The 56137-nt window shown below is 63.8% G+C and carries 55 protein-coding genes and 1 riboswitch (2 of these 56 cut by a window edge); of the genes, 26 read left to right on the top strand and 29 right to left on the bottom strand.

What is annotated here, in order from left to right; all coding sequences use genetic code 11:
* Window positions 1-315, top strand: the 3' portion of a protein-coding gene (locus tag B0G75_RS09280) for a 5-formyltetrahydrofolate cyclo-ligase (RefSeq protein WP_258194277.1). The gene continues 228 nt to the left of window position 1, outside the view; the window shows 315 of its 543 coding nt (coding positions 229-543); the start codon falls outside the window, past its left edge; the stop codon is at window positions 313-315.
* Window positions 316-358: 43 nt separating this feature from the next.
* Here the strand turns inward: B0G75_RS09280 and B0G75_RS09275 are convergent, their stop codons facing one another.
* Window positions 359-871, bottom strand: a complete 513-nt coding sequence (locus B0G75_RS09275) for a winged helix DNA-binding protein (protein WP_012434656.1) — start codon at window positions 869-871, stop codon at window positions 359-361.
* Between the two features lie 207 nt (window positions 872-1078).
* Between B0G75_RS09275 and pxpB the strand changes: the two genes are divergently transcribed.
* The 6 genes from pxpB (at window position 1079) to B0G75_RS09245 (ending at window position 7638) form a co-directional block, all read left to right on the top strand.
* Window positions 1079-1732: a 5-oxoprolinase subunit PxpB gene (gene pxpB, locus B0G75_RS09270; protein ID WP_106303460.1), complete on the top strand. Its 654-nt coding sequence runs from the start codon at window positions 1079-1081 to the stop codon at window positions 1730-1732.
* Entirely contained in the window at window positions 1729-2781 is a 1053-nt protein-coding gene (locus tag B0G75_RS09265; RefSeq protein WP_106303457.1) for a biotin-dependent carboxyltransferase family protein, read from the top strand. The genes pxpB and B0G75_RS09265 overlap by 4 nt, the downstream gene beginning before the upstream one ends.
* Window positions 2782-2884: 103 nt before the next feature.
* On the top strand, window positions 2885-3637 hold the full coding sequence (pxpA, locus tag B0G75_RS09260) for a 5-oxoprolinase subunit PxpA (protein WP_106303454.1): 753 nt from the start codon (window positions 2885-2887) through the stop codon (window positions 3635-3637).
* Window positions 3638-3913: 276 nt separating this feature from the next.
* Complete coding sequence (locus tag B0G75_RS09255) at window positions 3914-4663, top strand: DUF969 domain-containing protein (protein ID WP_106303451.1); 750 nt, start codon at window positions 3914-3916, stop codon at window positions 4661-4663.
* Complete coding sequence (locus B0G75_RS09250; RefSeq protein ID WP_106303448.1) at window positions 4660-5616, top strand: DUF979 domain-containing protein; 957 nt, start codon at window positions 4660-4662, stop codon at window positions 5614-5616. The genes B0G75_RS09255 and B0G75_RS09250 overlap by 4 nt, the downstream gene beginning before the upstream one ends.
* A gap of 213 nt (window positions 5617-5829) precedes the next feature.
* The gene (locus tag B0G75_RS09245; RefSeq protein WP_106303445.1) at window positions 5830-7638 is read left to right on the top strand and encodes a tetratricopeptide repeat protein; all 1809 of its coding nucleotides are present in this window, start codon (window positions 5830-5832) and stop codon (window positions 7636-7638) included.
* Window positions 7639-7709: 71 nt separating this feature from the next.
* Here B0G75_RS09245 and B0G75_RS09240 read toward each other — a convergent pair whose 3' ends face one another.
* From B0G75_RS09240 to B0G75_RS09180, 13 genes are all read right to left on the bottom strand, one after another.
* Entirely contained in the window at window positions 7710-7970 is a 261-nt protein-coding gene (locus B0G75_RS09240; protein ID WP_374956879.1) for a BrnA antitoxin family protein, read from the bottom strand.
* A gap of 36 nt (window positions 7971-8006) precedes the next feature.
* Window positions 8007-8285: a BrnT family toxin gene (locus B0G75_RS09235; protein WP_106303442.1), complete on the bottom strand. Its 279-nt coding sequence runs from the start codon at window positions 8283-8285 to the stop codon at window positions 8007-8009.
* 200 nt (window positions 8286-8485) lie between these two features.
* Window positions 8486-9649 (bottom strand): TraB/GumN family protein, encoded by a 1164-nt coding sequence (locus B0G75_RS09230; protein ID WP_106303440.1) that lies wholly within the window; start codon window positions 9647-9649, stop codon window positions 8486-8488.
* The gene (locus B0G75_RS09225; RefSeq protein ID WP_106303437.1) at window positions 9642-10661 is read right to left on the bottom strand and encodes a peptide ABC transporter ATP-binding protein; all 1020 of its coding nucleotides are present in this window, start codon (window positions 10659-10661) and stop codon (window positions 9642-9644) included. Before B0G75_RS09225 ends, B0G75_RS09230 begins: the two co-directional genes overlap by 8 nt.
* Window positions 10658-11662: an ABC transporter ATP-binding protein gene (locus tag B0G75_RS09220; protein ID WP_106303434.1), complete on the bottom strand. Its 1005-nt coding sequence runs from the start codon at window positions 11660-11662 to the stop codon at window positions 10658-10660. Before B0G75_RS09220 ends, B0G75_RS09225 begins: the two co-directional genes overlap by 4 nt.
* Window positions 11663-12580: an ABC transporter permease subunit gene (locus tag B0G75_RS09215; RefSeq protein ID WP_106303431.1), complete on the bottom strand. Its 918-nt coding sequence runs from the start codon at window positions 12578-12580 to the stop codon at window positions 11663-11665.
* Window positions 12581-12586: 6 nt separating this feature from the next.
* Window positions 12587-13597, bottom strand: coding sequence for an ABC transporter permease subunit (locus B0G75_RS09210; RefSeq protein ID WP_106303428.1), 1011 nt, complete (start codon window positions 13595-13597; stop codon window positions 12587-12589).
* Between the two features lie 138 nt (window positions 13598-13735).
* Window positions 13736-15364 carry an ABC transporter substrate-binding protein gene (locus B0G75_RS09205; protein ID WP_106303425.1) on the bottom strand — a complete coding sequence of 543 codons (1629 nt, stop codon included), beginning with the start codon at window positions 15362-15364 and terminating at the stop codon, window positions 13736-13738.
* Between the two features lie 242 nt (window positions 15365-15606).
* A complete protein-coding gene (locus B0G75_RS09200; protein ID WP_106303423.1) occupies window positions 15607-17250 on the bottom strand; it encodes an ABC transporter substrate-binding protein in 1644 nt (547 codons plus the stop codon).
* 296 nt (window positions 17251-17546) lie between these two features.
* Window positions 17547-18377: a methylenetetrahydrofolate reductase [NAD(P)H] gene (gene metF, locus B0G75_RS09195; RefSeq protein WP_106303421.1), complete on the bottom strand. Its 831-nt coding sequence runs from the start codon at window positions 18375-18377 to the stop codon at window positions 17547-17549.
* An 11-nt stretch (window positions 18378-18388) separates the two neighbouring features.
* Window positions 18389-18742, bottom strand: coding sequence for a phage holin family protein (locus B0G75_RS09190; RefSeq protein WP_106284835.1), 354 nt, complete (start codon window positions 18740-18742; stop codon window positions 18389-18391).
* A gap of 129 nt (window positions 18743-18871) precedes the next feature.
* Window positions 18872-20293 carry an adenosylhomocysteinase gene (ahcY, locus tag B0G75_RS09185; RefSeq protein ID WP_106303418.1) on the bottom strand — a complete coding sequence of 474 codons (1422 nt, stop codon included), beginning with the start codon at window positions 20291-20293 and terminating at the stop codon, window positions 18872-18874.
* Window positions 20294-20325: 32 nt separating this feature from the next.
* Window positions 20326-20460, bottom strand: a riboswitch (S-adenosyl-L-homocysteine riboswitch).
* Window positions 20461-20586: 126 nt separating this feature from the next.
* Window positions 20587-21363, bottom strand: coding sequence for a glycosyltransferase family A protein (locus B0G75_RS09180; RefSeq protein WP_106303415.1), 777 nt, complete (start codon window positions 21361-21363; stop codon window positions 20587-20589).
* A gap of 173 nt (window positions 21364-21536) precedes the next feature.
* Between B0G75_RS09180 and B0G75_RS09175 the strand changes: the two genes are divergently transcribed.
* Window positions 21537-22499 carry a LysR family transcriptional regulator gene (locus B0G75_RS09175; protein ID WP_012434676.1) on the top strand — a complete coding sequence of 321 codons (963 nt, stop codon included), beginning with the start codon at window positions 21537-21539 and terminating at the stop codon, window positions 22497-22499.
* A 59-nt stretch (window positions 22500-22558) separates the two neighbouring features.
* Here B0G75_RS09175 and B0G75_RS09170 read toward each other — a convergent pair whose 3' ends face one another.
* Together B0G75_RS09170 and B0G75_RS09165 are read right to left on the bottom strand one after the other, a co-directional pair.
* Window positions 22559-24313, bottom strand: a complete 1755-nt coding sequence (locus B0G75_RS09170; protein ID WP_106303413.1) for an OmpA family protein — start codon at window positions 24311-24313, stop codon at window positions 22559-22561.
* 172 nt (window positions 24314-24485) lie between these two features.
* The gene (locus tag B0G75_RS09165; RefSeq protein ID WP_106303411.1) at window positions 24486-26144 is read right to left on the bottom strand and encodes a GMC family oxidoreductase; all 1659 of its coding nucleotides are present in this window, start codon (window positions 26142-26144) and stop codon (window positions 24486-24488) included.
* Window positions 26145-26451: 307 nt separating this feature from the next.
* Here B0G75_RS09165 and B0G75_RS09160 point away from each other — a divergent pair, with 307 nt between their 5' ends.
* A complete protein-coding gene (locus B0G75_RS09160) occupies window positions 26452-28137 on the top strand; it encodes an isovaleryl-CoA dehydrogenase (RefSeq protein WP_106303408.1) in 1686 nt (561 codons plus the stop codon).
* 112 nt (window positions 28138-28249) lie between these two features.
* Window positions 28250-29668, top strand: coding sequence for a coniferyl aldehyde dehydrogenase (locus B0G75_RS09155; protein ID WP_106303406.1), 1419 nt, complete (start codon window positions 28250-28252; stop codon window positions 29666-29668).
* A gap of 3 nt (window positions 29669-29671) precedes the next feature.
* Here the strand turns inward: B0G75_RS09155 and B0G75_RS09150 are convergent, their stop codons facing one another.
* The 5 genes from B0G75_RS09150 to fliE all read right to left on the bottom strand — a co-directional run bounded on the left by B0G75_RS09150 (window position 29672) and on the right by fliE (window position 32866).
* The gene (locus B0G75_RS09150; protein ID WP_106303403.1) at window positions 29672-30031 is read right to left on the bottom strand and encodes an EscU/YscU/HrcU family type III secretion system export apparatus switch protein; all 360 of its coding nucleotides are present in this window, start codon (window positions 30029-30031) and stop codon (window positions 29672-29674) included.
* Window positions 30031-31464: a flagellar hook-length control protein FliK gene (locus tag B0G75_RS09145; protein WP_106303400.1), complete on the bottom strand. Its 1434-nt coding sequence runs from the start codon at window positions 31462-31464 to the stop codon at window positions 30031-30033. The genes B0G75_RS09150 and B0G75_RS09145 overlap by 1 nt, the downstream gene beginning before the upstream one ends.
* Window positions 31465-31555: 91 nt before the next feature.
* Window positions 31556-31882 (bottom strand): flagellar protein FliT, encoded by a 327-nt coding sequence (locus B0G75_RS09140; protein WP_106303398.1) that lies wholly within the window; start codon window positions 31880-31882, stop codon window positions 31556-31558.
* Entirely contained in the window at window positions 31879-32313 is a 435-nt protein-coding gene (gene fliS, locus B0G75_RS09135; protein WP_106303395.1) for a flagellar export chaperone FliS, read from the bottom strand. Before fliS ends, B0G75_RS09140 begins: the two co-directional genes overlap by 4 nt.
* A gap of 217 nt (window positions 32314-32530) precedes the next feature.
* Window positions 32531-32866, bottom strand: coding sequence for a flagellar hook-basal body complex protein FliE (gene fliE, locus B0G75_RS09130; RefSeq protein ID WP_012434685.1), 336 nt, complete (start codon window positions 32864-32866; stop codon window positions 32531-32533).
* 235 nt (window positions 32867-33101) lie between these two features.
* Here fliE and fliF point away from each other — a divergent pair, with 235 nt between their 5' ends.
* The 16 genes from fliF (at window position 33102) to B0G75_RS09050 (ending at window position 46940) form a co-directional block, all read left to right on the top strand.
* Complete coding sequence (gene fliF / locus B0G75_RS09125; protein WP_106303392.1) at window positions 33102-34910, top strand: flagellar basal-body MS-ring/collar protein FliF; 1809 nt, start codon at window positions 33102-33104, stop codon at window positions 34908-34910.
* Window positions 34900-35895: a flagellar motor switch protein FliG gene (gene fliG, locus B0G75_RS09120; RefSeq protein WP_106303390.1), complete on the top strand. Its 996-nt coding sequence runs from the start codon at window positions 34900-34902 to the stop codon at window positions 35893-35895. Before fliF ends, fliG begins: the two co-directional genes overlap by 11 nt.
* Window positions 35882-36565 carry a flagellar assembly protein FliH gene (fliH, locus tag B0G75_RS09115; RefSeq protein WP_181309209.1) on the top strand — a complete coding sequence of 228 codons (684 nt, stop codon included), beginning with the start codon at window positions 35882-35884 and terminating at the stop codon, window positions 36563-36565. The genes fliG and fliH overlap by 14 nt, the downstream gene beginning before the upstream one ends.
* Window positions 36559-38208 (top strand): flagellar protein export ATPase FliI, encoded by a 1650-nt coding sequence (gene fliI, locus B0G75_RS09110; protein ID WP_106303387.1) that lies wholly within the window; start codon window positions 36559-36561, stop codon window positions 38206-38208. Before fliH ends, fliI begins: the two co-directional genes overlap by 7 nt.
* Before the next feature lie 2 nt (window positions 38209-38210).
* A complete protein-coding gene (gene fliJ / locus B0G75_RS09105; RefSeq protein WP_106284820.1) occupies window positions 38211-38660 on the top strand; it encodes a flagellar export protein FliJ in 450 nt (149 codons plus the stop codon).
* A 70-nt stretch (window positions 38661-38730) separates the two neighbouring features.
* On the top strand, window positions 38731-40236 hold the full coding sequence (locus B0G75_RS09100) for a flagellar hook-length control protein FliK (RefSeq protein ID WP_106303385.1): 1506 nt from the start codon (window positions 38731-38733) through the stop codon (window positions 40234-40236).
* Window positions 40237-40713: 477 nt separating this feature from the next.
* Entirely contained in the window at window positions 40714-41214 is a 501-nt protein-coding gene (gene fliL / locus B0G75_RS09095; protein ID WP_106303382.1) for a flagellar basal body-associated protein FliL, read from the top strand.
* 65 nt (window positions 41215-41279) lie between these two features.
* On the top strand, window positions 41280-42278 hold the full coding sequence (gene fliM / locus B0G75_RS09090) for a flagellar motor switch protein FliM (protein WP_012434692.1): 999 nt from the start codon (window positions 41280-41282) through the stop codon (window positions 42276-42278).
* Window positions 42271-42735, top strand: coding sequence for a flagellar motor switch protein FliN (gene fliN, locus B0G75_RS09085; protein WP_106303379.1), 465 nt, complete (start codon window positions 42271-42273; stop codon window positions 42733-42735). Before fliM ends, fliN begins: the two co-directional genes overlap by 8 nt.
* On the top strand, window positions 42732-43346 hold the full coding sequence (gene fliO, locus B0G75_RS09080; RefSeq protein WP_181309208.1) for a flagellar biosynthetic protein FliO: 615 nt from the start codon (window positions 42732-42734) through the stop codon (window positions 43344-43346). The genes fliN and fliO overlap by 4 nt, the downstream gene beginning before the upstream one ends.
* Window positions 43346-44179, top strand: a complete 834-nt coding sequence (gene fliP / locus B0G75_RS09075; protein WP_106303376.1) for a flagellar type III secretion system pore protein FliP — start codon at window positions 43346-43348, stop codon at window positions 44177-44179. The genes fliO and fliP overlap by 1 nt, the downstream gene beginning before the upstream one ends.
* Window positions 44180-44229: 50 nt before the next feature.
* Complete coding sequence (gene fliQ, locus B0G75_RS09070; protein ID WP_106303373.1) at window positions 44230-44499, top strand: flagellar biosynthesis protein FliQ; 270 nt, start codon at window positions 44230-44232, stop codon at window positions 44497-44499.
* A gap of 37 nt (window positions 44500-44536) precedes the next feature.
* Complete coding sequence (gene fliR / locus B0G75_RS09065) at window positions 44537-45319, top strand: flagellar biosynthetic protein FliR (protein ID WP_106303370.1); 783 nt, start codon at window positions 44537-44539, stop codon at window positions 45317-45319.
* 453 nt (window positions 45320-45772) lie between these two features.
* Complete coding sequence (locus B0G75_RS41990; RefSeq protein WP_181309207.1) at window positions 45773-46114, top strand: PAAR domain-containing protein; 342 nt, start codon at window positions 45773-45775, stop codon at window positions 46112-46114.
* Window positions 46005-46307 (top strand): hypothetical protein, encoded by a 303-nt coding sequence (locus B0G75_RS40570; RefSeq protein WP_181309218.1) that lies wholly within the window; start codon window positions 46005-46007, stop codon window positions 46305-46307. The genes B0G75_RS41990 and B0G75_RS40570 overlap by 110 nt, the downstream gene beginning before the upstream one ends.
* A gap of 3 nt (window positions 46308-46310) precedes the next feature.
* Entirely contained in the window at window positions 46311-46940 is a 630-nt protein-coding gene (locus tag B0G75_RS09050) for a type VI secretion system amidase effector protein Tae4 (RefSeq protein WP_106303361.1), read from the top strand.
* A gap of 418 nt (window positions 46941-47358) precedes the next feature.
* On the opposite strand, the gene flgL is transcribed toward B0G75_RS09050, so the two are convergent.
* The 8 genes from flgL to flgF form a co-directional block, all read right to left on the bottom strand.
* A complete protein-coding gene (gene flgL / locus B0G75_RS09045) occupies window positions 47359-48582 on the bottom strand; it encodes a flagellar hook-associated protein FlgL (protein ID WP_106303358.1) in 1224 nt (407 codons plus the stop codon).
* A gap of 10 nt (window positions 48583-48592) precedes the next feature.
* A complete protein-coding gene (gene flgK, locus B0G75_RS09040) occupies window positions 48593-50566 on the bottom strand; it encodes a flagellar hook-associated protein FlgK (protein ID WP_106303356.1) in 1974 nt (657 codons plus the stop codon).
* 268 nt (window positions 50567-50834) lie between these two features.
* Window positions 50835-51608, bottom strand: coding sequence for a flagellar brake protein (locus B0G75_RS09035; protein WP_106303353.1), 774 nt, complete (start codon window positions 51606-51608; stop codon window positions 50835-50837).
* A 337-nt stretch (window positions 51609-51945) separates the two neighbouring features.
* The gene (flgJ, locus tag B0G75_RS09030) at window positions 51946-52953 is read right to left on the bottom strand and encodes a flagellar assembly peptidoglycan hydrolase FlgJ (protein WP_106303350.1); all 1008 of its coding nucleotides are present in this window, start codon (window positions 52951-52953) and stop codon (window positions 51946-51948) included.
* A gap of 12 nt (window positions 52954-52965) precedes the next feature.
* Window positions 52966-54162, bottom strand: coding sequence for a flagellar basal body P-ring protein FlgI (locus B0G75_RS09025; RefSeq protein WP_106303739.1), 1197 nt, complete (start codon window positions 54160-54162; stop codon window positions 52966-52968).
* 2 nt (window positions 54163-54164) lie between these two features.
* The gene (flgH, locus tag B0G75_RS09020) at window positions 54165-54863 is read right to left on the bottom strand and encodes a flagellar basal body L-ring protein FlgH (RefSeq protein WP_041759058.1); all 699 of its coding nucleotides are present in this window, start codon (window positions 54861-54863) and stop codon (window positions 54165-54167) included.
* Window positions 54864-54912: 49 nt separating this feature from the next.
* Window positions 54913-55701, bottom strand: a complete 789-nt coding sequence (gene flgG, locus B0G75_RS09015) for a flagellar basal-body rod protein FlgG (RefSeq protein WP_012434703.1) — start codon at window positions 55699-55701, stop codon at window positions 54913-54915.
* An 83-nt stretch (window positions 55702-55784) separates the two neighbouring features.
* Window positions 55785-56137, bottom strand: partial view of a flagellar basal-body rod protein FlgF gene (gene flgF / locus B0G75_RS09010; RefSeq protein ID WP_012434704.1) — the end only. Its footprint extends 406 nt past the window's final position; the window shows 353 of its 759 coding nt (coding positions 407-759); its start codon lies off the right edge, out of view; it ends in the stop codon at window positions 55785-55787.

The following is a 56137-nucleotide window of genomic DNA, read 5'->3' as shown; positions in this document are numbered from 1 at the left end:
TTTCACGCATGGACTCCCACCACGCCGATGAGGATCGGCCACCACAAGATCGGCGAGCCCACGTCCGGGCGCATTGTGATTCCGCAACTGCTGTTCGTGCCGTGCGTGGGCTTCGATTCGCACGGCTACCGGCTCGGCTACGGCGGCGGCTATTACGATCGCACGCTGGCTGCATGGCCCGGAGAGACCAAGCCGATCACGGTCGGCATCGCGTATGAAGCATGCCGCACGCAGGCATTTCTACGCGAAGTCCACGACATTCCGCTCGACCTGATCGTCACCGAGGCGGCGCTCTATCCGCGCCCGGTGGATTGAGCATCCGGTAAGCGCCGCGCTGCGGCAAACAGACAGCCCTGCGTTATAAAGACGCCGCCGCCCGCGCGGCCGTGTCGTAAAGACCTGACGCGTTGCGCATCAGTTGCGCCGCTTCGCCGATCTGCTCGTTGGTCAGGCCGCTTTCTTTCAGCGTCGAAATCAGACAGCTTTCGCGCACCTCGCGATATTTCAGACAGAGCGCGCGGCCCGCGTCGGTTGCCGAGAAAAACACTTCCTTGCCGGTCTTTTCGCTTTTTACATACCCTCTAGCTACGAGCTTCTTCAACGCGTAGGTGGCGACGTGCGTGTCCTCGATATTCAGCACGAAGCAGATGTCCGCCAGCTTCTTGCGGCGCTCGCGATGGCTGACGTGGTGCAGCAGCGAGACCTCGATGGCGGTCATGTCTTTTTCGCCTGCCGCCGACATGCAGCGCACCATCCATCGGTTGAATGCATTGCCCGCCATGATGAGCGCGTACTCGAGTTCAGACAGTTCCGCGCTGGTCTCGGACACGAGATGTTCCGAGGAGACGATCTTGGTGGGATGGCGCGACATGGTGACGATTCTCGGCAAACAGGTTGGGAAGGTGTCGGGAGTGTACGACGCGCGTCGGATCCCAGGGAGCCTGGCACAAACGCTTATTGAGAAATTGTTGATATTTTATTGATAATGTACGCTTCAACCGTCTCCTGCCCGATGCCGATAACCGGTCAAAGGGCGCGCTACGCCCGATTCATCCGACTCGACCTGGGCCTGTAATCCATGAGCCAACCTAGAATCTTTCCGCTCGGCGATGCCGCGCTAGTCTGCGAAGCGCCGCCGCCCGCCACGCTGGAATGCCAGCGGCGCGTGTGGGCGGCCGCCGAGGCGGCGCGCGACTGGCCGCATGTGCTGGAGGTGGTGCCGGGCATGAACAACCTCACGCTCGTCTTCGACCCGCTCGAGGCCGACCGCGACGCGCTGGCGAGCCATCTTCAGGCGGCCTGGGATGCGGTGAGCGACGCGCCCGCGCCGGGCCGCGAAGTCGAGATTCCGGTGCAGTACGGCGGCGAATTCGGCCCGGATCTGCAAACGGTCGCCAATCACACGGGCTTGAGCGTGCGCCAGGTCGTCGAACGTCATTCGCAGGGCGACTATGTCGTGTTCTTTCTCGGCTTCCAGCCGGGCTTCGCCTATATGGGCGGCCTCGAAGCCGCGCTGCATACGCCGCGCCGCGCGTCGCCGCGGCTGGAAGTGCCGGCCGGCTCGGTCGGCATCGGCGGCGAACAGACCGGGATTTATCCGGCCACTTCGCCAGGCGGCTGGCAGTTGATCGGCCGCACCGAGCTGCCGCTGTTCGACCCGGCGCGCCGGCCGCCAACGCTGTTGCAGCCGGGCGACCGGGTGCGCTTCACCATCGCGGGGATACACGCATGATCGATGTGATTCGCGCGGGTCTGTTGACCACGATTCAGGATCTCGGCCGTCACGGCTACCGGCACCTCGGCGTCGCGATGGGGGGCGCGCTCGATCGTCTGTCGCTCGAAGTCGGCAACCGGCTGGTCGGCAACCGGCCCGATGCAGCGGGTCTGGAAATCACCTTCGGCCCGACCGTGCTGCGCTTTCTGCGCGCCACGCGGGTCGCCATTACCGGCACCGAATTCGGCGCGACGCTCGACGGCAAGCCGGTCTACTCGTGGTGGAGCCTGCCGGTGCAGGCCGGCCAGGAGCTGGTGCTCAATGCGGCGAAGCGCGGCATGCGCGGCTACGTGTGCGTGGCGGGCGGCGTCGACGTCCTGCCGATGCTCGGGTCGCGCAGCACCGATCTGGCCGGCCACTTCGGCGGACTCGGCGGCCGCGCGCTACGCGACGGCGACCGCCTGCCGGTCGGCGCGCCGCCGCAGCGCGGCCATCTCGGCTTTACCCCCGAGGCGCCGGAATTCGGCGTGAAGGCGCCCGCCTGGTGCAAGTTCGTGCTGGTCCATGAGCCGCTGCGGCGTGGCCGTCATCCGTCGGGCGTGCCGTGGGCGGTGCCGATCCGCGTGCTGCGCGGACCGGAATACGAGAGCTTTACCGATGAAGCCCACGAGTCGTTCTGGTCCGATGAATGGCTCGTCACGCCGAACAGTAATCGCATGGGCTACCGCCTCGCGGGCACCGAACTCAAGCGCACCCGCAAAGCCGATCTGCTTTCGCACGCAGTGCTGCCCGGCACGATCCAGGTGCCGCCGAACGGCCAGCCGATCGTGCTGATGAGCGACGCGCAAACCACCGGCGGCTATCCGAAGATCGGCGCGGTGATTCAGGCCGATCTGTGGAAGCTCGCGCAGGTGCGCCTGAATGCCGCCGTCCGCTTCATCCCGACGACGCCCTACGAGGCGCGCCAGGCTTTGCTGGAAGAACGTACGTATTTGCGGCAGATCGACGCCGCGATCGCAATGCATGAAGAACGCTGCGCACGGCAGTCGGCCGTCGCGGCACTGTAACGACGAACGATGAACGTCTCCAACCTGGCGCTTCGCGCCAGTTGCCGAGGAGCCCAGCAAACCTGGGACAGCCCGGCGTTTTGTTGAAAAGTAGAGGAACACCATGGAAATCGATTTGAACGCCGATCTCGGCGAAGGCTGCGGGTCCGACGAAGCACTGCTCGACCTGGTCAGCTCGGCGAACATCGCGTGCGGCTGGCATGCGGGCGGCGCCAACGCGATGCGCGACTGCGTGCGCTGGGCGGTGCAGAAAGGTGTGTCGATCGGCGCGCATCCGAGCTTCAACGACCCGGAGAATTTCGGCCGCAAGGAAATGGATCTGCCGGCCAACGACATCTACGCGGGCGTGCTCTACCAACTCGGCGCGCTGTCGGCGATTGCCCAGGCCGAGGGCGGGCGCATCGCGCACGTCAAGCCGCACGGCGCGCTCTACAACCAGGCCGCGCGCGACAGCAAGATCGCCGACGCGATCGTCTCTGCGGTGCACGATTTCGATCCATCGGTGGCCGTGTTCGCGCTTGCCAACAGCGGACTCGTGACGGCCGCGCGCAACGCGGGTCTCGTCGCCGTCGAAGAAGTCTTTGCCGATCGCGGCTATCGCGCGGACGGCTCGCTGGTGCCGCGCAAAGAACCCGGCGCGCTGCTCGACGACGAAGACGAAGTGTTGACGCGCACGCTCGCGATGGTTCGCGAGCAACGCGTGCAGGCCGTGGACGGTCAATGGGTGTCGCTGAACGCACAGACCATCTGCCTGCACGGCGACGGTCCGCATGCTCTGGCGTTCGCGCGGCGCATCCGCGGCGCGCTGCAGGACGCGGGCATCGAGGTCCACGCGGCCGGCGCCGCGCGCGCCTGAAGCGCCGGCCGAAGTGTCGCCAGGAGCGCGACCCGGACAGCGCGATTCAAACCTCGTGCATCTTGCAACGCCCCGCTTCACGCGGGGCGTTTGCCAGGTACAGGACACATTGCAGTACCCGCAGTCGATCAGCAGGCGCAGGTGTAGATGCAGGTGTAGTTCGAAGCAAACGCGGCCATCAAGAGCCGTGGCAACAAGACGGCGTCTGGACCACCAGCCGCCGGCCCACGTTAGCCGTCACAAGCGGCGAGGTTGAAACCCTGTTTGGAGATCCAGATGCAGACAACAGTCAGTCTATGGCCGCTCATTGGCGTGGCCGTCATCATCGTCGGCTTTTTATTGCGGTTCAATCCGATGCTGATCGTGGCGGTCGCCGCGATTATCACCGGCCTGGCCGCGCACTTCCCGCCTGAAAAGATTCTTGCCGAGATCGGCACCGGCTTCATCAAGACCCGCAATATCCCGCTGATCATTCTCCTGCCGCTCGCCGTGATCGGTTTGCTCGAACGGCACGGCCTGCGTGAACGCGCGCAAACGTGGATCGGCGGCATCAAGGCCGCGACCGCCGGGCGTCTTCTGATCGTCTACCTGCTGGTGCGCGAACTGACCGCCGCAGTTGGCCTGACCGGACTCGGCGGCCATCCGCAGATGGTGCGTCCGCTGATCGCGCCGATGGCCGAAGGCGCCACCGAAACCCGCTTCGGCAAGATCAGCGACGCGGTGCGTTTCAAACTGCGCGCGTTCTCCGCGGCGACCGACAACGTCGGCCTCTTTTTCGGCGAGGACATCTTCGTCGCGTTCGGCGCGATCGTGCTGATGACCACCTTCCTGAAGGAAGCGGGGATCATCGTCGAACCGATTCACGTGGCCGTGTGGGGCATTCCGACCGCGATCTGCGCGTTTCTCATTCACGGCTTCCGCCTCTATCTGCTCGACCGCAAGCTCGAGCGCGAACTGCGCGGCAATGCCACGGCAAGCAACGCCGCCGGTACGTCGACGCAATCCGCCGCAGGAGACAAAGCATGACGCTCACGATCACCTATCTTTTCTGGCTGCTGGGCGTGGTGCTGCTGGTTGTCGGCGGCATGATCGTCACGGACAAGGATCACCCGCGCCGCTTCACCGCCGGCGGTTTCTGGATTCTCTACGCGCTGATCTTCCTGATCGGCGACAAGTTGCCGCCCGCCGTGGTCGGCGTGCTGGTGATCGTCATGGCGCTGATCGCCGGCTTCGGCGGCGTCACCGCGGGCAAGCCCAGGGTGCTGTCGCTCGAAGCACGCAAGGCGAGCGCCGCGCGTCTGCGTAACAAGCTGTTCGTGCCCGCGCTGACGATTCCGGTCGTCACCGTGATCATCACGCTGTCGGCGAGCCACCTGGTGTTCGGCGGCACGCCGCTGATCGAGAAGGCCAACGTCACGCTGATCGGTTTCGGCATCGGCTGCGTGATCGCGCTGGCGATCGCCTGCGTGATGACGCGCGACACCGTCGGCCAGTCGATGAAGGAAGCGCGCCGGCTGGTCGACGCGCTGTCGTGGGCCGCCGTGCTGCCGCAGATGCTCGGCATGCTCGGCCTCGTGTTCTCGGACGCGGGCGTCGGCAAGGCCGTCGCACACGTGACCACGGCGTACATCAGCCTCGATTATCGCTTCATCGCGGTGGCCGTGTACTGCATCGGCATGGCGCTGTTCACCATGGTGATGGGCAACGGCTTCGCCGCGTTCCCGGTGATGACAGGCGGTGTCGGCGTACCGATTCTGGTGGGCGTGTTTCACGGCAACCCGGCGGTGATGGTCGCGATCGGCATGTTCTCCGGCTACTGCGGCACGCTGATGACGCCGATGGCCGCAAACTTCAACATGGTGCCGGCCGCGCTGCTGGAGCTGCCGGATAAGAACGCGGTGATCAAGGTGCAGATTCCCACTGCGCTGACCTTGCTGGTCGTGAATATCTTGCTGCTGAATTTCCTGATGTTTCTATAGGACTCTTACCGCTGATGTCGAGAAGCACCGACGTATCACAGGACCGCTCTGCGATACGTCGGTGCAATGGACTCACTGCAACGCACGGAGGCGACCGAATTAGGATGCGTCCGATCGTCGGGAAATGGGCGGCGACCCTACGATGCTGGACGCTCTCCTATCCACACGCCGGCGCGCGCAGCGCGCGCCGCCGACGCTCTCCCGCAGGTTTCCATGGAACATCGATCCCAGCCTGATCGCGCGCGCACCGAACCGTCGCACGCCACCTACCTTGCCTCGTTGATCGACGCCGCGCTCGAAGCGCATCAAGCCGGCCGGCTCGACGCCGCCGAATCCCTCTATCGCGAAGCCCTCGTGCTCGATCCCGCCCATACGGGAGCGCTGCACTACTTCGGCGTGCTGCAATTCCAGCGCGGCGATCACGACACGGCCGCGAGCCTGATGAGTCGCGCACTCAAACTCGACCGTCACGATGCCGCCTGCTGGAGCAACCGCGGACTCGTGGCCGCCGCGCTCGGCCACCTCGACGAAGCGATGATCTGCTATGACCAGGCGCTGCAACTCCAGCCTGATTTCGCCGATGCGCACAACAACTTCGGCGTCACATTGCAAGCACAAGGTGATCTCAGTGAAGCGATTGAACAATATCGATTGGCGCTGGCGTCGAACCCCACGCTGCTCGACGCGCGTCTGAACCTCGGCACGGCGCTCAGCAAACTCGGGCGCTTCGACGAAGCGTTGGCCTGCTATCGGGAGGTCTTGTCGCTCGATCCGACATCGGCGGAAGCGCACTTCAATGTGGGCAATGCGCACAAAGCGCGAGGCGATCACGGCGCGGCAATCGCCAGCTTCGAGCGAGCGCTTTCGCTGCGCGCGAATTACGCCGAGGCGCACATTAATCTTGGCAGCCTGATCGGCAAGCTCGGCGACTACACGGGCGCTGAAGCGCATTACCGGCGCGCGGTCGCGCTCAAACCGATTCCGACTCACCTCGTGTGTCTGGGTGGATCGCTCGGTGCGCAAGGCCGGCTGGACGAAGAGGAAGGCTTCTATCGCCGGGCGCTCGCACTCGATCCGCACTACGCGGACGCGCATCAGAATCTCGCGTGGCTGTTGCTCAAACGCGGCGACTATCGACAGGGCTGGGCTGAATTCGCACTGCGCTGGCGCAAGAGCGACTATGACGCGATCGCGGTGCCGGGCGTCGCTGAATGGCGTGGCGAGTCGCTAGAGGGGCGGCGTCTGTTGGTGGTCGGCGAGCAGGGTTTCGGTGACCATTTCCAGTTCCTGCGCTTTACGGGCGTACTCGCTCAGCGCGGTGCAACGGTCGAGCTGTGCGTGCGCGAGCCGCTGCTGCCTTTGGTCGAACGCATCGCGGGCGTGCATCGCGCATTCAGCGGCAAACCCGACGGCCAATACGATTTCTGGGTGCCGATGATGAGCGTGCCGTCGTGTATCGGTTTGGATAGTCTCGCCGACATTCCCGCAGACGTGCCCTACCTGTTCGCCGACAAAGCGAAGGTCAAGGCATGGCGCAAACGGCTCGGCGCGATTGACAAGTCGAAACGCAAGGTCGGGCTGGTCTGGGCCGGCAGTCCTACATTCGGCAACGACCGCTACCGGTCAATGCAGCTAGCCGAACTAGGCGCGCTCAGCGACATAGAAGACGTTGCCTGGTACGCGCTGCAGAAAGGCCCCGCGCATGCGCAACTGGCCGAGGCGCCGCCGGCCTTCCGTGCCCACGATTTCACCGCCGATCTGCACGGCTTCGAAGACACGGCCGCGCTGATCATGAACCTGGATCTGGTGATCGCCGTGGACACCGGCGTCGCGCATCTGGCGGGAGCGTTGGGCAAGCCGGTGTGGTTGATGCTGCCCGCCAATTCGGACTGGCGCTGGCTCGAAGCACGCAGCGACTCACCGTGGTATCCGGCGATGAGGTTGTTCCGGCAGCCGATGCTGGGAGATTGGGCGCCAGTGGTCGAGGACGTGACCGGCGCACTGCGCGAAGGCGGGTTCTAACGGCCACATTGCGCTGAGGTCCAACGCCTGTGCGCGGCACCGCTGACACCGGGCATCGACGAAGTGCGGCCTTACGGACGACGCCGCTGCTGCGCCAGCATATAGGCGCGCAACAATTTGTTGATGCGCGTCTGATAACCCTGCCCCTGCTCCTTGAACCAGTTCAGCACGTCCGCATCCAGACGCATTGTCACGGCTTGCTTCGGCGGAACGTGCAACTCGGCGCGTTGAAAAAAATCGTCGCCCAGTTCGGGCACGTCGCTCGTATCGATTTGCGCGTCGCCGGTTTTGGCGAGCCGCTTCCAGTCTGTTCCCGATGCTTTAACCATCATTTCACCTCTGCTCATGCTCGATTGCCACAGTGCCCGTCAATGCCAGACACGCTGCTTGTAATGCTTGACCTCGTGCCGCGTTGCCTTGCGTGCCGAAATGATCCGGACCACGTCCTCGACCCGTTCGACATACACCACGATGCCCACAATGTTCGCGATCCAGCCCATCGCGAGCCAGCGGTCTTCGCCGTAGTCTTCCCGCCGGTCCAACGCCGTGAGTAACGGGTGATTGAACACGTCGATAGCATCCTGAAAATCAATGCCGTGTTTGCGAATGTTGATCTGATTTTTGATTTCGTCCCATTCAAACAGCACGCGTCACCTGTATTGACGTTTGTACATACATCATAGCATGCAAAGGGCCGCTATGGCTGCGTGTGCCACGAGCATTTTGCGGCATACGTGTACGTCGGACTGGGGGCTTCAGATACCGGTTCCTATGATGGCCGAACGGCCGATCCGGTTTAGGAAGTTTAGTCGTTACGTATGTTTTTCGTCTTCGATTCCGATCAACCTCACCCCGCCTCGACCACGAACCCGTGCTGCCGCAAAAGCTGCAGCACGCCCTTGCGGCCACCCAGATGCAGCGCGCCGATCGCCACGAAAACCGGCTTGTTCGGCGCGGCGATCAGCAGCATCCGCGAGACGAAGCGCCGGTTGCGGTCATAGACGATCTTGTTGTCGATCGAATCGGAGATGCGTTTGTCACGGGCCAGCTTTTCGGATTTCGCGGCCTGCCAGGCGGCGATCGCATCCGCGTCGCCCACGCGCCACAGCCGATGCAAGGCCCGCACGTCCGCGACATTTTCCGCGGGCGTCTGCACCAGATCCTGTGCCAGCATCTCGCGCTGCTGCGCGAGCGACAGCCCCGTGAATGCGCGCATCTGCTGCGACAAGGTTTCGAGACCCACGATCTTGCCGCGCGTGCGCAGATAAACGTTCTGCAGTTGCGCTTCCGACCCGTACTCGGTCTGCAGGCCGGCGCTCAGCGAATCGTAGGTTTCGACCAGCAACGAAGCGAGCCACGGCCGCATCTTCTTGATGGCGTCGAGTGCCGCCGGGTTGCCGTGCAGCCGGAGGGCAAGCTTGCGCCACAAAGGATCAGGCAGCAGTCCCGGCAGACAGTCCCGCCGGCAGACGCCGTACTTCGAGACGTCGTCTTGCGAAACCAGCAGTTCGTCCGGCGAGAGTTCGAGCGCCAGCGTCGGCGAGGCGGCGAGCGCACCGAGGATCGGGGCGCGGAAAGGCTGATCGGCGGGGTAGTCGGCGGGATCGCCGACATGCAGTGTGCCCAGTACGTAGATGGTGGTCGTGCCGCGCGTCGCGACATAGAACGGCATGCGCGCCGGCTGCGCGCGGACCGGGCCGCTCGCCGTGGTGCCCGGCAACGCAGGCGGTGACGCGGAAGGCGGGTTGGAGCCCGGCAAGCCGGCGCGTGGCGGGGCCGGCATGTTAGGCACCGGCAGCGCCGGACGCCCCGCCTGCGCGGGTGCATTGGCGGCCGCCCCGGCGGCATGCGCCACGCCGGACGGCCCAATGCCGAGATGGAATACAGAACAAACGCCGAAGAGCGCGGCACCAGCCAGTGCACGCGCCCTCCAGCGCCGCGTTGAAGCGGCGTTCAGGCCGCCATCACGCAAGCGGCGCGCAAGACGACGCGCCGCCAACCCATCAGGCATCCACGTCCCCCACCTCCTCGGCGCGGTGACACGACACCTGGCGGCCATCCACTTCACGCAGCTTCGGTTCTTCGCTGCGGCAGCGGTCGATCACGTACGGGCAGCGCTGATGAAACGTGCAACCCGACGGCGGATTCAGCGGCGAAGGCATCTCGCCTTGCAGCTTGATCTTGATCGTGCGATCCGCCTCGAAGATCGAAGGTGTGGCCGACATCAACGCGCGCGTGTACGGATGACGCGGGTTCGAAAAAATCCGCTTCTTGTCGCCGAGTTCCGCCACGCCGCCGAAGTACATCACCATCACGTCGTCGGCGATATGCTCCACCACCGAGAGATTGTGCGAGATGAACACGTAGCTGGTCTTGAACTGTTCCTGCAGATCCATGAACAGATTCAGAATCTGCGCCTGGATCGACACGTCGAGCGCCGAGACCGGTTCGTCGGCGACCACGATCTGCGGGTCGAGAATCATCGCGCGCGCAATCGCCACACGTTGCCGCTGACCGCCGGAGAACATATGCGGATAGCGCTTCGCATGTTCCGGACGCAGGCCGACGGTGCGCATCATCTGCGCGATCCGTTCGGCGCGCTCGGTTGCGCTCAGTTGCGTGTTGATCGCGAGCGGTTCGCCGAGCGTCTGCTCGACGGTCTTGCGCGGATTCAGCGAGGCAAACGGATTCTGGAACACCATCTGCACGCGCCGCCGCAGCGCCGCGATCTTCGCGTGATCGGCGCCGGCCACGTCTTCACCGTCGATCAGCAGACGGCCCGCGGTGGGCGCTTCGATCATGGTGAGTTGACGGGCGAGCGTCGATTTGCCGCAGCCGGATTCGCCGACCACCGCCAGCGTCTTGCCGCGTTCGAGCGCGAACGAGACACCGTTGAGCGCTTTCACCGTGCCGGACGTGAACATGCCGCGCTTGACCGTGTAGTAGCGCGCCAATTGCTCTGCGACCAGCACGTGGTCGCCCGCATGGTCCGACTGGCGCCGCGTTTCGAGTACTGCGTTCATCGTGCGCCTCCATGGGTGTGAACGTTGGCGTCGCCGCTCAGGTTCAAAGGTTTGATGCAGCGCACGCGCGCCACTTCAGCGTGACCTTGCATCGGCGCGAGTGCCGGTCGCGCTTTCAGGCAGTCGTCGACCACGTACTTGCAGCGCGGCGCGAACAGACACCCTTTGGGACGGTCGTCGCGGCCCGGCACCATGCCTGGCAATGCGGCAAGCCGCACGGCGCCGACATTGTGCTCGGGAATCGCCGCCAGCAACGCTTCCGTGTACGGATGATGCGGCGCGGCGAAGATGTCCGGCACTTTGTTCGTTTCGATCACTTCGCCAGCGTACATGACCGCGACGCGTTGCGCGACTTCGGACACCACCGCGAGATCGTGCGAGATCAGCACGAGCGCCATGCCGCGTTCCTTCTGCAGCTTGATCAGCAACTCCATGATCTGCGCCTGGATCGTCACGTCGAGCGCGGTCGTCGGTTCGTCGGCGATCAGCAGCTTCGGGTTGCAGGCAATCGCCATGGCGATCATCACGCGCTGGTTCATGCCGCCCGACATCTGATGCGGAAACGAACCGATGCGCCCTTTCGGGTCGGGAATGCCGACCTGATCGAGCAGTTCCAGAGCGCGTTTGTCCAAAGCGCTGCCGCGCAAGCCTTCGTGCAGCTTCAGCACTTCCTTGATCTGATAACCGACCGTGTAGCTCGGATTCAGACTGGTAAGCGCGTCCTGGAACACCATCGCGATATCTTTGCCGATAATCTTGCGGCGCTCTTTGGCCGATGCCTTCAGCAGGTTCTTGCCGTTGAAGGTGATTTCGTCGGCGGTCACGATGCCCGGCGCGTCGATCAGGCCCATCAGCGCCATCATCGTCACGCTCTTGCCCGAGCCCGATTCGCCGACCACGCCGACCACTTCGCCCGGCGCGACATCGAGGTTGATCCGGTCGACAGCGGGCAGGCCGTTGAAGTTCACCGCGAGATTGCGGATGGTCAATAGGCTAGACATTCAGGCCATCCTTTTCAGTTTGGGATCGAGTGCGTCGCGCAGCCCGTCGCCGAGCAGATTGATGGCGAGCACCGAGATCAGGATGGACAAACCCGGCATGGTGACGATCCACCAGGCGCTGTCGATGTAATCGCGCGCCGAGGCCAGCATCGCGCCCCACTCCGCCGACGGCGGTTGCACGCCGAGGCCGAGAAAGCCGAGTGCCGCGGCGTCGAGAATCGCCGACGAAAAGCCCAGGGTGGCCTGCACGATCAGCGGCGCGGTGCAGTTCGGCAGCACTTGCGAAAACATCAAACGCATCGTGCCGGCGCCCGCCACGCGCGAAGCCGTCACGTACTCCTTCTGCAACTCACCTTGTGCCGATGCGCGCGTCAAACGCACATAGCCCGGCAGCGCGACGATCGCGATCGCGAGCATCGTGTTGACGAGACCCGGACCGATGATCGCCACCACCGCGACGGCGAGCAGCAGCGACGGCAGAGCGAGCAGCACGTCCATGATGCGCATGATCGGCGTGTCGGCCCACTTCTCGAAGAAAGCCGCGATCAGACCGAGCACGACGCCCGGAATCAGCGCGAGCACCACCGAGACGAAGCCGATCCAGAACGACAACCGCGCGCCATACATCAGACGCGAGAGGATGTCGCGGCCCGCTTCGTCGGTGCCGAGAATGAACTTCCAGTTGCCGCCCTCGAGCCAGGCGGGCGGAATCTTCACGAAGTCGCGGTACTGTTCGATCGGACTGTGCGGCGCGATCAACGGCGCGAAGATCGCGATGAAGATCAGCACGAGCACGATGACGCCGGCGCTGACCGCGCCACGGTTGCGCGAGAAATTCGCCCAGAATTCACGGGCGGCGATTGCACGGCCACTTGGGGGAGTGACCGACTGGGGGACTGTATTTTGTATGTCTGCCATTTCGGTTTACCTCGTATGGCGGATGCGAGGATTCAGCACGCCGTACAACAGATCGACGACGAGGTTCACGACGATCACCAGCGTGGCGATCATCAGGATACCGCCCTGCACCACGGGGTAGTCGCGCCGGCCGATCGCGTCGATCAGCCACTTGCCGATACCCGGCCACGAAAACAACGTCTCGGTCAGCACCGCGCCCGCGAGCAGCGTGCCGACCTGCAGACCGATCACCGTCACCACCGGAATCAGCGCATTGCGCAACGCATGCACGACGATCACGCGCCCTGGCGACAAGCCCTTCGCGCGCGCGGTGCGGATGTAGTCCTCACGCAGCACTTCGAGCATCGACGAACGCGTCATGCGCGCGACGACCGCCAGCGGAATCGTGCCGAGCACGATAGCCGGCAGGATCAGGTGACTGAGCGCGGATTTGAAGGCGCCTTCGTCGGTGGACATCATCGCGTCGATCAGCATGAAGCCGGTCACGTGCGGAATGTCGTATTCGACTGCGATGCGGCCGGACACCGGCGTCCAGCCGAGCTTCGCCGAGAACACCATGATGAGGATCAAGCCCCACCAGAAGATCGGCATCGAGTAGCCGGTCAGAGCCGTGCCCATCACACCGTGGTCCACCACCGTGCCGCGCCGCAGGGCCGCGAACACGCCCGCCGGCAAGCCGACGATCAGCGCGAACAGCATCGCGCAGATCGACAGTTCGACGGTCGCGGGAAAGCGTGCGAGGAATTCGCCCATCACGCTGGTGTTGGTGATGATCGATGTGCCGAGGTCGCCGTGCAACGCGCGTCCGATGTAGTGGACGTACTGCATCGGCAGGGATTCGTCGAGCCCGAGCCGGTGCATTGCCGCGGCGTGCATGGCGGGATCGACGCCGCGCTCGCCCATCATCACTTCGATGGGGTCGCCCGGTATCAGGTGAATCAGCGCAAACGCGAGGATCGTGATGCCGATGAAAGTCGGAATCACCATGCCGATGCGGCGCAAAACAAAGCGGAACATGGTTCGTCCCTATGGTCTTGGTGAAGAAAAAACGCAACCGGCGACGAGGGCTCGTGACCCCGGTCGCCGGACCATTTCGACCAGTTTTCTAACCGTGCGAAAAGCGTACTGCGCGAATTTTACGACTAGCTTGACGAATTACTTGATGCTGACGCCGTCGAAACGCGCATAGCCGAGCGGTTCGATGCGCATATCCACCACCTTCTTGCTGACAGGCTGGTACACCGTGGAGTGAGCGATCGGCGAGAACGGCAGTTGCTGCGCGAAGATCTGCTGCGCCTGCATGTAAGCCGTCGTGCGCGCGCCCTGATCGGACGTGACGCGGCCCTTCTGAATCAGGTCGTCGAACGGCTTGTAGCACCACTTCGAGAAGTTGTTGCCGTTCACCGCTTCGCAGCCGAGCAGCGTGCCGAGCCAGTTGTCCGGATCGCCGTTGTCGCCGGTCCAGCCGATCAGCATCGTATCGTCCTCACCTGTGTGAGCGCGCTTGATGTACTCGCCCCACTCATACGTGACGATCTTCGCCTTCACGCCGATCTTGGCCCAATCGGCCTGGATCATTTCCGCCATCAGGCGGGCGTTTGGGTTGTATGCGCGTTGCACCGGCATCGCCCACAGCGTGATGTCGAAACCGTTCGGATAGCCGGCCTTGGCCAACAGGGCCTTGGCCTTGTCCGTATCGTAGGACGCGCCCTTCAGGTTCTTGTCGTACGACCATTGGGTCGGCGGCATCGGATTCGTGGCGGCCTGGCCTGCGCCCTGGTACACGGAGTCGATGATCGCCTTCTTGTTGATCGCCATGTCGAGCGCCTGGCGCACTTCGACCTTGTCGACCGGCTTGTGCGTGACGTTGTACGCGAGGTAGCCGAGGTTGAAGCCCGGTTGCGACGGCATTGCGATGTTCGCTTCAGCCTTCAGCGGCGCGATGTCGGCCGGACGCGGATAGCTCATCACCTGGCATTCGTCGCGCTTGACCTTCTGCACGCGCACGCCGGCGTCCGGCGTGATCGAGAAGATCAGCTTGGAGATTTTCACCGTGTTCGGCTTCCAGTAATCCGGATTGCCGTCGAAGCGGATCGTCGCGTCTTTCGTGTAGCTGCGGAAGATGAACGGGCCCGTGCCGACCGGGAACTGGTTGATGTCGGCGGCCTTGCCGGCTTTCATCAACTGGTCGCCGTATTCGCTCGACAGGACCGACGCGTATTCCATTGCCAGATTCTGGATGAACGGCGCGTTGACTTCCTTCAGCGTGAACTTGACCGTGTACGGATCGACCTTTTCGACGCTGGTGATCAGCTTGTCGAGGCCCATGTCCGTGAAGTACGGGAACTGGACCGGGTAAGCCTTATGAAAGGCCGAGTTCGGGTCCAGCATGCGCTGGAACGTGAACACGACGTCGTCCGCATTGAATTCGCGCGTCGGCTTGAAGAACGACGTGGTCTGGAACTTCACGCCATGACGCAGATGGAACGTGTAGGTCTTGCCGTCCGCGGATACGTCCCATTTTTCGGCGAGGCCCGGTTCGACCTTGGTGCCGCCGCGTTCGAATTCGACGAGACGGTTGTAGACGGTGAACGTATTTGCCGTGAAATCGGTGCCCGTGGTGTATTGGGCAGGATCAAAACCCGCAGGGCTGCCTTCTGAGCAGTAGACCAGGGTTTTATTCGGAATCTCGGCGCGCGCGACACTTGCGCCCACCATCGATGCCGCTGCAGCTGCGACGAGCGTCGTAACACGCGCGGCGCGCAACAGATTGTTTTGCTTCATGTTTCCTCCAGGTTCGTGGCCGGCTCCCGCCGGCGTAGCGCGATATTACTTGAGCTTGGCTCACAGCACCAAGCGGAGGAAATTCCTGGTGTTGCGATCGGAGTTAGCGCTTCAGCGGTTACTCCGATCCCACGCAGCGCGGACGATCGGAAACCATTCGGGCATAAGCGGCGGCCGCACGCCGGCGCTGGCCAGGCATGCGGCTCTAGAGGGGCGTCTCAGCAAAAAACGGCCCGCCGTCCTTATTTCAGACCCACGTTCATGAATTGCGTCGGGCCGAACGGGTCAATCTTAAAGCCGGTGACGTCTTTATTGATTGGCTGATAGACCGTCGAGTGAGCGATCGGCGTGAAAGGAACTTGATCCTTGAAAATTTCCTGAGCTTCCGTGTAAGCCTTGGTGCGCTGCGCCAGATCCGTCGTGCCGCGCCCCTTTTTGATCAGATCGTCATACGGTTTGTAGCACCATTTGGAAAAGTTACTGCCGTTCACCGCATCGCACCCGAGCAGCACGCCGAGCCAGTTATCCGGATCGCCGTAATCGCCGGTCCAGCCGATCAGCATGGCTTCATGCTCGCCGGCATGACCGCGGCGAATATATTCGCCCCACTCGTAAGTGGCGATCTTCACCTTGACGCCGATTTTCGCCCAATCGGATTGCAGCATTTCCGCCATCAGCCGCGCATTCGGGTTATATGGCCGTTGAACCGGCATCGCCCATAGCGTCAAATCGAAGCCGTCCGGATAACCCGCCTGTTTCAACAGTGCCTTGGCTTTTTCCGTGTCGTATGGAGCATCCTTCAGATTCTTGTCATAGCCCCACTGGGTCGGCGGCATGGGGTTGGTCGCCGCTTGTCCGGCACCCTGATACACCGACTCGATAATCGCTTTCTTATTGATCGACATATCGAGCGCGCGGCGGACCAGCACGTTGTCGAGCGGCTTCTTGGTGGTGTTGTAGGCAATAAAACCGAGATTGAAACCGACCTGATTGGGGACCACGAGCGACGCGTCGGCTTTAGCTTGAGGAATATCTGCCGGACGCGGATACGACATGACCTGGCATTCGCCGCGTTTCAGTTTCTGCAGACGCACGGCCGGATCGACGGTAATTGCAAATATCAGTTTTCCGACTTTGACGACGCCCGGCTTCCAGTAATCCGGATTACCGTCGAAGCGAATCGTGTCGTCTTTCGTATAGCTTCGGAAAATAAACGGACCCGTGCCGACCGGATATTGATTGATATCCGACGCCTTACCCGCTTTCAATAGCTGATCGCCATACTCAGCCGAGATAATCGATGCGAACGGCATGGCGATCTGCTGTAAAAACGGCGCATCGACTTCCTTCAACGTAAATTTCACCGTGTACGGATCAACCGCTTCGACCTTCGCGATGTTCTTGGCGAGGCCGAGATCGGTGAAATACGGGAACGGCACCGAGTACGCCTTGCGGAACGGCTGCTCGGGATCGAGCATGCGCTGATAGGTGAAGACGACGTCGTCGGCGTTGAATTCGCGCGTCGGCTTGAAGAACGACGTGGTCTGGAACTTCACACCGTGGCGCAAATGAAACGTATAGGTGAGCCCGTCGGGCGATACATCCCATTTCTCGGCGAGGCCCGGTTCGATATCCGTGCTGCCGTGCGCGAACTCGATCAGCCGGTTGTAGACCGTGTACGACGCCGCGCTGAACTCGACGCTGGTGGTGTATTGCGCACTGTCGAAGCCCGCCGGACTGCCCTCGGAGCAGAACACGAGGGTCTTGTCGGGCAGCTTGGCCGCGTCGGCGACGGCGGGCAACAGCGCGGCGCTCAGAACCGCACAGGCGCTCAGCACTGGAAGGCAGGTTTGGCGAACTGCAAACAGCAACTTGGGTACCGTCATCACGTTCTCCGCACAGCAGCCACGTCAGCTGCGCTTTGATCATAGACAGCACAAAAATCGGGTTCAATGAGGGCTTACGCGCCGCAAAGTTGATTCGCGCGGGCGTGTTTATTGCAACGCAACAGCCGCTGCGCTGGTCGTGCAAGCATGGAATTCACCGTTTCGGCTTCGTTTGCGTGGCGCTCGCCTGGCACCCATGTAACGGTCGCGCCGACGCCGCCGCGCAATTCGCCGCGCAAAAAAAACCGCGCGGCCAAACGCGCCGCGCGGTTTCGTCTCGACAACGTGATGCGAGCTTAAACAGCCAGCCGTTCGCAGATCGCTTTGGTCGCCGCGGCGCCGTTCAGCGTGTAGAAGTGGAGGCCCGGCACTTTGGCGTCGATCAGACGCCCGCACAGGTCCGTCACCACATCCAGCCCGAACGCGCGAATCGACTCACGGTCGTCGCCGAAGCTTTCCAGCCGCCGAGCGATCCAGCGTGGCACTTCAGCGCCGCACATCTCCGAGAAACGCATCAGTTGCGAGAAGTTTGTGATCGGCATGATGCCCGGCACGATCGGCACATCGACGCCGAGTTTCCGTGCGTCGTCGACGAAACGGAAGTACGCGTCCGCGTTGAAGAAGTACTGCGTGATCGCCGAATTGGCGCCGGCCTTCACCTTGCGGGCGAAGTTGTCCAGATCGTGACGCGGCGAGCGCGACTGCGGGTGGTATTCCGGGTAGCCGGCCACCTCGATCCAGAACCAGTCGCCGAACTCGGCGCGGATGAAGCTCACCAGTTCCGACGCGTAGCGCAACTCGCCGACTTCGCCCATGCCGGACGGCAGATCGCCGCGCAGCGCGACGATATGGCGGATGCCATGCGCGCGGTACTGGTTGAGAATCGCACGCAGGCTCTCTTTCGACGAGCCGATGCACGACACGTGCGGCGCCGCTTCGAGCCCTTCCTTCGCCATTTCGACGACGGTATCGAGCGTGCCCTGTTGCGTCGAGCCGCCGGCGCCGAACGTGACGGACATGAACTTGGGCTTGAGCGTGACCAGTTGTGCGCGCGTGGCGCGCAGCTTGTCGACGCCTTCCTGCGTTTTCGGCGGGAAGAATTCGAATGATAGTTCGATCGGGTTCATGATTCAGTAAGTCAACCGAGACTGCGGTTGCCGAAAATAAGCGCGGACAGCAGCCAGGAAACGATGCTGTACAGAATCGAGCCGATAAACGCCGACCAGAAACCCGACACTTCGAAGCCCTTCAGGAGCGACGCGCACAGCCAGAAGCACAGCGCATTGACTACCAGAATGAAGAGTCCGAGCGTGAGAATCGTAACGGGCAGCGTCAGCAGGATCAGCACCGGCCGCAGGATCGTGTTGATCAACCCGAGCACCACCGCGACGATCAATGCGGTGCCGAAACTGCGGATATGAATCGACGGAACGAGGTAGGTGATGATCAGGAGCGCAAGCGCGTTGATCAGCCAGGTCAGCAGCAAGGTCATGTAGAGCTCCTTCGGCAGGATGTCCGATAACGGAAAAAGCGCGCAAAGCGGTGGGCATGGCGGACAAAGCGGCGCATCATGCGCCGCCCTGTCGTCAAACTGTCATGCGGTCAAACCGCCGCGACGCGCTTAATAGCGGTAGTGGTTCGGCTTGAACGGACCATTCTTGTCGACGCCGATGTAGCCGGCCTGATCGTCCGACAGCACGGTCAGGTTTGCGCCGATGCGCGCCAGATGCAGGCGTGCGACCTTCTCGTCCAGATGCTTCGGCAGCACGTACACCTTGTTCTCGTACTTCTTGCCTTGCGTGAACAGTTCGATCTGCGCGAGCGTCTGGTTCGTGAACGAGTTCGACATCACGAACGACGGGTGGCCCGTCGCGCAACCCAGGTTCACGAGGCGGCCTTCAGCCAGCAGGATCACGCGCTTGCCGTCCGGGAAAATGATGTGGTCGACTTGCGGCTTGATGTTGTCCCACTGGTACTGGCGGGTCGACGCAACGTCGATTTCCGAATCGAAGTGACCGATATTGCAGACGATCGCGTTGTGACGCATCGCCTTCATGTGATCGTGGCCGATCACGTGGTAGTTGCCGGTTGCCGTCACGAAGATGTCGGCTTTGTCGGCCGCGTATTCCATCGTCACGACACGGTAGCCTTCCATCGCCGCTTGCAGCGCGCAGATCGGATCGATTTCGGTGACCCACACGGTCGCGCCCAGACCGCGCAGCGATTGCGCGCAGCCCTTGCCCACGTCGCCGTAACCGGCGACCACGGCGATCTTGCCCGCGATCATCACGTCGGTCGCGCGCTTGATGCCGTCGACCAGCGACTCACGGCAGCCATACAGATTGTCGAACTTCGACTTGGTGACCGAGTCGTTGACGTTGATCGCCGGGAACGGCAGACGGCCGTCCTTTTCCATCTGATACAGACGGTGCACGCCGGTCGTGGTTTCTTCCGTCACGCCCTGAATGTGCGCGAGGCGCGTGGAGTACCACGTCGGGTCCGCGTCGAGGTGCGAAGCGATCGACTTGTACAGCGCGACTTCTTCTTCATTCGTCGGCTTCGAGATCACCGAGCGGTCTTTCTCAGCCTTCGAGCCGAGGATCAGCAGCAACGTGGCATCGCCGCCGTCGTCGAGGATCATGTTGGCGAATTCGCCGTTCGGCCATTCGAAAATGCGGTGCGAGAATTCCCAGTACTCGTCGAGCGATTCGCCCTTGAATGCGAACACCGGCGTGCCGGCCTTGGCAATTGCCGCGGCGGCGTGATCCTGCGTCGAGAAGATGTTGCACGAAGCCCAGCGCACGTCGGCGCCGAGCGCGGTCAGCGTCTCGATCAGCACGCCGGTCTGAATCGTCATGTGCAGCGAACCTGCAATGCGCGCGCCCTTCAGCGGTTGCTGCGCCTTGTACTCTTCGCGCGTCTGCACGAGACCGGGCATTTCCGTCTCGGCGATGTTGAGTTCCTTGCGGCCCCAGTCGGCAAGCGACATGTCGGCAACAACGAAGTCCTGGGAATTTTTGGAATCGATAACTGCGGCGTTCATCACGCCCTCCTTTCTAAGTAGTGACTAGAAATTTGACGTGAGCGCGGTTCGATGCGGTGGATAGGAACGCGCCATGCGCATCCAGCCCTCCGATTGAAGTCTCCGAGCCTGGCGGGCGGCCGGCGAATAGCTGATTCGCGGTACCCGTCGCAACGCTCCTCGAAGACGAACGGCGATTGTAGCAAAACGAGATGGCTTCGGGGCACGGATCGGGTTTTCAGGCGACGCGGATTTCTTGCGCTTCGTGCGTGCGCTTAGCCGCCGTGACGTACGCCTTGCAGGCCGCACACGGCCTACGACGCGGTCGCCTCGGCCGTCACGTTCGCCGCGCGCAATTGCGCGATGCCGGTGCGCGCGGTGTCGAGAAACTGCTTCGACACGCGGAACGCTTCGGCGACGTCGGCAGGATCCGGAATCTGCAGTCCGAGTGCAACGCGGAAGTAGCGTTCGGCGTGAATGCCCGCGTGGTAGTGCATGCGCACGCGCTTCACATCACTCAGCCGTGGGTTGCCGAATATATCGCGCAGCGCCCACGAAAACGCGCCGTCTTCGCCGCCGATACGGCGAAACGCGTCGTCCATCGGAAAGCCGCCGAGCGCGAGATAAGCCGCCCGGCGAATGAACAGGCCGCTGGGCACCGTATTGCTGAGCGTTGCAGCATGCGCGGCGAAGTCAGGATGAGCCGTGAGGTCGCGCGGAAAATCCGCGTACTCGACGTCGAGCCGCACGGACACTTCCTTCGGGTTTTGCGCGAGGAATGCGCTCGCGGCGGCGAGGGCGCCGGGCAGATATTCGTCGTCGGCGTCGAGGAAGGCGACCAGGTCGTGCGACGCATGCATCGCGCCCCAGTTGCGCGCTCGCGCCGCGCCGCCGTTGTACGGCATCCGCAGCAGACCCACGCGCGCGTCGAGGCGGCCGCATTGAGCCACGATGTCTGCGGAGGCATCGACCGAGCCGTCGTCCACCACGACGATCTGCGTGGCTTCAGGCTGGATGCGGCAACTTTGCAGAGCACGCGCGAGCGTCGCCGCGCCGTTGTAGCAGGGAATGATGATCGAAATGGGCGTCATGACTAATGGGGGTGATGGGCCGCTCGGCGGTAAAAATCCCAGATGTTATTCCGCTTGCCGCCGGGCGCATCTTGAAATGATCGTGACGTCTCTGGATCGGCGCTCTGCAATATAAATAAATTGACTTACAATCCACCGGATCATTCCAATTTGGAATTCTGGAGCCTGAGATCGTGGAACTACGTGCGCTGCGGTATTTCGTCGAAGTGGTGCGTCAGCAGAGTTTCACCGTCGCGGCCGAGCAGATGTTCGTTACGCAGCCGACCATCAGCAAAATGGTCAAGTCGCTGGAAGATGAAATCGGCTCGCCGCTGTTGCTGCGCGACGGGCGCCAAATGGTGCTGACCGATGCCGGCCGGATCGTCTACCAGCGCGGTCAGGATGTGCTGGCGGCGCACGCGCAATTGCAGGCGGAGCTGAACGATCTCGATACGCTCGGCCGCGGCCAACTCACCATCGGCATTCCGCCCATGGGCGGCTCGCTCTTCACGCCGGCCATCGCGGCGTTCCGCCAGCGCTATCCGAAAATCGAACTCAAGCTGTTCGAGCAGGGATCGCGCGCCATCGAGACGGCGCTGATCAACGGCGAACTGGAATTAGGCGGCGTGCTGCAGCCCGTCGACCCGGAAAATATCGACGTGCTGCCCATGACGCGTCAGTTGCTGTGGCTCGTCGCACGCACGGGCTCGAGTTGGGACGATCTGCACGAGGTGCCGCTCGCACAACTTGCCAACGAGCCGTTCGTTTTCTACGGCGAAAGTCTTGCTCTCAATGATGTCGTCTTGAACGCGTGCCGCACCGCCGGATTTGCGCCGACCATCGTCGGACGCAGCGGTCATTGGGATTTCATGGCGGCGCTGGTGCTGGCCGGCGTCGGCATCGCCCTGTTGCCGGCGCCGTATTGCCGGCGTCTCGACCCTGCGCAGTTCACCTGCCGGCCAGTGGTGGAACCGGAGATTCCGTGGGAAATGGCGATCGGCTGGCGCCGCAATGGTTATCTGTCACATGCCGCGCGCGCGTGGCTCGAAGTCGCGCGCGAGGCGCTGCCAGGCCAGGCCGCTGACGATTTCATGCTCGGGCCGGGCATCGGCGTGACCGGTATCACGACCCCGTTTCCGGCACGGCCCGCCGAGTGATGCAGTGCTGCCTGGCGCAAACCGGGCAGCATGTCTTACGCGATGATTCCAGCCCGCAGTTACTGCTGCGCGACGAACTCGATGCGGCGGTTGGCAAAGCGCCCGCTCGCCGTGTCGTTGCTCGCCACCGGACGCGCCTGGCCATAGCCTTGCGCCAACAGCGAATCAGCGGGCACGCCGGTCTTGACGAGGTAGGCGCGCACCGCATTGGCACGTTGCTTCGACAATTGCAGATTCGCCTGTTCGCCGCCGACGTTGTCCGAATAGCCCGCCACTTCCAGCCGCGCCGTCTTGCCGTTGCCCGCGCAAGCGTTCAGCACACGCGCCGACTGCTTCAGATCATCCACAGCCGAAGCCGGCACATGCGCGCTAGCGCTCGCGAAGTTGATCACCTGCAGATTCAGCACTTTGACCACGTCCGCTGCCGCGCACGAGCTATCCGGCGTGAGCAGGCTCTTGATCGCGCTGCGGAAGTTCTCGTTGGCATCGGCGACGGCGTGCGCGACGTCGAACGAACCGATCTCGTACGAGGTGCCGAGCAGCGACTTCAGCTTGTCGAGCCAGCCGAGCTTCTTGTCCGCGGCAGTGCCGCTCAGTTCGATGTGCGTGCCGGCCACTTTCACTTCTGCGCCGGGCAGCGACAGCAGCGGCAACAGGCTGTCGAAATGGGCCAGCCAGTCGGCCGGTTTCGTGGCCGGGTCCACGGTGATGTTCGGCACGAAGTTGTATTGACCGAGGCGCTTCGTCAGCTCGTCCATCAGTTGCGTCTTTTCGGCTTCGCTGCCGACGGTGGCCGTCAGCGTCGGTTTGCCGGCGGTGTCGACGATGAAGCTGAGCTGGCTGTCTTGAGTGGGCACGACTGCGGCGGCCGGTTGCTGCGCGTCGCTTGCTGAACTCGCGGGCGTCGCGGCGCTGGCGGCAGATGCCGACGCTGCCGCGTCGCTGGCAGCTACCAAAACGGCTGAAGCCTGAACCGGCGCCAAAGCCGGTTGTGCGGTAACCGCCGCGTCGACACTGTTGTGCGCGCCGACGCGGCCGGCGCTCTGCTCACCCTGGCAGCCACGCAAAAACAGAAACGCCAGCACCGCAGCGATTGCCGCAAGCAGCCACCACAGCCACGTGTGCGAGCGGCGCTCTTCGCGCACCACGGCGTCCACGGGCACGTGGATGCTCGGCGACGCGTCGGCCGCCGGCTTGGCCGCCGGCGTCGGGTGATCGATGTGCGACGAAACAGCCTTCAATTGCGCCAGTATGTTGCCGGCAAACGCGCCGACGCCACCCAGACCGAGTGCGGCCATCAGGCGGTCGTTCAGAAAAGGCGCAATGACCGGCAGTTGATGGCCCAGCAGCGTGGGCAATTGCCCGGCGTTGCCCTGACCTTCGAGACAATGCCGCTTCAGCAGGCCGAGCAGCGTTGCCCCGACGATGCCCGTCATGGCATGCGTGGCGTGCGCCGGCACGCCGGTTTGCAAGGCGACTTCGTCGCTCAGCACGTCGACGCGGCGGTCCAGCGTTCGTTCGAGCAACTGCCGCCCGGCCATTTCCAGTTGGCTCAAGCCATTCGTGTTGCCGATCAGGCGCGGCAGCTGTTCGGCGATATGGCCGTTCACTTCCGGCGAGAGGATCGTGGTGAAAAGCGAACGCGCACCGTCGAGCGTCGCGCCCTTTTGCATCAGACCGGCGACAAGCGCCGGCGCCGCGGCGGCCAGCACCTTTTGAGTCGCGTCCGCCGGCAGCCCGAAGCGCCCCGCTAGCTGCCGCACCACACCGTCCGTCATGGCGGACTGAATCAGTTGAATTGCGTTGATGCTCATCGCTTCGCTTCCTCGAGTTCCCGAACGCGCCACCTAGCACGCTCCCTTTTGCGGCGCGATTATAGGTTTCGGGAAATCTCATAAACGAAGCGGCACAATTTATGACGAATTGACAGACGTTCGCTCAAGTTGTCTCATATTTGGCGGCAAATTCTGACATATCACTGAAAGCTTAAGCGGTATTCGCCGTTATGCCGGCTCTGCCGATCGACGCCATGTTCAGCTCCGCTTGCAATTCGCGACGGGCCGCCGCGATCAGATCGGCCGCGCGCTCGCCGATCATCACCGTCGGCGAATTGGTGTTGCCGCCGATCAGCGTCGGCATCACCGAAGCGTCGACGATCCGCAGCCCCGTGACGCCTCGCACCCGCAACTGCGGATCGACCACCGAGCGCGCGTCGCCGCCCATCCGGCACGTGGCCACCGGGTGATAAATCGTGTCGGCATGCTCGGCGATCGTGCGGCGCAATTCCGCGTCCGACTGGCCGGGATGTGTGTACAACTCGCTGCCGCCATACAGCGCGAGCGAGGGCGCATCGAGAATGCGCCGCGCCATCCGCGCGCCGTCCACCAGTAGATCGAGATCGCGCGGGTCGCTGAAGAAACGCGGATCGATCACCGGAGCGGTGCGCGCGTCCGCGCTCGCCAGAGTCACGGTGCCGCGGCTGTGCGGCCGCAACACGCACACGTGCAGCGAATAACCGTGGCCCCAATGCATATGACGGTTGTGATCGTCGACGATAGCCGCGCAAAAATGCAATTGCAGATCCGGCCGGTCGAGCGTCGGCTTGCTCTTCAGAAAACCGCCTGCCTCGGCGACGTTGCTCGACAGCATGCCGCACCCATGACGCATGAACGTGACGAACTGCGGCAACATCCGCGCAATGCCGCGAATCGAAAAGCCGGTCGGCTCGATCGACGAAACCCGCTTGTTGATCGTGAAATCGACGTGGTCGATGAGATTCTGGCCGACCTCCGGCGCGTCGTGCAGCACCGCGATGCCGAGCGACCGCAGATGCGCCGCCGGTCCGATGCCCGAGCACATCAGCAGTTGCGGCGAATTGAACGCGCCTGCCGCAAGCACCACCTCCGCGCGTGCTTCGAGCGTTTCCGTGCGGCCGCCGCGCACGATCTCCACGCCGCTCGCGCGCTTGCCGTTGAAGGCGACGCGCAGCACCGTCGCGTCGGCGATCGTATGCAGGTTGGGACGCGCGCGGTCGTAGATATAGGCGCGTGCCACGCTGCAACGGCGTCCGTCGCGCTGCGTCACCTGATAGAAGCCGATCCCTTCCTGATCCGCGCCGTTGAAGTCGCTATTCGGTTTGTAGCCGGCTTCCATCGCCGCCTGCACGAAGCGCCGTGAAAACGGATTCTGATAGCGCAGATCGGAGACAGTCAGCGGGCCGCTGTCGCCATGCCATGCGTCGGCGCCGCGCTGGTTGCCTTCGGCGCGGCGGAAATACGGCAGCACCTCCGCCCACGACCAGCCTTCGCAGCCCAGTTCCGCCCATTCGTCGTAATCGAGCGGATGGCCGCGCGTGTAGATCATCGCGTTGATCGCACTCGATCCGCCAAAGCCGCGCCCGCGCGGCTGATACCCTTGGCGTCCGCCGAGCCCCGGCTGCGGCGTGGTCAGATAACCGTAATTGGTCTTGAGTTTGTGCGGCACCACGGCCGCGACGCCGACCGGCATGTTGACGAACAGATTGCGGTCCGTGTGCGGGCCGGCTTCGATCAGCGCGATCGTCGCGTCCGGGCAGCTATCCGCGAGACGGCTCGCCAGCGCGCAGCCGCCCGAGCCTGCACCGACGATGATGTAGTCGTATTGCATCCGCTCCTCCTGATAGGCCGCGTTGTCGCGCGCCCTTGTCTCGTGCACACTTGTCTACGTGTGTTTCCTCGGCATTGTAGGGAGCGTTCGGATGGCGCGGCGGGTTCACGCCAGAGCGATTCCTCTAAACGGAACGGCCGCCGCGCCCCTATGATGAAAGACGCGCTAACGCCCGCCGGGCGGCTGCGCCCGGCATTCAAACACGGCGTCGCACGCGCCGTCCTCTCAGCGCGCGGCACGACACGCGGCGATTAAACAGCGCACTGCCGACCGACGTCGGCGAGCATGCGTCGAACGGAGACAGCAGATGGAAAGGCACAGCTTCGGCCAGACTCACGAGGTGACCAATCAGGTTCCGCCGCTCGCGGACTACAACCTGTTTTCCAGCGACGCCGCGTTGTCCGCCGCCCTCGAACGCGACGGCGCCGGGTGGCATCGCGGTGCATTGCTGCAGCACGGAGCGGCGCTCACCACGCCCGAGACGCTGTCGCTCGCCGAGCTGGCGAACCGTCACGAGCCCGAGCTTTTCACGCATAGTCCGCGCGGCGAGCGCATCGACGCGCTGGAGTTTCATCCTTCGTGGCACGCGCTGCTCTCGCTGCTGCGCCGCGAAGGCCTGCACGCGCTGCCGTTTTCCGACCCGCAACGCGGCGCGATGGTGGCGCGCTGCGCCGGTTACTTCCTGCACGCGCAAATCGAATCCGGCTCGCTCTGCCCGCTGACCATGACCTTCGCGAGCATCCCCGTGTTGCAACGCGAACCCGCGCTATTCGCCACATTGCGCGACAAGCTCTACGCGCGCGAGCACGATTCACGCGATTTGCCGCTCAAGCAGAAAACTTCCGCGATGATCGGCATGGGCATGACCGAAAAACAAGGCGGCTCGGACGTGCGCAGCAATCAAACCCGCGCCTACTCCACCGCCGGCAGCGGCCGCAGCGCCACCTACCGGCTCGTCGGTCACAAATGGTTTTTCTCCGCGCCGCAGTGCGACGCGCATCTGGTACTCGCCCGCACCGACGAACACGAAGGCCTCTCGTGCTTCTACGTGCCGCGCTTCGCGCCGGACGGCCGCAAGAACAACGTGCAGATCCAGCGTCTGAAAGACAAGCTCGGCAACCGCTCGAATGCGAGCAGCGAAGTCGAATTCCTCGACGCGTTCGGCATCATGATCGGCGACGAAGGACGCGGCGTGCCGACCATCATCGAAATGGCGAATTACACGCGGCTCGATTGCGTGATCGGCAGCGCGGCGCTGATGCGCGCGGCGCTCGTGCAGGCCATTCACCATGCGCGTCATCGCAGTGCGTTCGGCCGGCATCTCGCCGATCAGCCGCTGATGCGCAACGTGCTCGCCGATCTGGCTTTGGAATCGGAAGCGGCGACGGTGCTGTTCATGCGCCTTGCGCGCGCGTTCGAAGAGTCGACCGACGCTGCCTCCACCTCGCTCGCCGAGCGCGCGTGGCGCCGCATCGTCACGCCCGCGGCGAAGTACTGGGTCTGCAAACGCGCGCTGGAATTCACCGGCGAGGCGATGGAAGTCTGGGGCGGCAACGGCTATGTCGAAACCGGGCCGATGGCGCGTTTCTACCGTGAAGCGCCGGTGAATTCGATCTGGGAAGGTTCCGGCAACGTAATGTGCCTCGACGTACTGCGCGCTATGGAGCGCGAGCCGGAAGCGGCGCAGGCATTGTTCGCCGCGTGGCAAGCGGACGCGCAAACGCATCCGGCATTGAGCGCCGCGCTCGGCAAACTCGCCGCCACGCTCAACGGACCGGCCGAGCATCGCGAAGCTTCAGCGCGGCGGATCGCGCAGCAAGTCGTGCTGATCGCGCAGGCCACCTTGCTGCTCAAACACGCGCCCGCCGAAGTGGCTGAGGCGTTCATTGCCACGCGTCTTGCCGACGGCTGCGGCGAAAGCGGCCGCGTGTACGGCACGCTGCCGGCCACGTTCGATCACGCGGCGATCATCGAAAGAGCGTTTCCCGCCTGACGTTCAGCACGCACGCTTCAGGCGCGCCGCGAAGCAGCGGAAAAGCAGCATAAGCAAATCCAATAAAAGCGCGACTCGACGCGCAACACAATCCATCAGGGAGTGGACACACATGAAGAACGATCTGCCGGAAGTCGCCGCGCTCGAAGCGCTGCTGCGCGAGCAGCGCCACGCTTATTTACGCGCGCCGTATCCGTCGTGGGACATACGTGCCGCGCATCTGAAAGCGCTGCGCAAAGCCATGCTCGACAATCGCGACGCGCTCGCCGATGCGATGAGCGCCGACTTCGGCAATCGCGCGAAACAGGAAGTGCTGCTCGCGGAATTCCTGCTGGTGAAGGAGGAAATCGACGGCGCGCTACGTCATGGCAAGCGCTGGATGAAATCACAACGCCGCAGCACCAACAAATGGCTGCTGCCGGCGCGCGCGAAAGTCGTGCCGCAGCCGCTCGGCGTGGTCGGCATCATCGTGCCGTGGAATTATCCGGTGCTGCTCGCCGTCGGGCCGCTCGTCAGCGCGTTGACCGCCGGCAATCGCGCGATCATCAAAATGTCCGAACTGACGCCGCGCACTTCGGCGCTATTCGAGCAGTTGATCGGCCAGACCTTCGCGCGCGATCACGTCGCGGTGGTGAACGGCGACGCCGCGCTCGCCGCCGCTTTCAGCGCGCAGCCCTTCGATCACCTGCTGTTCACGGGTTCGACCAAGGTCGGTCACGAAGTGATGCGCGCCGCGGCCGAGCATCTGACGCCGGTCACGCTCGAACTGGGCGGCAAGTCGCCGGCCATCATCGGCGCGCATGCGCGTTTCGACAATGCGGTGGACAACCTCGTCGCCGGCAAGACGCTCAACGCGGGGCAAACCTGCGTCGCACCCGATTACGTGCTGGTGCCGCGCGGCAAGGAGCAGGCGTTCGTCGAACGGGCGCGCGCGCGGATGGCGAAGATGTACCCGAACTTCGCCGGCAACCCGGATTACACCTCGATCATTTCGGCGCGCCACTTTACGCGGCTGGAGCGGCTCGCCGACGAAGCCCAGGCCGCCGGCGCGCAACTGCACGCGCTCACCGACAGTTCACCCGATGCAACGAGCCGCCGCTTCCCGCTGATCGCCGTCACCAACGCGCCGGACGGATGCGCGCTCATGCAGGAGGAAATCTTCGGGCCGCTGCTGCCGATCGTGTCCTACGACACGCTCGACGACGCGATCGCGTGGATCAACGCCCGGCCGCGTCCTCTCGCGCTGTATCTCTACGCCGACGACACCGCCACCATCGAGCGCGTGACGCACGAAACCATCGCCGGCGGCATGGCGATCAACGAGACGCTGATGCATCTGGCGTGCGAGAGCCTGCCGTTTGGCGGAGTCGGCGCGAGCGGAATGGGCGCGTACCACGGCTACGAAGGCTTCGTGACGTTCTCGAAGATGAAACCGGTACTGACGCAGGCGCGTCTGAACGCCCGCGGCTGGATTTCGCCGCCGTACGGCAAACGGGTCAACGCGCTGCTGAAACTGATGATGCGATTCTGACGCTCAGCGCGTTGCCGGGCCGCCTTCGATTTCGGTGGCCACCACGTCGATGACATCCGGCACGCCGGCGTTCGCGGCTGGCGGCGGCTCGTTCTCGGCGCCGCTTTCCAGCCGATGCAGCCACGCGAGCATTTCCGCCACCGCTTGATAAAGCTGCGGCGGAATGCGCGCGTCGAGATCCACCTGCATCAGCAGCGACACCATTTCGGGCGCTTCGTGCACGTACAGGCCGGCTTCCTTGGCCCGCTGCACGATCATCTCGGCCAGCATGCCGTAGCCTTTCGCGATCACGCGCGGCGCGGGATCACTGCCCTGGGCGTCGTAGACGAGCGCGGCCGCGCTGCGGCGATGTTTGCGGCTCATCACATGTCCCAATCGAAATCGTCCAGCGGCGTGGCCGCGGTGCGACGGCGCCCGCCCGCGGTCCGGTTCGTTGCCGAGCCGGCCGCACCGCCCGCCTCTGCCGAACCAGCCGCCGAAGCCGATCGCGCATACGCCGACGCCGCCGCCTGAGCGGCCGCCGCGCCCGCGGCATTCGAAGCAGTGGCGGGCGCGCCGCCGCCGATCTCGCGAATCGTCAAGCCATTCAACTGGATGCCCGCCGCCGCGAGCCGCTGACGGAAGCTCTCACCTTGCATCGCAAGGCGCGCGGCGCCGCCGGGACTTGCCTGCACGCGCGCGACGAGCCGCGTGCCGGTCAGTGTCAGCTCCGCATCGACGGTGCCGAGCGTCGGCAGCGATAGCGTCAGGCGGGTACGCCACGGGTGGTCGTCCTCGCTTGCCGTACCGCCGCCGCTACGGTCCCATTCGTCGCCGTCCTGTTCGATGGTCCAGTCGAGCTTGGCGCCCGGCCATGCTTCGCCGGTCCAGCGAAACTGCCCGGTCGCGAGCAGATCGAGCTGCTGACGCACCAACGGCACGGTCGCGGGATGAACCGCCGCCGCCATCGACTGCGAATTCTGCGAGGCGCCGCCGTCGACGGTTTGCGCCGCCGCGGTGTGCAGGCTCGCATGCGCGGGCTGGCCGTTCAGGTCCGACAGGGAACTGGCCAGCACTTCGCCGGCCACGAAACGCGCGGCTTGCGCGTTGGGGATCGAAGGCATCCCGCGAGCGGCGGCGCCGGCGTCTTGCGCGCCGCCGTTCGAGGGACCATTTGGCATCGCACCCATGCCCTGCCGGGCGGACGGATTGGCGGGCGACGCGTCGCCGCCGTCGTTCGCCCAGTCGAGCGGCAATTGCGCGGCAGCGGCAACGAGTTTGTTTTGCGCCTCGCCGGCAAGCGAAGCGGGCGAACGCTGTCCCGCCAGCCATTGCGCGAGATGCGCTTCATAAAAGAGGCCGCTATCGCCGACGGTCTGTTCGAGCGCAGCGGCGAGCGCCGCGACCGGCACCTGGGCCGCCGCGACATTGGCGGTGGCCGCGGTGGCAGCGGCATTCGGATTGGCGGTAGATGCAGTGGCAGCCGTTGCGGCAGCGGACGTATCGAACAGCGGCAACGCGTAGACTTCGATATCGAGCGCGGGCGCGGCCGGCCAGATGGGCGTCTGGCCGATCACGGCGGGCGTCGCTTCGCCGCCCGAGCGCACGATCGCATTGAGCGTCAGCGCGACGGCGGACAGCGCGGTCTGGGCGGAAGGCTGCGGCGCGGGCGTCTCAATGAGCGCCGGCATAGTCGGCGCGGTTTCGACGCCCGCCGTGCCGGCTTGCGAAGCAGCCGCACTGCCTGGCGCGATATTGAGCAGACTATCGATCCGGCTCGCGAGCACCGAAGCGACAGTCGTGTCGATCCCGTTCATGCCGATTCCTTGGTCACATTGGCGGCGTCGCGCTCAAATAAAGTTAGTCAGCCGGATGGATAGAGGCGCTTCTCGGCGCGCGCGGCGCAACTCAGCGCGCTCCGTACAGCTCCTTGAGCACGCGCGTCGGCCGTCCGGCGAACAGCGCGGACAGATTGGCCATGCGCGGATTCGCCAGATCTCGGATCGCGGCGTCGTCGGCGAGGATCTGGCGGATCAGCGCGTACTTGCGCAGACGCTCCGCCTCGTCGAGCTTCACGCCCGTTTCGGCCTCTTTCAACGCCTCCACCAGATGGCGGTATTCCTCTTGCAGGTGGACCAGATCGTTCCACAGTGCGCGCCGGGCAGCTATCAGCATGCGGCAGGAAATCGCTGCAATCGCCTCGTAACGGGCGAAGTATTCTGCGTTCGATGTCATCTCATGCTTTCCGCGGCGGGCTGGGCTGCCATCCGCGCGATCTCCGGGGCAATCCCGATCCATGCTTCTTCGAGTGTGGCCAGAAGACCATCCACCTCGACCAGCATCGCCTCGCTTTGTTTTATGTTGGCTTCGAGCAGCCGGCGCGACATATAGCTATACAGCGCGTTCAACCGCTCCGCAATCTCACCGCCCGCCTCAAGGTTGAGCGATTGCTGCAGCCCGCTTTCGACGATCTGAATCGCCTTGCCGATCGCCTCTCCGCGAGCCGACACATTGCCCTGCTGCAAATGCATGCGCGCCTGCGCGATCGCTTGCCTTGCGCCCTGATACAACATCACGATCAGACGATGCGGACTCGCGCCCATCACCCCTGTCTCGACGCCGACGCGTGCGTACGCATTGGCTCCAGAGTGTCCTGGGGAAAACATCGGCGCTCCTCCTCTCTTGCACTGCGGTTGGTCGTGGCACCTCATCCCGGCACGTTGCCGCGCCCCGATGTCTGCCTGTACCTTGTTATCGGAAAGACAGCGGGAAAGCTTTAGGCCAGTGCAAGGAGGATTAAGCGGCCAAACGGTGCAGCCTTCGAGAGCCGCACGGCGCGCACGCGTTCGGGCGGGCGGAACAGCCTTGCCGCCCGAGCGGCGTTCACACCGACATCTGCATGATGTCGTTATAGGCGGACACCAGCTTGTTGCGCACCTGCAGGCCGAACTGGAAGCCCACGTTGGCCTTTTGCATGTCGACCATCACGTCGTTGAGCGACACGTTCGACGAGCCGAGTTCGAACGCCTGCGATTCGCCGACCGCCTTGGTCTGATCGCCGCTGATCTTGTCCAGCGAGGCTTTCAGTGCCGACGCAAAACCGGTGGGCGTCGCCGCGCCGGACGTGTCAGCGACCGTATTGCTGCCGCCGGCCGCTTGCGCCGCCATCGACTGCATCTGTTGCAGCGCCGACGAAAGCGCGTTCACGGGGAAAGTCATGTTTTCTCCAGGGAAGGACGACCGGTATGCCAAACCGTACCGATCTGGACGAAAGCATAGCAGCGGGCCATACGGGAAAGCCCCGAAACTAGGGGGGAAACCCGGCTCTATTCAAGCAATCGGCTTGGGCCGTGCTGCGGATAATTTCAAGGGTGAAAGTCTCTGTCCGTGCGCCCGCCGACCCTCGGTGCGGTAGCGGGCAGAACGCAAAAGGCATCCCGGAGAAACCCGACGCATGGATTCGTCAGCCAACTCTTTGATCAACCCCGACGCCCGCATGGGCCTCGCCGGTGCGCAGCCCGGCGCCGGTGCGGCCGGTGCCGGCCAGGCCGGCGGCGCAGCAGACCTCGGCGGCCTGGGGAGCAACCTCGGTGGCAACTTCGGTCAGCGCCTGTCCGGCCTCGCGCAAATGCGCGGCAACCCGCGCGCTCCGCTGATCTTCGCGGTGGCGCTGCTGGTCGCCGTGGTGGCGGGGCTGTTCCTGTGGTCGCGGGCGCCGGACTACAAGGTGCTCTACAGCAACCTGTCGGACCGCGACGGCGGCGCCATCATCACGGCACTGCAGGCGGCCAATATTCCCTACAAGTTCTCCGACGCCGGCGGCGCGATCCTCGTGCCGGCCGAGCAGGTGCATGAAATGCGTCTGCGCCTGGCCTCGCAAGGCTTGCCCAAGAGCGGCTCGGTGGGCTTCGAACTAATGGACAACCAGAAGTTCGGCATCAGCCAGTTCGCCGAACAGATCAACTATCAGCGCGCGCTGGAAGGCGAACTGGAGCGCACGGTCGAGTCGATTTCGTCGGTGAAGTCGGCGCGCGTGCATCTGGCGATTCCGAAGCCGTCCGTGTTCGTGCGCGACAAGGAAGCACCGTCCGCCTCCGTGCTGGTCAACCTCTACCCCGGCCGCGCGCTCGACGAAGGCCAGGTGCTCGCGATCACGCATATGGTGTCGTCGGCGGTGCCGGATATGCCGGTGAAAGGCGTGACCATTCTCGATCAGGACGGCAACCTGTTGACGCAGCCGTCCACCGGCAGCGGACTCGACGCCTCGCAACTCAAGTACCGCCAGCAGATCGAGCGCAGCACCCAGCAGCGCATCGACGCTATCCTGGCGCCCCTGTTCGGCTCGGGTAACGCGCATTCGCAGGTCAGCGCCGATATCGACTTCTCGCATAGCGAGCAGACCTCGGAAAACTACGGCCCCAACGGCAACCCGCAACAGGCGGCGATCCGCAGCCAGCAATCGAGCACCGCCACGGAAATGTCACAAGGCGCGGCCTCGGGCGTGCCGGGCGCGCTGTCGAACCAGCCGCCGCAGCCGGCTTCGGCGCCCATCAACGCGCCGACTGGCGCGAGCGGCGTGACGACCACGCCGGTCAGCGACCGCAAGGACTCGACCACCAACTACGAACTCGACAAGACGGTGCGCCATCTCGAACGGCCGATGGGCGGCATCAAGCGTCTGTCGGTGGCGGTGGTGGTGAACTATCTGCGTGTGGTCGACGCCAAGGGCCACGCCACCATGCAGCCGGTCACAGCCGACAAGCTCGCGCAGGTCAACCAGTTGGTGAAGGACGCAATGGGCTTCGACCAGGCGCGCGGCGACTCGGTCAACGTGGTCAACAGCCCGTTCAGCACCGAAGTCGATCCGAACGCCGACCTGCCGTGGTGGCGCACGCCGGACATGATCGCGCTCGCCAAGCAGATCGCGACTTACCTCGGCATCGGCGCGGTCGCCCTGTTCCTCTACTTCGTGATGGTGAAGCCGGCGCTGCGCCGCGCCTTCCCGCCGCCCGAGCCGGCCGCCGTCGCGGCGCTGGCCTCGCCGGACGAGCCGATCCTGCTGGACGGCATTCCCGCCGCCGAGCGCATGGGCGCGAACGGCAACAGCAGCGTCGCCGAACTGGAAAGCGATAGCGAGCTGCTGGCGCTCGAAAGCGCCAAGCACAAATATGAGCGGAACCTGGAATTCGCGCGCAACATCGCGCGTCAGGATCCGAAGATCGTTGCAACCGTCGTGAAAAATTGGGTGTCCGATGAGCGCTGAAGGCGTAATGAAGAGCGCGCTCCTGCTGATGTCGATCGGCGAGGAAGAAGCCGCGCAGGTGTTCAAGTTCCTCGGGCCGCGTGAAGTCCAGAAGATTGGCGTCGCGATGGCCGCATTTAAGAGCGTGACCCGCGAGCAGGTCGACGAAGTCCTGCAGGAGTTCGTGCGCGAGGCCGAGCAGCACACCGGCATGTCGCTGGATTCGAACGAGTACATCCGTTCGGTGCTGACCAAGGCGCTCGGCGACGACAAGGCCGGCGCGATCATCGACCGCATTCTGCAAGGCAGCGATACCAGCGGTATCGAAGGCCTCAAGTGGATGGATTCCGCAGCGGTCGCGGAACTGATCAAGAACGAGCATCCGCAGATCATCGCGACCATCCTCGTGCACCTGGACCGCGATCAGGCGTCGGAAATCGTCGCCTGCTTCACGGAACGGCTGCGCAACGACGTGCTGCTGCGCATCGCGACGCTCGACGGCATCCAGCCGGCCGCGCTGCGCGAACTCGACGACGTGCTGACCGGCCTGCTGTCCGGCAGCGACAACCTCAAGCGCAGCCCGATGGGCGGCATCCGCACGGCGGCGGAAATTCTCAACTTCATGTCGAGCAATCATGAAGAAGGCGTCATCGAGAATGTTCGTCAGTACGACGCGGAACTTGCGCAGAAGATCATTGATCAGATGTTTGTGTTCGAGAACCTGCTCGATCTGGAAGACCGCGCGATCCAGCTGTTGCTGAAGGAAGTCGAGTCCGAGGCGTTGATCATCTCGCTGAAGGGCGCGCCGCCCGCGCTGCGCCAGAAGTTCCTGTCGAACATGTCGCAGCGTGCGGCCGAACTGCTCGCCGAAGACCTCGACGCGCGCGGTCCGGTGCGCGTCTCCGAAGTCGAGACGCAGCAACGCCGCATCCTGCAGATCGTGCGCAACCTGGCCGAAGGCGGCCAGATCGTTCTAGGCGGCAAGGCCGAAGATGCATATGTCTGATCAGAACTCCGCAGCGAAGGAACGCCTCTCGGCCTACCAGCGCTGGGAGATGGCCTCGTTCGATCCGGTGCCGCCGGCGCCGCCCGAACCCGAAGTCGACGACGGCGCGTTCGAAGCCGAACTCGAACGCTTGCGCGACGCCGCTCATGCGCAGGGCATCGCGTCCGGCCACGTGGCCGGTCAGGCGCTCGGCTATCAGGCCGGTTACGACCAGGGCCATGCGCAGGGTTTCGAGCAAGGCCAGAGCGAAGCGCGCGAAGAAGCCGCGCGGCTCGCCGCGCTGGCCGAAACCTTCAAGGCCGCGCTCGACGGCGCGCAGGGCGCGATCTCCGAAACGCTGGTTGCGCTCGCACTCGACATCGCGCAACAGGTGGTGCGTCAGCACGTGCAGCACGACCCGACGGCACTGATCGCCGCCGCGCGTGAGGTGCTGGCCACGGAGCCCACGCTGGTCGGCACGCCGGCTTTAATCGTGAGTCCCGCCGATCTGCCGGTTGTCGAAGCCTATTTGATGGAAGAACTGCAAACGCGCGGCTGGACCGTGCGTACCGATCCGGCGGTGGAGCGCGGCGGCTGCCGCGCGCAAGCCAACACCGGCGAAGTGGACGCCGGCATCAACACGCGCTGGGAGCGCGTGGCCGCCGCACTCGGCAAGGTGAGCACGTGGTGAAGCCGACGCTCGAAGAGATCCGCGCCAGCGACCTGACGCCGCTCGAACGCGAACTGGCGCTGGCGTCGTTCGGCGCCGAAGCGCTTGCGGAAGAACCGGCTGCGGTAACACCCGCCGCTGCCGCGGTCGCGGCAATCGAAGCCGCCTTGCGCGATCCGGCGCACGCCCATCCGGCGACGGGCGCCGCCGCGAGCCGCGTTGCCGCCGCAGCGGGCCCTGCTACCGCCGCTGTCGCTCACCCGCCTTACGATCCCGCGCTCGACAGCAACCCGCACGTGCAAGCGTGGCGCGGCCGCCTCGACGCACTGCGCGCGCGCAATGCGATCGCCAAGCCGATGCGCGCCTGCGGACGTCTCACGCGCGCGGCCGGTCTGGTGCTCGAAGCCGTGGGCCTGCGTCTGTCCGTGGGCGCCGAAGTGATGATCGAACTGCCGCAAGGCAGTTCGCTGCCGATGGCCGAAGCCGAAGTGGTCGGCTTCTCCGGCGACAAGCTGTTTCTGATGCCGACCACCGAAGTGATCGGCCTCCTCCCCGGCGCGCGCGTTTTTCCGCTCGAAAGCGCGCCGATCGCCGATCCGATGGCGGGCGCCAAACGTCTGCCGGTCGGTTGGGAATTGCTCGGCCGCGTGCTGGATGCCTCCGGCCGTCCGCTCGACGGACTCGGCCCGCTCGGCGCGCATGCCGACGCCCCGCTGTCCGCGCCGGTCATCAATCCGCTGAACCGCGAACCGATTCACAAGGTGCTCGACGTCGGCGTGCGCGCGATCAACGCATTGTTGACCGTCGGCCGTGGCCAGCGCATGGGCTTGTTCGCCGGCTCGGGCGTCGGTAAATCGGTGCTGCTCGGCACGATGGCGCGCTACACCAGCGCCGAAGTGATCGTGATCGGCCTGATCGGCGAACGCGGCCGCGAAGTGAAGGAATTCATCGAGCAGATTCTCGGCGAGGAAGGGTTAGCGCGCTCGGTGGTGATCGCTGCGCCCGCCGACGTCTCGCCGCTGCTGCGCATGCAGGCCGCCTCGTATTCGACCTCGCTTGCTGAATATTTTCGCGACCAGGGCAAGCACGTGCTGCTGCTGATGGACTCGCTGACCCGCTATGCGATGGCGCAGCGCGAGATCGCGCTGGCCGTCGGCGAGCCGCCCGCCACCAAGGGCTATCCGCCTTCGGTGTTCGCCAAGCTGCCGGCGCTCGTCGAGCGGACCGGCAACGGCCCGGCGGGCGGCGGCTCGATCACCGCGTTCTATACGGTGCTGACCGAGGGCGACGACCAGCAGGATCCGATCGCCGACTCGGCGCGCGCGATTCTGGACGGCCACATCGTGCTGTCGCGCTCGCTGGCTGAAGCCGGTCACTATCCGGCCATCGACATCGAAGCGTCGATTAGCCGGGCAATGACCGCGCTGATCGACGATAACCATCTGGACAAGACGCGTATGTTCAAGCAGATGCTGTCGCGCTATCAGCGCAACCGCGATCTGATTAACGTCGGCGCGTATTCGAGCGGGCGCGACGCGCTGCTCGACCGCGCAATTGCGCTGTATCCGCGGATGGAAGCCTTTTTGCAGCAAGGTTTTCGCGAGTGCGCGAACTTTGAACCGAGTCTCGAGATGCTGGACGGGCTGTTTGCCCAAGGAGGCTGACGATGGCGAAACACTTTCCGATCAAGACCCTCATTGGCCTCGCCCAGGACGATGTGGACGCCGCCGCGCAGCGTCTGGGCCGCGCGCAGCGCGAGCGCAACGACGTGCAGTCGCAGCTCGACGCCCTCGTCCAGTACCGCGACGAATATCACGCGCGCTTCACCGCGACTGCTCAGACCGGCATGCCTGCGGGGAACATGCGCAATTTTCAGGCATTCATCGACACGCTCGACGCCGCCATCGAGCAGCAGCGCAATTTGCTGGTGACGGCCAACGCGCGCGTCGAGGCCGCCAAGCCCGACTGGCAGCGTCAGAAGCAGAAGCTGGGCTCGTACGAAGTGCTGCAGGCGCGCGGCGAGGCAGCCGAAGCCAAAACCACGGCGCGGCGCGACCAGCGCGACGCCGATGAACACGCCGCCCGGATTCTGAGGATGCGCGCCGAAGGCGCCTGACGTGTATCTGGCGCACGAGCGCCGTCTCGATTGACTGAACACCTCGTTTGACCGATTGACAGGATTCCCTATGTCGCTTCTTTCACAGATCGGCTCGCTGCTCGGCTCCGCCAGCAGCACGTCCACCAGCGCGGCGATGGCCGCTGCGGCGAACGCCAAACCGTTCTCGCAAACGTTGCAGCAGAGCATCGACCAGCAGAACAGCGCGGCTGCGTTGAGCGCGAGCCAGCAGCAGGCTGCGGCTGCGGCTGCGGCTGCGGCCGCCGCATCTTCTGGAGCGTCGCAGTCTTCGTCGAGCGTGCACGACGCGCCGCCGCCGGCCGACCCTGCGCCGAAGAGCGCGGACGACGCAAGCAGCAAGGACACGAGCAAGCCGACGAACTCGGCTTCGTCCACGGCTTCGTCGGGCGATACGCAACAGGCTTCGACCGACAAGACGAACGCCGCGCCGGCGAAATCCGGCAACACGGCGAGCCAGACCGACGCCGGTACCGCGGCGGCAGCCGCTGCCGCTCAAGCGCAGGCTCAAGCGCAAGCTCAAGCCGACGCAAACAATGCCAATACGCCGACAACCACTGACCCGACCACGGCTTTGACCGACGCCGCGACCGCGCTGCCCGGCACGACGACGGACGCCACGACGGGCAGCACGCCGGGCAAGAAAACCGGCGCCACCGATCCGAAGTCATTGCAAGACGCGTTGCAGGCAGCGCTGGCCGCGCTGGCGAACGGCCAGGGCGTTCCCGCGCAGGCGTTAGCGACTGGCGCGGCCGCGAACGCCGCGACCTCGGCAAACGGCTTGGCTGGCACGAGCGCAGGGCTGAACGGAAGCGCGGACGGCAAGACGTTGGCGGCCGGCCTGTTTGGCGACGGCAAGGGATCGACTGCAGCGAAAGCCGCGATGACGACCGCGGCGGCGACCGTGGCCGACCCATCAGCGGTCGCAAAAGCTGCGGCTGACGCATTAACGGCAACGGCAGCCGGCGGCCCGCAGGCCGACGACCTGGCCTCTTTCAAGAGCGCGGCGGATGCCGCAACAGCGGCGCTAGCCGCGTCGCAGGCTGCCGCGGGCGCAGCAAGCACGACGGCGGCGGTCCAGACCACGGGCAACGCCGGCGCGGCGGAAGCGGCGAATACGTTGTCACCGCAGGTCGGCACGACTGACTGGGAAGACGCGTTGAGCCAGAAGGTGGTGTTCTTATCGAACGCACATTCGCAGAGCGCCGAGCTCACCTTGAATCCGAAGGATCTGGGGCCGCTACAGGTTGTCTTGCAGGTTGCCGATAACCATGCACATGCGTTGTTCGTATCGCAGCACCAGTCTGTGCGTGAAGCCGTCGAAGCCGCGCTGCCGAAGTTACGCGAGGCGATGGAATCCAACGGCATTGGGCTGGGAAGCGCGAGCGTCAGCGACGGCTTTGCGCGCCAGAGCGGCCAGCAGCAGAGTGCCGACTCCGGCCGTTCCGGCGGCCGCTCGAGCGGCGGGAGCGGATCGTTTGGCGGCGGCGACGCGGTGGCCTCGGCGGTCAACGTCCCCATACGCCGCACGGTTGGCCTAGTGGACACGTTCGCGTGAGTTTTCACGCCCGGGCAGCATCGTTCGCCGCGCCTGGGCGAGCACAATCCGCACCTTGATTCGCGGACGATTTGAGATCGGCGCCCTCCAGGGGCGCCGATTTGCGTCCAACGATGGACAAAGCTACCGCGACGGCGCGCGAAGCGCCGCCGGAAGAATGACGGCTTTGTCACTTACGTGGAGTGTGCGAGAGCACGGATTCCAGATGGACCACGAGCGCGGCTGTGCGGGGGACCCGCTTATGGGCTTGCGGTGTGAAGCGGCTTTCTTTGCCTACTTTCTTTGCCGCGGCAAAGAAAGTAGGTGCCGCCCCGCACAGGGGCAACGCTAATAGACCACGAGCAAATCAAGCAAAGGCCAAAGAAGAAGCAAAAACAAGAGATAACCAACAATCCCCCTTCTTTTCGGCCCATCGCGCCGCAAGCAAATCAACAACAATCCATACCACCAGCACTAAAAGCAGGAAAAGCAAACCTCATGGCAACCACGACCGCACCTCAACAAGCCGCGCCGGCGTCTCCCGGCCCGATGAAGCGCATCATCCTGATCGTGCTGATTGCGATCATTGCCGCGGGCGCAGCAGGCGCGGGCGTCTGGTTCTTCATGTCGAAGCGGGCCCCGGCCGCGACTTCTGCTGAAGCGGCACCGCCGCCGGCTCCAGCACCGCTGTTCTTCCCGCTCGAATCCATGACGGTGAACCTGCAATCCGACGACGGCCAGCAACATTTCCTGCGCATCGGCCTGACGCTAAAACTGACCGACGCAAAGACCCAGCAAGAGCTGACCGACCACATGCCCGAAGTGCGCAGCCGCATCCTGCTCGCATTGTCGAACAAGCACCCTGACGAACTCGCGCCGCTCGATGGCAAGCGCGCTCTCGCCACGGAACTGCGCACGCTGATCGAGCAGCCGACCGACAAGGGCGCCGCGCCGATCCATGTCCAGGACGTGCTGTTCACCGAATTCGTCGTGCAGTGACGTCGATCGTGACGTTAATCAGCGCTGCCATCATCAACCGCCACGGGACGCACGAGGAATAAGGAATGGGCCACGAAGAGTTCATGTCCCAGGAGGAGGTCGATGCCCTCCTCAAGGGCGTAACCGGCGAAACCGACTCGGAAGCCGAGCAAAGCGACCGTGTAGGCGTACGGCCCTACAACATCGCGACGCAGGAACGCATCGTCCGCGGCCGGATGCCCGGCCTCGAAATCATCAACGACCGCTTCGCGCGCCTGTTGCGCGTCGGCATTTTCAACTTCATGCGGCGCTCCGCGGAAATCTCCGTCGGCCCGGTGAAGGTGCAGAAGTACAGCGAATTCACCCGCAACCTGCCGATCCCGACCAACCTGAACCTGGTCCACGTGAAGCCCTTGCGCGGCACCTCGCTGTTCGTGTTCGATCCGAACCTGGTGTTCTTCGTGGTCGACAACCTGTTCGGCGGCGACGGGCGTTTCCATACCCGCGTCGAAGGGCGCGACTTCACGCAGACCGAGCAGCGCATCATCAACAAGCTGCTGAACCTGGTGTTCGACAACTACACGGCGTCGTGGAAAAGCGTGCGTCCGCTGCAGTTCGAATACGTGCGCTCGGAAATGCACACGCAGTTCGCCAACGTGGCGACGCCTAACGAAATCGTCATCGTCACGCAGTTCTCGATCGAGTTCGGCACGACGGGCGGCACGCTGCATATCTGCATGCCGTACTCGATGATCGAACCGATCCGCGACATTCTCTCGTCGCCGATCCAGGGCGAGGCGCTCGAAGTCGACCGCCGCTGGGTCCGCGTGCTGTCGCAGCAGGTGCAGGCAGCAGAAGTGGAACTGACCGCCGACCTCGCGCAGGTGCCGGTCACGTTCGAACAGATCCTGAACATGCGCAAAGGCGATGTTCTGCCGATCAACATCCCCGAACACATCACGGCGAAAGTCGACGGTGTGCCGGTGATGGAATGCGGCTACGGAATTTTCAATGGTCAGTATGCGTTGCGGGTCCAGAAGATGATCAGCGCAGCCGAAACGATGAAGGAAGGTGGATATGAGTGACCTGAACGCAAAGACTGAGGCCGAACTGGCCGCTGGCGCGCCGCAATTCGCCGCCGACGCAGCCGCTGCCGAAGACGAAGCGGCGATGGCCGACTGGGCCAGCGCGCTGGCCGAGCAGAACGACAATTCGGAAGTCAGCGCGACGACGGCCGGCGTGTTCCAGCCGCTGTCGAAAGTCGAGCCGACCACGACGCGCAACGACATCGACATGATCCTGGACATTCCTGTTCAGATGACCGTCGAGCTCGGCCGCACCAAAATCGCTATCCGCAACCTGCTGCAACTCGCGCAGGGTTCGGTGGTGGAACTGGACGGCATGGCCGGCGAACCGATGGACGTGCTGGTGAACGGCTGTCTGATCGCGCAGGGCGAGGTGGTGGTGGTGAACGACAAGTTCGGTATCCGTCTGACCGACATCATCACGCCGTCCGAACGTATCCGGAAGTTGAATCGATGAATCGCGTTGCCGGTCGCGCCGTCTTGCGCACTGTTCTGAATTGCGCTGCACGGGCGGCGAACGTCGTGGCCGCAGCCTTGGGGACGTCGGCTTCGCTGGTCGCGCTGCTCGCAGCGCCCGTTGCTCAGGCAGCGGACATGAACGCGGTCAACAACGCGGCGAAGATCGCCTCGGGCGTCGGCGCGGGTTCTGCTGTTCCGGCGCTCGGCGTCGGCGCGGTATTGCAAACCATTGTCGGGCTGCTGGTCGTGATCGGTCTGGTGTTCGGTTGCGCGTGGCTCGCTCGCCGCTTCGGCTTGCAGCCGGCGAACCGCAGCGGTCTCGTGAAGACCATCGGCGGCGCCTCGCTCGGCGGCAAGGAGCGGGTCGCGGTGGTCGAGATCGGCGATACGTGGCTCGTGCTCGGCACGGCGCCCGGCAATGTCCGTCTGCTTCACACGATGCCGGCAGGCTCGGCCGCCGCCGATCCGCTCGGCGCCACGCAAGCCGGTCCCGCAAGCGCGCCTGCTGCCGGCACGGCACTGCCGGGCACCTTCGGCCAACGCTTTCGCGACGCTTTAAAAGGCGAAGTGGGCAAACGTTTCAACGGGCAAGGCGGCGGGGTTCGGTAATGCAGTTCAGTCTCTCTTCGGCGCGTCACGCGCAATCCGCTCGCATGTCCAGCACCACATCGAAAGTGATTTCGGCCGTGCGCCGCGTGGCGCCAGTCGCCCCGATCGCACTGGCGGCGTTGATGCTCGCAGTGCCGACCCTGTCGTTCGCGCAGATCGCCGGCCTGCCGGCCTTCAACACGAGCCCGGGCCCGAACGGCGGCACGACCTACTCGCTGAGCGTGCAGACGATGCTGCTGCTCACGATGCTGTCGTTCCTGCCGGCGATGGTACTGATGATGACCAGCTTCACGCGCATCATCATCGTGCTCTCGCTGCTGCGCCAGGCGCTCGGCACGACCACGACGCCGCCTAACCAGGTGCTGGTCGGACTCGCGCTGTTCCTCACGCTGTTCGTGATGTCGCCGGTGCTCGACAAGGCCTACACCGACGGCTACAAACCATTCTCCGACGGCACGATGCCGATGGAGACCGCCGTCAACCGCGGCCTCGCGCCGTTCAAAACCTTTATGCTGCGCCAGACTCGAGAAAGCGATCTCGCGTTGTTCGCGCGCATTTCGCACGCCGCGCCGATGCAAGGTCCGGAAGACGTACCGCTGTCGCTGCTGGTGCCCTCGTTCGTGACGAGCGAACTGAAAACCGGCTTCCAGATCGGCTTCACGATTTTTATTCCGTTCCTCATCATCGACATGGTGGTGGCGAGCGTGCTGATGTCGATGGGTATGATGATGGTGTCGCCCGCGACCATTTCGCTGCCGTTCAAGTTGATGCTGTTCGTGCTTGTGGACGGCTGGCAGTTGCTGCTCGGCTCGCTCGCACAGAGCTTCGTGTAACCGCGCTTTTTAACCGCGCCCACGCCCTTCACGCTTCCGGTCCCATCGCCATGAATCAAGAATCCGTCATGACGCTCGCGCACCAGGCCATGTATGTCGGCCTGCTGCTCGCCGCGCCGTTGCTGCTGGTCGCGCTGGTGGTCGGCCTGGTGGTGAGCCTGTTCCAGGCCGCCACGCAGATCAACGAAAGCACGCTGTCGTTCATTCCGAAACTGCTCGCGATCGCCGTCACGATGGTGCTCGCCGGTCCGTGGATGCTCACGACTATGCTCGACTATCTGCGCCAGACGCTCACCAACATTCCGACGCTCGTCAACTGAACGGCGCGCTGGTTCTCACCTTCCCTTCCGAGCCACGATGTTTTCCGTCACCTACGCGCAACTGAACGCCTGGCTCACCGCGTTCCTGTGGCCGTTCGTGCGCATCCTCGCGCTGGTCGCCACCGCGCCGGTGCTCGGCAACCGCTCGCTGCCGATCCGCGTGAAGATCGGCCTCGCGGCCTTCATCACGATCATCGTCGCGCCTACGCTCGGTGCGCTGCCGCAAGTCACGGTGTTTTCGGCCGAAGGCGTGTGGATCATCGTCAACCAGTTCCTGATCGGCATCGCGCTTGGAATGACCATGCAGATCGTGTTTCAGGCGATCAGCGCGACCGGTGACTTTGTCGGCCTCGGCATGGGGCTGGGCTTTGCGACCTTCTTCGATGCGCAGGCGGCCAGTTCGAGTCAGGTGCTGTCGAGCTACATGAACACCATCGCCATGCTGGTGTTTCTGGTGATCGACGGCCATTTGCAGATGATCAGCGCGCTGCTCGCCACGTTCCAGTCGGTGCCCGTGTCGGCGAACATTCTCGGCGCGCCCGGCTGGCGCACGCTGGCGAACTTCGGCAGTACGGTGTTTTCAGCGGGGCTGCTGTTGTCGCTGCCGGTGGTCGCCGCGCTCCTCATCACCAATCTTTCGCTCGGCATTCTGAATCGCGCCGCGCCGCAGATCGGCGTGTTCCAGATCGGTTTCCCGTTGACCATGCTGATCGGCATGCTGCTTCTGCAACTGATGGTCCCGAACATGATTCCGTTCTTCACGCGGCTCTTCGATGTTGGTATCGATCAGATGGGGCGCGTCGCAGCGGGGTTCAGGTAGTGAGCTATTCGCTAAGGGCGCTACGGGCCTTTGCGTCGTTACGTTGCAGCGAGTCGCTAATCCTCATGCCCGCCGAGAGCGGGCATTTCTTCGCGTGCAATCCGAACTGAATTGACTCGCTTGGCGTGCAGCATTGCAACCGCGTTCGCTCGCGGCTAGCTTGCCGACTCAGGTTGAGACTTCCGCGCTTCCATCGACAAATCGTCACAAAACTTATCTTCTTTTCGGACTTGTCGGATACCCAACCTCTCTGCGATTCGCCGAAATGGATTGCGGGATAGGTGTGCTCAACTACCGCACGCCAATCCCGTCCATGTTGGCTCATTTCATACGGGAGACATTCAGAATGCCGGGATGCGAGACGAACGAAACGACGTATCAGTGTGCAACCCTGCATGAGCCGGGGTACATGCGCGAGTACATCGGCGGGGACGAGATCCATGCGTAAAGCGCTTGTGGTGCAAGGCAACCCGACCACGACAGGCGGGGCTCGTCATTGGGGGTTCGGGCACTCACATGACGGACCACGGCAAGCCGTCCGCGCTGGATGGCGACGAAGCAACGTGCGGCCGGTGCCAAGGCGTGTTCAGGATTGCGGGCACGGCTACGCGCAGGCGCTACAAGGGGCAAGCCAGCGTAGTCGAAGGCGATCTGGTGCTGTGTCCTTGTGGACTCAACCCATGTGATGGCCGGTCTGAATCCTGGCTGTTTTTACTGGACCGGCGACATTGCTGCGGCTGCGAGCAGTGTCGCACCAACAATCGACAAAACGTCGCTGGCAACAGGCATCTATGACGAACCGGTGCGCGTCTTAACGACGGTGACGAGCCTCGAAGGCTATCCGTACTTGATCGAATCGGCTAACGGCGGGATTATTTCTGGGCGACTTGATGAAGACGGTTACCTGCCGCGTGTCTACGCGGATGCAGCCTGCCATTACAAAGTGTACTGGGGCGACGAAGCCCTTGCGCGACAGGGCGGAGCCTGAGCAATGCCCAATAAAATGACCGTGGTAGAAACCAATTCGACGCCCAATTCCATCAAGGAAATGCAACTGAAGACACTGACTTTTCACGAGTTGTGGGATAACTATCCATCGGGCGACCCTTACGATAATCCAGCCTATCGCGATCAATGCGCTATTCGGATAAGTGTGACATTTCACCGGGTTGGTGTCGAAATGAAATCGTTTTCGGAGAGATTGGTTAAGCCGCTCTCCGGCCAGCCATCCATTGGCCGGATCATGCTTGATGGCAAGGTCACTGCGACGCGAGCCGACGAATTGGGCGAGTGGTTGAAGTTGCGTCCGTTTGCAGGACTTCCGAAGGCGGACGATATAACGGGTGCCGATTGGGAATCAAAGGTCAAAGGCCGCACCGGCATCATCCAATTTTCGCGGTATTGGACGCGCAACGGCGAGAGCGCGGGCAACGCAAGCGGTGGGCACATCGATCTTTGGAACGGTTCACGATTGACGATCAGCGGCTTCTTCGACGGCGTAGCGACTATTGGGCGTTACGTAGGCATTCCGTCATTTCGGCAAGGGGCAACCGTAGCTCCGGAGCTGAGTTACTCCGATCTGCGGAGTTCAAAATCAATCCTGTTCTGGGAGATCAAGTGAAGCGCTTTGGTGCCTCACTGGCCGGTGCCGTCTGCGGTCTATTTCTGACATGGGCATGTTTGTACGCATTCAGTCACACTCATTGGTCACGCCACTCCGATGAGTCCATCGCTCAATGCCATGAACTCGGCAAATGTGCAGTGTCGTCGCGGGACGCTGCGCTTCTTCTCGCATATCTGATAGGACCGGCGGTGCTCTTGGGTCTGATCAATGCAGTTGCATGGAACCGCTGGTCCGCCTTGAAATGGGCTAGCTGGTTCTTCGGCATCTCGATCTTGACGGTCGCGCTTTATGCGACTGATTACACCTCGGGGAGTTTTTAGCGTCTTGCATCGACTGCGCCGCGCATTGAAAAAGAAGAAGGGCGGAACCGGCTCACACCGGTTCCGCCCTTCTCCGTTTCAGACTACGTGCGCTGTCAGCTCAGGTACTGAAACAGCGAGATGTTCTGAATCTTCGCGAACGCTTGCTGCGCCGCTTGCAATGCAGCCTGCGTCATCGTGTACTTGCCGATCGTCTTGACCATGTCGGTCTGCGTCAGATCCGCAAGATTGCTCGACGTCTGCAGCGTGTTGGTCTGCGTGACCGTCTGCAATGCCTGCACTTCCTGCTCGCGACCGCCCACGGCCGCTTGCGCCGTCACGACATTGTTCATCGTGTTTTCGAGCTGGGTCATGCTGGTGGTCAGCGCGCTCTGGAAGCTCGCCGTCGACGCGCCGCCCGACACCGGCGTTTGCAAAGTGGTGATCAGCTGGCTCAGGTTGGCGAACACATCCATGCTGCCTTGCGTGGCCGGTGTCACGGTGAAGCTGTCGCCCGCGTTCGGCGCGCCGGTGATCGACACCGACTGGCCGCCGAGCGTGATCGCCGAACCGGCCGTGAACGCTTGCGGCGCGCTAGTAGTCACCGCGCCGGTAGCCGGATCGGTCTGGCTCACGGTATAGGTGGTCGCCGACGAGAAGTTGATCGAGAACTTGTCGGCGTTGGTCGGATTGGTCGGATTGGTCAGGCTTACCTGGCTGATCACGCCCGTGCCGGTGTTGCCGGTCGTCGCGGCCGGCACGGCGCTGGTGCCGATAGGCGCAACGCTGCCGAAGATCGCAATGCCGTTGTCGCCGGTCTGCACCACGTGCGAATCCGTAACCTGCACGCCGGGCGTGCCGGTGTCGCCGGAATAGGTCACGACGCCGGCCGAATTCGTGGTGTACGGCTGCGCGCTGCTTTGATAACCGGCGAACAGGTAGTTGCCCTGCGGGTCGGTCGAATTGGCGAGCGTCATCAGCTGGCTGCGCAGGCTTTGCAGTTGCGTCGCGATCGAACCGCGGTCGCCGTCGTTCAGCGAACCGTCGCCGGCGCGCAGCACCAGCGTATGAATGGTTTGCAGCACGGTATTGACGCTGCCGAGCGTGGTGTCTTCCTGTTGCAGCGAAGCGAGCGCGGTGCCCTGATTGGTCGTGTATTGCGACAGGGTCGTCGCCGTCGAACTCAACCGCACGGCCTGCGCCGCGCCGAGCGGATTGTCCGACGGCGTGGAAAGGCTCACGCCGCTCGAAATCTCGGCATACAACTGCGACAACTGAGCTTGCTGATCGCTCATCGTCGCGACGTTCATATTGAAGTACTGCGTGCTGGAGATGCGCATTGTCAACGCCTCACTGGAAGATGCCGAGTATCGTCTGGAACAGGGTCTGCGCGGTCTGGATAACCTTGCTGTTCGCCTGATACAGCTGCTGATACTGAAGCAGATTGGCTGCTTCTTCGTTGATGTTCACGCCGGAAACCGACTGCTGCGCGGTGGTGATCTGCGTCACCAGCGAGCTTTGCGCGGCGCTCGACGTCTGAATCTGGTTGGTCTGGTTGCCGATATTGTTGACGTAGTTCGCGTACGCGCCCGTCAGCGTGACCGTGCCGCCTGCCAGCGCTTTCGCGGTGGACAGATTCGACAGCGCCAGCGCGTTGCGGCCGTCGTTGGTCGCGCCGGTGTTCGGGCCGATGGTGAACTTGTCGCCGGCGGCCGGTGCGCCGCTGATCGTCACCGAAACATTGTTCATCTGGCCGGCGGTCGCGTTGTTGATCGTCAGCGAGGCGCCGGTGGCCGACGAATACGGCACCACCGTCGCCGCGCTGGCGATCGAATACGTGGTGGCCGGAGAACCTGCCACCGTCACCGTCGAACCGACCGGGAAGCCGGACAGCCCTGTGCCGTCGTACGACAGCGTGGTGGTCGAATTCGGCATGGTGTAGCCGGCCGTTACCGTGCCCTGCGTGATCGTGCCTGTGCCGGTGTTGCTCGACGCGGCGGCGCCCAGCACGGGCGCGGCGGCGGCGATCGCCGAGGCATCGGTGGTGGCGGTCGCGAAGCTGTTGAGCGCGCCGCGGGTCGGCTCGACCGTGAACGAGTCGCCGGCGTTCATCGTGCCGGTGGTCGAGAAATTCAGGCCGTTGATCGGTTGGCTCAGGTTGGTCGCCGAACCCACCACGCTGCCCGTCGAATTGTCGGTTAGCGTGTACGTGGTGCCGTTGTAGGCCAGCGTGTAGTCGCCGGTGGTCGGTTGGGCGGGATTCGCGAACGAAACGTTCAGCGACGCGTTGCCGGTATTCTGCGTGTTCGCATAAACAGTCGGGCCGCCCACCGAGAACAGCGCGCCACCTTTGGCGCCGGCCAGCGTGATGCCCAGCCCGTTTTGCGCGTTGACCTGCGCGGAGAAGCTCACGGCGATCGCGCCGAGTTGCGCCTCACCCGGATCGAGCGTCTGGCTGCGGAACGCGAGCAGACCGCCGAGCGTGCCGCCGGCGACCTTGCTGTCGGGCAGGTTCTGCGGCGCGGCCGCCGGGTTCGCACCCGCCTGGCCGAGATACTGAACGGACAGTTCGCTGGTGTCGCCGGTCGAAGGCGCCGTGCCCAGGTTATAGCTGTTGGCGGAGGACACCAGCGGCTGGCCGTTGCTCATGAAGACGCTGTAGCTGCCGTTGCTGTTCACCACATTCACGCCAATCAGTTGCGACAGATTCGACACGGCGAGATCGCGCTGATCCATCAACTGATTCGGCGGCTGGCCTTGCGTGCTGGCCTGAGCGATCTGACCGTTCAACTGCGCGATCTGCTGCGTGTAGCTGTTGATCTGCGAAACGGTGTTGGTGAGCTGCGTGTTGACGCTCTGACGCAGCGCGTCGTACTGCTGACCCGCGGCGTTGATCTGGTTCACCAGCGTCTGCGCGCCGCTCATCGCGGTCTGGCGCGTAGCCAGGCTCGACGCGTTGTTCGAGACGTTCTGCAAGCCCGTGAAATAGCTGGTGATCGCGCTCGCAATCCCGGCGGTCGGGCTGCCGATCAGATTGTTGAGTTGCGAAATCAACGTGTTGTACGTCGACAGCGAGCTGCCCGAGCTCTGCGCGTTGTTCAGCTCAGTGGTCAGATACTGGCTGTACTGGCGCGTCACGGTCGTGGTCGAGACGCCTTGCGGCAGATAGCCCGAGCCCGTGTACTGGCCGCCGCTTTCCGCATACACCGGCGTTTCGATGGTGTAGCCAGGCGTCGACGCGTTGCTGATGTTCTGGCCGGTCGTCGTGAGTCCCCACTGGGCTGCGTTCAGTCCACTGAGGCCGAGATTGATGAGATTGGACATGCGTCATCCTGAAGGGCGACACCGTACACATGCCGCCGCGTTACTTGAACATCTTGTTTAACGGCCTCAACCGGCAAAAATTGAGGTCATTCCGATGCGTGTTCGACGTTTGTTTCAACGTTTGCGAGGCCTGCGGGCCGGGCTTGCCACTCGTCGCGCAGTGAGGCGCGCGGGTGCGGAAATCAGGTGACAACGGAGTGACGATGAACCGGCAGGCGCACACGATGCGCGAGCAATTCGCCCACGCACCGCGAGTCCAACATTTCAATCAGCGCACCAACGAGCGGCGCTTCATCTCGAGCTGCGTGATCAGACGTTGCAGCGTGTTTTCCGCGCTGCCAGGCAGCGTCAGAAAGCGGAAGCCGAGCTGGAAACGCTGCGTGCCATTCGGCAGCGCGGTGGAGCGATGCGACACGAGTTGCAGGTCGAGCGAGAGCCGGCCGAGCGCGCCGAGCGCCAGCTCGCAATCGAGCAGGCGCGTGCCCATCGGCAATTCGGCCACGCGTTCGTCGGCGGTGCGCATGCCCACGCCGCCAAGTGACAGGTCGTGCACCTCGAAGCGGAACGTGTCGCCTTCGGGCAAACGGCCGGAGCATACGTACGGATCGAGAATCGGCGCATCGACGCGGAAGTACTCGCGGCGCTGCACGTAGAACAGCACCTCGGGGAAGTCAGCCTCGAACGCGGGCAGTCCTTCAAAGCGCGTCTCGCGCGGCGTGGCGGTGGCGAATTCCACGCGCACGCCGTCCGGCTGCGCGTGGAACTGGCAGCGCGGTGCGCCCAGCAAGCCCCGGTTCTGATCGGACAAGGCGCCCCAATCGAACGTGAAAGTGCGTCCGCGCACGTCGACTTCGAGCAGACGCGTGACGAGCTGTCCGCCGGCATATTGAACGGTGAGGAAATCGCCGCGATTGACGAGATTGCGCAGCTGAACGCCAATCTCCAGCGGATTGCGACGGCCAAAATCGTTGCCGTCTTCGGCTGTCTGAGCGTGCAACTGGCCGTGTGTGTCGGTCTGGCCGTTCGACTGGGTAGTATCCATGGGCTTGCCGGTATGCTTGTTCTTGCGGGCGCGTGCCAGAGCTCCTGCCGGGGCTTTCGCGCGGTCTTCATCGAAGCCGCAGCACGCGCATCCCAACCGGACATTACAACGCTTTCCGGTATTGGGTCTAACTGATTAGCGGCAGTATCGGGCCAAAATTTAGGGGCCTGTCATGAATTATTTGCCGCAAACGTTAAAACGCGCCGTCTCTTTCGCGGGTGGGCCGGCCGCCCATGGGCGACCGGCCTCGTCCGTCTTGTCATGCACCTGGCCCCGTCGCGTGCATGCTTTTGATTCGATTAAATGATGCGGCGATTCGAACCGCGGTCGCGGCGGGTCAGCCCATCTTCTGCATGATGGACATCAGTTTTTTCGCGTAGTGCGGGTCGGTCGCGTAACCGGCGCGCTGCATGCCGTTGGCAAAGCCGTTCACGTCATGCGCCGAATTGATCACCTGCGCGTAACGCGGATTGCCCTTCAGCAGGCTCGCGTAGTCGGTCATGGCTTCCTGATACGAGTCGTACGCGCGGAATTTTTCCACAACGCGTTGCGGCTTGCCGTTCACGTATTCGGTCGTGACCGTCGACACGGTCTTGCCGGTCCAGTCCTTGGTTGCCTTGATGCCGAACACGTTGTGGCTGGTCGAGCCGTCCGTCTTCTTGATCTCGCTCTTGCCCCAGCCGGATTCGAGCGCCGCCTGGCCAATGATGAAGCGCGCCGGAATGCCGGTCGCCGCGCTGGCGGCCTGCGCCGGTTGGGCGAGCTTATCGACGAAAGCGTCGACCTTCGGCGAGCTGCCGTCGCCCTTGAGCGGCGGAGTCAGCGCGCTGTTGGCCGAGTAGCCCTTGCCCATCGCGAGCTGGCCGTTGGCCTGCGCGTTGCCGTACGCCTTCGCGAGCGCGTTCAGCGCGGCGGTCTGGCCTTCGTCGCCACCGCTGCCGCCGCCCAACGCGTTGGCCATGCCGGCCAAGCCACCCGCGGCGCCTGCGCCGCCCGCACCGCCGCCAACCTGCATGCCCTGATTGCGCATCAACTGCTTGAGCATGGCGTCAGCCACGCCAATGCCCTTTTGCGACATCTGTTGCGACAACTGCTGATCCATCATCGACGTGAAAGTGGCGCTGTCGTGCGAATCGAACGGACCGTCTTGCGGGGTCGCGTCGCGCATGCTCTTCAGCATCATCTGCGTGAACACCGCGTCGAACTGCTGCGCGGCCATCTTCATGCCCGCTTGCGGGGATGCCTTGGCCTGCGCGCTCAGCTTCGCGAAGCCCTGCACGTCGAGCGCGAAGCGCTGGGTCAGGTCGTTCGCCGAAGCGGCGGAATTGGTCGTATCCGAATTCACCCTGTGTCTTCCTTAGATGATTTCCAGGTCGGCGCGCAGAGCGCCCGCCGCTTTCATCGCCTGCAGGATCGACATCAGATCCGCGGGCGTCGCACCCAATGCGTTGAGCGCCTTCACCACTTCGGCGAGATTGGCGCCGGCGGTCACCAGCTTCAGTGCACCGTTGTCCTGCTTCATCTGAATCTGCGACTGCTTGGCCACCACCGTCTGACCGTTCGAGAACGCGCCCGGCTGGCTCACCACCGGCTGCGTATTGATCACGACCGAGAGGTTGCCGTGCGCCACCGCGCAGTTCTGCAGCGTGACCATCTGATTCATCACGATCGAGCCGGTGCGCGCGTTCAGGATCACCTTCGCGGCGGCCTGAGCCGGCTTGACGTCGAGATTCTGCAATTGCGCCATGAAGGCGACCTGCTGCTCGGGATCGCTCGGCGCACGCAGTTGAATCGTGCGGCCGTCGAGCGCGGTGGCCGTGCCGCCGCCGAACGCATTGTTCACCGCGGCCACGACGCGCTGCGTGGTGTCGTAGTCCATCTCGTTCAGGTCGAGCTGCATGGTGCCTGCTTGCGACACCGAAGTCGGCACCGCGCGTTCGACGATCGCGCCGCCGGCGATGCGACCCGCGGCGAGTGTGTTCACCTGCACCTTGCTGCCGTTGGCGCTCGCGCCGGCGCCGCCGACCGCGAGATTGCCCTGGCCAAGCGCATACACCTGGCCGTCGGCGCCCTTCAGCGGCGTGAGCAGCAGCGTGCCGCCGCGCAGGCTCTTGGCATTGCCGAGCGACGACACGGTCACGTCGATCGCTTCGCCGGGACGCGCGAACGGCGGCAGCACCGCCGTCACCATCACCGCGGCGACATTCTTCAACTGGATGTTCGACAGCGACGACTGCGAATTGCTCGAACCCGCCGCCTGGTTGTTGATCGAGATGCCGAGGTTCGCCAGCATGTTGGCGAGCGTCTGCGTGGTGAACGGCGTTTGCGTGGTCTGGTCGCCCGTGCCGTCGAGGCCGACGACGAGGCCGTAGCCGATCAGCGGATTGTCGCGCACGCCCTGGATCTGCACGAGGTCCTTCAGACGTTCGGCATGGGCAGGCGTGGTCGCCGGCAGCGCCGCGCAGGCAAGCGCGACGAAGGCGAGCGCGCGGCCGAAACCGGCGAGGCGGCCGAGTTGGGTGCGGATGCGTGTACGGAAAAGGACGGTACGCATGATCACCACGGCGACACGTTGAGGAAGAAGCGCTGCAGGAAGCCCATGTTCTCGGATTCGTCGATATAGCCCTTCGCGGAATATTCGATCTTCGCGTCGGCCACCTGGGTCGAGTACACGGCGTTCAGGTTGGAGATCGTGTTGGGATTCACCACGCCGGAAAAGCGCACGAATTCATTGCCCTGGTTGATCAGCATCTGCTTCTCGCCGCTCACCATCAGGTTGCCGTTCGGCAGCACGCCGGTCACCGTGACGGTGATCACGCCGCTGAACGTGTTCGACGCATTCGCACCACCCGTCGCGGCGAACTTGTTGGCGCCGTTCGCGCTCAGGTTAACCTTGCCGAACAGGCCGCCGAGAAAGCCGGCGGTCGGCACGTCGAAGTTGGTGTTGCCGCTGCGGTTCACGCCCGCGCCCGAGGACTTCGTCGCGTTGACGTTTTCCTGGATGACGATCGTCAGAATGTCGCCGACATTACGCGGCCGCTGGTCTTCGAACAACGGACGGCCCGCGTAACCCGGGTTGTAGATCGAGCCCGGCGACTGCGCCGACGGCGGCATCGGCGGCAGCGCAGTCATCGGTTGCTGCGTGATGGGCTGCTTCGGCACGAGGCCGCAGCCACCCAGGGCCGCGAGCAGCGTGAGCTGCACGAGCGCCTGAGCGGTGCGCGAATGAACCGGATTACGAGAGAAGTGCGACATCATCATTACCGCCTGTTTTGCTGCCTGTTTGTTGCCAGTCCCTTGAGCCTTAGACCTGCATCTGGCTCAGGGTCTGCAGCATCTGGTCGGAGGTGGTCACGGCCTTGCTGTTGATTTCGTAAGCGCGTTGCGTCTGGATCATGTTCACCAGTTCCTGCACCACGTTCACGTTCGATGCTTCCACGTAGCCCTGATTCAGCGTGCCGGCGCCGTTCAGGCCCGGCTGCGCGACGTTCGGCGCACCCGACGAAGCGGTTTCCGCGAACAGGTTTTCACCCTTCGCATCGAGACCGGCCGGGTTGATAAAAGTCGCAATCTGCATCGAGCCGAGCTGCTGGCTGTTGGTCGAACCGGCCACCGTGATCGACACCACGCCGTCGCTGCCGATGGTGAGCGAGGTCGCGTTGTTCGGGATCGTGATCGCGGGGATCACCTGGTAGCCGCTCGACGTCACGAGCTGGCCTTGGGCATTGGTCTGGAACGAACCGTCGCGGGTATAGGCGGTCGTGCCGTCGGGCATCTGCACCTGGAAAAAGCCCTGGCCGTTGATGGCGACGTCTTTCGAGTTGCCGGTCTGCTGCAGGTTGCCCTGCGTGTACAGACGCTCGGTGGCGACCTGCTGCACACCCGTGCCGAGCTGGATGCCGGACGGCAGTTCGGTGTTCTGCGTCGAGTTCGCGCCAGGCTGGCGGACGGTCTGATACAGCAGATCCTCGAACACCGCGCGCGAGCCCTTGAAGCCGTTGGTGCTGACGTTCGCGAGGTTGTTCGAGATCACGTCCATCTGCGCCTGTTGCGCATTCATGCCGGTGGCGGCGATGTAGAGTGAGCGATTCATGGTTCTTCCTTTATGAAGACCGGAGCGGGTGCGTCAGCACTAACTCTGGTCTCATGCAACGTAGTTGCAGCGCCTGAGCGCCGTTAGCTAAAGCTGAGCAGCTGGTTGGCGGACTGATCGTTCTTGTCGGCGCTTTCCAGCAGCTTGGTCTGCATCTGGAACTGACGCGCGTTGGTGATCATCGAGACCATCGCGCTGACCGGATTCACGTTGCTGCCTTCGAGCGAGGCCGGCGCGAGCGTGACGGCCGGATCGGCGTCGGCGGCATTGCCGTCGGCGGTGCGAAACAGACCGTCGTCGCCGCGCGTCATGGTTTGCGGATCCGGATTCACCAGCTTCAGCTGATCGACCGTCACCACCGCGGTTGGCGGATCGCCCGGCGTCAGCGCGGACACCGTGCCGTCCTTGCCGATGGTGATTTCCGCGCCCGGCGGCA

The organism is Paraburkholderia sp. BL18I3N2, assembly GCF_003001875.1.
GTDB classification, from domain to species: Bacteria; Pseudomonadota; Gammaproteobacteria; order Burkholderiales; family Burkholderiaceae; genus Paraburkholderia; species Paraburkholderia phytofirmans.
The sequence above is the reverse complement of the archived record's forward strand: the minus strand, read 5'-3'. Positions and strand labels throughout refer to the sequence as shown.

What these genes read in the sequence shown, in the direction of transcription:
- B0G75_RS09230 (WP_106303440.1), bottom strand. Translation starts at nt 9,649, where the DNA reads ATGCCTGATGGGTTGGCGGCGCGTCGTCTTGCGCGCCGCTTGCGTGAT.
- fliE (WP_012434685.1), bottom strand. Translation starts at nt 32,866, where the DNA reads ATGACTTTCCCCGTGAACGCGCTTTCGTCGGCGCTGCAACAGATGCAG.
- B0G75_RS09225 (WP_106303437.1), bottom strand. Translation starts at nt 10,661, where the DNA reads ATGAACGCAGTACTCGAAACGCGGCGCCAGTCGGACCATGCGGGCGAC.
- fliH (WP_181309209.1), top strand. Translation starts at nt 35,882, where the DNA reads ATGCATATGTCTGATCAGAACTCCGCAGCGAAGGAACGCCTCTCGGCC.
- metF (WP_106303421.1), bottom strand. Translation starts at nt 18,377, where the DNA reads ATGAACCCGATCGAACTATCATTCGAATTCTTCCCGCCGAAAACGCAG.
- B0G75_RS09035 (WP_106303353.1), bottom strand. Translation starts at nt 51,608, where the DNA reads ATGGATACTACCCAGTCGAACGGCCAGACCGACACACACGGCCAGTTG.
- B0G75_RS09180 (WP_106303415.1), bottom strand. Translation starts at nt 21,363, where the DNA reads ATGACGCCCATTTCGATCATCATTCCCTGCTACAACGGCGCGGCGACG.
- pxpA (WP_106303454.1), top strand. Translation starts at nt 2,885, where the DNA reads ATGGAAATCGATTTGAACGCCGATCTCGGCGAAGGCTGCGGGTCCGAC.
- B0G75_RS09190 (WP_106284835.1), bottom strand. Translation starts at nt 18,742, where the DNA reads ATGACCTTGCTGCTGACCTGGCTGATCAACGCGCTTGCGCTCCTGATC.
- B0G75_RS09160 (WP_106303408.1), top strand. Translation starts at nt 26,452, where the DNA reads ATGGAAAGGCACAGCTTCGGCCAGACTCACGAGGTGACCAATCAGGTT.
- B0G75_RS09215 (WP_106303431.1), bottom strand. Translation starts at nt 12,580, where the DNA reads ATGGCAGACATACAAAATACAGTCCCCCAGTCGGTCACTCCCCCAAGT.
- fliM (WP_012434692.1), top strand. Translation starts at nt 41,280, where the DNA reads ATGGGCCACGAAGAGTTCATGTCCCAGGAGGAGGTCGATGCCCTCCTC.
- fliS (WP_106303395.1), bottom strand. Translation starts at nt 32,313, where the DNA reads ATGTTTTCCCCAGGACACTCTGGAGCCAATGCGTACGCACGCGTCGGC.
- B0G75_RS09145 (WP_106303400.1), bottom strand. Translation starts at nt 31,464, where the DNA reads ATGAACGGGATCGACACGACTGTCGCTTCGGTGCTCGCGAGCCGGATC.
- B0G75_RS09220 (WP_106303434.1), bottom strand. Translation starts at nt 11,662, where the DNA reads ATGTCTAGCCTATTGACCATCCGCAATCTCGCGGTGAACTTCAACGGC.
- fliP (WP_106303376.1), top strand. Translation starts at nt 43,346, where the DNA reads ATGCAGTTCAGTCTCTCTTCGGCGCGTCACGCGCAATCCGCTCGCATG.
- flgL (WP_106303358.1), bottom strand. Translation starts at nt 48,582, where the DNA reads ATGCGCATCTCCAGCACGCAGTACTTCAATATGAACGTCGCGACGATG.
- B0G75_RS09245 (WP_106303445.1), top strand. Translation starts at nt 5,830, where the DNA reads ATGGAACATCGATCCCAGCCTGATCGCGCGCGCACCGAACCGTCGCAC.
- fliO (WP_181309208.1), top strand. Translation starts at nt 42,732, where the DNA reads ATGAATCGCGTTGCCGGTCGCGCCGTCTTGCGCACTGTTCTGAATTGC.
- fliR (WP_106303370.1), top strand. Translation starts at nt 44,537, where the DNA reads ATGTTTTCCGTCACCTACGCGCAACTGAACGCCTGGCTCACCGCGTTC.
- B0G75_RS09165 (WP_106303411.1), bottom strand. Translation starts at nt 26,144, where the DNA reads ATGCAATACGACTACATCATCGTCGGTGCAGGCTCGGGCGGCTGCGCG.
- B0G75_RS09265 (WP_106303457.1), top strand. Translation starts at nt 1,729, where the DNA reads ATGATCGATGTGATTCGCGCGGGTCTGTTGACCACGATTCAGGATCTC.
- B0G75_RS09050 (WP_106303361.1), top strand. Translation starts at nt 46,311, where the DNA reads ATGCCCAATAAAATGACCGTGGTAGAAACCAATTCGACGCCCAATTCC.
- flgK (WP_106303356.1), bottom strand. Translation starts at nt 50,566, where the DNA reads ATGTCCAATCTCATCAATCTCGGCCTCAGTGGACTGAACGCAGCCCAG.
- B0G75_RS09250 (WP_106303448.1), top strand. Translation starts at nt 4,660, where the DNA reads ATGACGCTCACGATCACCTATCTTTTCTGGCTGCTGGGCGTGGTGCTG.
- flgH (WP_041759058.1), bottom strand. Translation starts at nt 54,863, where the DNA reads ATGTCGCACTTCTCTCGTAATCCGGTTCATTCGCGCACCGCTCAGGCG.
- B0G75_RS09205 (WP_106303425.1), bottom strand. Translation starts at nt 15,364, where the DNA reads ATGAAGCAAAACAATCTGTTGCGCGCCGCGCGTGTTACGACGCTCGTC.
- fliL (WP_106303382.1), top strand. Translation starts at nt 40,714, where the DNA reads ATGGCAACCACGACCGCACCTCAACAAGCCGCGCCGGCGTCTCCCGGC.
- B0G75_RS09170 (WP_106303413.1), bottom strand. Translation starts at nt 24,313, where the DNA reads ATGAGCATCAACGCAATTCAACTGATTCAGTCCGCCATGACGGACGGT.
- B0G75_RS09155 (WP_106303406.1), top strand. Translation starts at nt 28,250, where the DNA reads ATGAAGAACGATCTGCCGGAAGTCGCCGCGCTCGAAGCGCTGCTGCGC.
- B0G75_RS09140 (WP_106303398.1), bottom strand. Translation starts at nt 31,882, where the DNA reads ATGACATCGAACGCAGAATACTTCGCCCGTTACGAGGCGATTGCAGCG.
- B0G75_RS09275 (WP_012434656.1), bottom strand. Translation starts at nt 871, where the DNA reads ATGTCGCGCCATCCCACCAAGATCGTCTCCTCGGAACATCTCGTGTCC.
- B0G75_RS09210 (WP_106303428.1), bottom strand. Translation starts at nt 13,597, where the DNA reads ATGTTCCGCTTTGTTTTGCGCCGCATCGGCATGGTGATTCCGACTTTC.
- fliF (WP_106303392.1), top strand. Translation starts at nt 33,102, where the DNA reads ATGGATTCGTCAGCCAACTCTTTGATCAACCCCGACGCCCGCATGGGC.
- fliJ (WP_106284820.1), top strand. Translation starts at nt 38,211, where the DNA reads ATGGCGAAACACTTTCCGATCAAGACCCTCATTGGCCTCGCCCAGGAC.
- flgG (WP_012434703.1), bottom strand. Translation starts at nt 55,701, where the DNA reads ATGAATCGCTCACTCTACATCGCCGCCACCGGCATGAATGCGCAACAG.
- B0G75_RS09200 (WP_106303423.1), bottom strand. Translation starts at nt 17,250, where the DNA reads ATGACGGTACCCAAGTTGCTGTTTGCAGTTCGCCAAACCTGCCTTCCA.
- fliG (WP_106303390.1), top strand. Translation starts at nt 34,900, where the DNA reads ATGAGCGCTGAAGGCGTAATGAAGAGCGCGCTCCTGCTGATGTCGATC.
- B0G75_RS09150 (WP_106303403.1), bottom strand. Translation starts at nt 30,031, where the DNA reads ATGAGCCGCAAACATCGCCGCAGCGCGGCCGCGCTCGTCTACGACGCC.
- ahcY (WP_106303418.1), bottom strand. Translation starts at nt 20,293, where the DNA reads ATGAACGCCGCAGTTATCGATTCCAAAAATTCCCAGGACTTCGTTGTT.
- B0G75_RS09240 (WP_374956879.1), bottom strand. Translation starts at nt 7,970, where the DNA reads ATGATGGTTAAAGCATCGGGAACAGACTGGAAGCGGCTCGCCAAAACC.
- fliN (WP_106303379.1), top strand. Translation starts at nt 42,271, where the DNA reads ATGAGTGACCTGAACGCAAAGACTGAGGCCGAACTGGCCGCTGGCGCG.
- pxpB (WP_106303460.1), top strand. Translation starts at nt 1,079, where the DNA reads ATGAGCCAACCTAGAATCTTTCCGCTCGGCGATGCCGCGCTAGTCTGC.
- B0G75_RS09025 (WP_106303739.1), bottom strand. Translation starts at nt 54,162, where the DNA reads ATGCGTACCGTCCTTTTCCGTACACGCATCCGCACCCAACTCGGCCGC.
- B0G75_RS40570 (WP_181309218.1), top strand. Translation starts at nt 46,005, where the DNA reads ATGGCCGGTCTGAATCCTGGCTGTTTTTACTGGACCGGCGACATTGCT.
- fliQ (WP_106303373.1), top strand. Translation starts at nt 44,230, where the DNA reads ATGAATCAAGAATCCGTCATGACGCTCGCGCACCAGGCCATGTATGTC.
- B0G75_RS09100 (WP_106303385.1), top strand. Translation starts at nt 38,731, where the DNA reads ATGTCGCTTCTTTCACAGATCGGCTCGCTGCTCGGCTCCGCCAGCAGC.
- B0G75_RS09255 (WP_106303451.1), top strand. Translation starts at nt 3,914, where the DNA reads ATGCAGACAACAGTCAGTCTATGGCCGCTCATTGGCGTGGCCGTCATC.